We start from the raw sequence: 56,550 nt of genomic DNA, 5'->3' as shown, positions 1-56,550 counted from the left end.
AAGCCCCGGTTCCACTCGTGCACCCGCAGCAGGGACGCGAAGCCCCCGGTGGTGAACGCGCGGATGAGGTTCAGCGTCGACGCGGACGTGTGGTACGCGTCGAGCAGCCGCTCCGGGTCGGGCGTGCGGGCCTCGGGCGTGAACTCGAAGCCGTTGATGATGTCGCCCCGGAACGCGGGCAGCGTCACGCCGTCGCGGGTCTCGGTCTCCGACGAGCGCGGCTTGGCGTACTGCCCCGCCATCCGGCCCATCTTGATGACGGGCAGGCTGGCGCCGTACGTGAGCACGACCGCCATCTGCAGGACGGTCATGATCTTGCCGCGGATGTTGTCGGCCGTGGCCTCCGCGAACGTCTCGGCGCAGTCACCGCCCTGCAGCAGGAACGCCTCGCCCCGGCCGGCTGCGGCGAGCTGGCCGCGCAGCGCGTCCGCCTCCCCCGCGAACACCAGAGGGGGCAGCCCGGCGAGCCGGGCGCCGACGCGCGCGAGGGCGTCGGCGTCCGGCCACGCGGGCTGCTGCGTGACGGGCAGCGTCCGCCAGTGCTCGAGGCCCTCGAGCACGGCGGGGTCGGCCTCGACGCTCATCAGTGGGCCGCTGCGGGCACCAGGGGCTGCCCGATGCCCTCCAGGAGCGCGCCGAACCACGGCTGCGAGACGTCGAACGCCTTGCCGCCCGCGATCCGCGGGAACGCGATGGCCTTGAGGCGGTCGCCGTCCTCCTCGTCGTGGCCGATGACGCCGGCCTCGCCGCGCAGGGCGCACTCGACGGCCAGGTCGGTCATCGACTTGATGAGGCGCAGGTCCTCGGCGTTCGCGGCCGCGGCGCGCGAGTAGTAGCCGGACTTCTGGACCATGACCTTCTCGGCACCGAGCTTCTCCGCGAACTGCTTCGCGAACCACTGGCCCGGGTTGATGGTGTCGAGCTTCACGTGGCCGAACGGGTCGCGCGGCACCTCGGCGCCGGACGCCTCGAGCTGCTCGACGATCTCGTGCATGCCCGCGCCCTCGGACAGGAAGATGTTGACGTTGCCCTGGGAGTCCATGATCGCCTTGAGGCGCGCGGCCTCGGCGTCGATGTCGATCGCCAGCTCGGGCAGGAAGACCGCGTGGATGTCCCAGCGCTCGCGCGTCAGGCCGAGGGCCGGGGCCCACTCCTGGGCGTCGAGCCACTTGCGGTACTCGGACGCGGCGGCGGCGGTCAGCCAGCCGCAGTGCCGGCCCATGACCTCGTGCACGATGAGCATGCGCGGGCCGGAGCGGTGCTCGCCGATGACGTTCGCAGCGAACCCGGCGGCCTCCTCGGCGGCGGTCCAGGCGCCCAGCGACTGCTTGATCGGCACCACGTCGTTGTCGATGGTCTTCGGCAGGCCGACCACGGTCAGGCCGTAGTCGTTCTCCGCCAGGTACGCGGCGAGGTCCGCAGCCGTGGTGTTGGTGTCGTCGCCGCCGATGGTGTGCAGCACGTCGACGCCGTCGGCCTTGAGCTGCTCGGCCGCGACCTGCAGCGGGTCCTGGCCCTCCTGGACCAGCCCGCGCTTGACGCAGTCGGCCGCGTTGGTGAGCTTCACGCGGGAGTTGCCGATCGGCGAGCCGCCGAACCGGTGCAGGATGCCGGCCTGCCGGCGCGCCTCGTCGGTGATGACGATCTTGTCCCCGCGCAGCAGCCCGTAGTAGCCGTGCTCGTACGCGATGATCTCCACCTCGGGCGCGATCTCGGTGTACCGCTCGATGAGGCCACCGACGGCCGAGGACAGGCACGGAGCGAAGCCACCCGCGGTCAGGAGCGCGACGCGACGAACCGACATGAGACACACCTCTCGTTGATCAGCACGGCTGGGGGTCCCCAGCCCGCGCGCCACTGAACGCGACGCACGAGACCCGGAACCGGGACCGAGGTCCGGGGTGCCGCCACGCGCAGGGCACGGCGGTCGGGCTCATCCTACTGAGCCGCGGCGTCCTCCTCCGGCGGGACCGGTGGCTGGACATCGGGCACGGCGCGGCCGCCCGGGGCGGTCGGCTCCGGGGCGGCGGGGCCGGTCGCGGCCGGGTGGCCGGTGGCGATGCGGGCCTTCTGCGTCGCGGCGTAGATGTCGACGTACTCCTGGCCCGACAGGCTCATGAGGGCGTACATGATCTCGTCGGTGACGGAGCGCAGGATGAACCGGTCGTTCTCCATGCCCTGGTACCGGCTGAAGTCCAGCGGCTCGCCGATGACGACGCCGATCCGGCGCGGGCGCGGGAGGCGCTGCCCGAGCGGCTGGGCCTTCTCGGTGTCGACCATGACCACGGGGACGACGGGGGCGCCGGACTCCAGCGCCAGGCGGGCGACGCCCGTCTTGCCGCGGTACAGGCGACCGTCGGGGCTGCGCGTGCCCTCCGGGTAGATGCCGAAGAGCTTGCCCTCCTCCAGGCGCCGCAGACCGGTGCGCAGCGCCGCCTCGGACGCCTTGCCGCCGCTGCGGTCCACGGGGATGGTCCCGACGCCGCGCATGAAGCCCGCGGTCAGCCGGCCCTTGAGCCCGCGCCCCGTGAAGTACTCGTTCTTGCCGATGAAGACGATCTCGCGGTCCAGCACCAGCGGCAGGAAGAACGAGTCGATGACGGCCAGGTGGTTGCTCGCGAGGATCGCACCGCCGCTGCTCGGCACGTGCTCCGCGCCGCGGACCCACGGGCGGAACAGCAGGTGCAGCAGCGGGCCGATCAGGACCCGCTTCATCAACCAGTAGAACAACCTGCCACCTCTCGCCCTCGTCGCGCGGGACCGCCGAGCTCGTCCCGTGCCCTGTGCTCGGAGCCGACTCTAGAGTGCTGCCATGGCCCCGCGTCCCGACCACCCCGCCGACGACCCGTCCCCCGACGGGGACGAGAGCGACGCCGCACGCGCCGACCGGTCCGCCGAGGTGTCCGACGAGCAGTGGGCCGCGATCGTCGCGGACCTGCAGGGCGGCGCGGACCTCACCGGGCCGTCGACCTCCGGCGCCACGGCCCAGGACGGCCCGCGGACGTCGTCCGGTCCCGCCGTAACCTACCCCGTCGCACCCTGGGTCACCGACAGCCGCGTCGTGCGGCCCGCCCGGTCGGCGGGCGACGGGGCCGGACCGGGCGGGGAGGGCGACCGTGCCGCGGGGCTCCCGGGCGGTGCCACCGGTCGGGACTGGGACGCCACCGAGCAGATCGACGAGGCCGAGCGGCGCGTCGACGACGCGGAGCACTTCGTGCCGCCCGACCCCGGGCCCGTGCTCGGCGGCGACCCGCTGCTCACCATGGCGTGGCTCGCCGTCGGCGGGATGCCGCTGCTCTGGCTGGTCGTGCTGCTCGGTTGGCGCGGCGCCCCCGCGGCGCTCGTGCAGGCGTCGGTGGCCGTGTTCCTGCTCGGAGTCGTCGTCCTGCTGTGGCGCATGCCGCACCGTCGCGACGACGACCACGACGACGCGGACGGCGCGGTCGTCTGACGTCGACCCGGGCGGCCGTCCGTCCGGGTCGGCGCCGCTGCGGGCACCGACCCCGGGCGGTGGGGCGCCGACCGGGGCCGGCAGGGCCGGCGCGGCGGCGGCGCGCCGGCGCCACGTGGACGCGTCCGCGTGGCCGCCCGCGCTCTCAGCGCCGCGCGAGGTCCGCCGCGCCGACGATGCCCGCGTCGTTGCCCATCGAGGCCAGCGCGAACGTCGCCTCCGGCCGGTGCCCGCGCGCCGACAGCTGGTCGAGGAACCCGCGGCGAGCGGGGGCGAGCAGCAGGTCGCCGGCTGCGCTGACACCGCCGCCGATGACGACGATCGCCGGGTCGAGCAGCGCCGCGACCGACGCGGAACCCTCGCCGATCCACCGGCCGAGCTCCGCGAGGAGCTCGACGGCCAGCGGGTCGCCCTCCTGGGCGGCCTGCGTCACCTGCGGCCCGGTGAGCGCGTCGGCGTCGCCGCCGGCGAGCTCGAGCAGCCGGGCGCCGCGCTCGGGCTGCGTGATGAGGGCCGACTGCGCGTCCCGCACGAGGGCGCTGCCGGAGGCGTACTGCTCCCAGCAGCCCTCGTGCCCGCAGCCGCAGTAGTGGCCGCCGGGCACGACGCGCATGTGGCCGACCTCGGCCGCCACGCCCCAGGCGCCGCGGATGAGGTTGCCCCCGACGACGAGCGCGCCGCCGAGGCCCGTGCCGATGGTGAGCAGGAGCATGTCCTGCACGTCGCGCGCGGCGCCGAACGCGAACTCCGCCCAGCCGGCGGCGTTGGCGTCGTTCTCCACGACGATCCGCACGTCGTCGCCCAGCTCCTTCGCGACGATGTCGCGCAGCGGGTGGTCGCGCCACGGCAGGTTCGGCGTGAACAGCACGGTCGCCTGGTCGGCGCCGATGAAGCCCGGGGCGGCGAGACCGACCGCGCCGACCTCGTGCTCGGACGCGAGCTCCTGGCACGCCTCGATGACGCCGCGGTCGACGCTGCCCGAGTCGCGGGGGTCGGTGTCGCGCCGCGTCTTGGCGATGATGCGGCCGTCCTCGTCGACCACACCGGCGGCGATCTTCGTCCCGCCGATGTCCACACCGATGGCGTGCATGCTTCCCCGCTTCCGCGTCGTGGTTGTGCGTCCCGCACGAAGGCGCACGGCCGCCGGGGCGTCCCGGGTGCTGCCGCACCGGTGCGGCGGCAGCGCGCGCGTGCGAGCCCACGCTAGCGTGCGCGCCCGCAAACCCTGAACGCGCTCCCACACCGCCCCGGGGCCGCGCACCGTCCCCGGACGGGTGGCGGCGCGGCGAACGCCCTGCATGTGGGACCAAAGTCCCTTATGCTGCGGGCACCTTCCGACCTCTGACGATGGAGCCAGAACCATGGAGGAGTTCAGCACACCCCTGCTCGTCGACGCGGGGCCCCGCGAGAACCTGCTCGACCTGCTGGCGTCCCGCGTGGCCGAGACCGGCGACGGCCCCCTCATCGAGTACAAGACGCCCGGGACCGGCACCACCTGGCACACGGTGAGCGCCCGCGAGTTCGACCGGCAGGTCCGGGACGTCGCCCGCGGCTTCGTCGCCCGCGGCGTGGCGCCGGGCGACCGCGTCGGCATCATGTCCCGCACCCGCTACGAGTGGACGCTGCTCGACTGGGCGCTGTGGAGCGCCGGCGCGGTGCCCGTCCCCGTCTACGAGACCTCGTCCGCGGAGCAGGTGCACTGGATCCTCACCGACGCGGCCGTGACGTTGCTCGTCGTCGAGACCGCCGAGCACGCCGCCACCGTCGCCGAGGTCCGCCCGGAGGCCCCGCTGCTGCAGGACGTCCTCGTCATCGACGACGGTGCCGTCGACCGGCTCGTCGCCGACGGGCGCGACGTCCCCGACGCGGAGGTCGACCGCCGGCGACGCGTGGCCGGCCGGGACGACCTCGCCACGCTCATCTACACCTCCGGGACGACGGGCCGCCCCAAGGGCGTCGAGCTGACCCACGGCAACTTCTCCGTACTCGCGCGCAACGCCGTCCAGGGGCTGCACGAGGTCGTCGCGACGCCCGGCTCCCGGACGCTGCTGTTCATGCCGCTCGCGCACGTGTTCGCGCGCTTCGTCGAGGTGCTCTGCATGCCGGCCGGCTCCGTCCTGGGACACACGCCCGACACCAAGCAGCTCCTGCAGGACCTCGGCGAGTTCCGGCCCACGTTCATCCTGTCGGTGCCGCGGGTGTTCGAGAAGGTCTACAACTCCGCCGAGCAGAAGGCCGCCGCCGGCGGGAAGCTGAAGATCTTCCAGTGGGCCGCGCGCACCGCGATCGCCTACTCGCGCGCGCTCGACCACGGCCGGCCCGGGATCGCCCTGCGGGTGCAGCACGCGGTCGCCGACCGGCTCGTGTTCCACAAGCTCCGCGACGCCATGGGCGGCCAGGTCGAGTGGGCGATCTCCGGCGGGGCACCGCTCGGCGAGCGGCTGGGGCACTTCTTCCGCGGCATCGGCGTCCGCGTGCTCGAGGGGTACGGCCTCACCGAGACCACCGCGCCGGCCACGGTCAACCTGCCGGGCAAGACGCGCATCGGCACGGTCGGTCCGCCGCTGCCCGGCACGTCCGTCCGGATCGCCGCCGACGGCGAGGTCGAGGTGCGCGGGCCGCAGGTCTTCACCCGGTACCACGGCAACCCGGTCGCGACCGCCGAGGCGTTCGACGACGGCTGGTTCCGCACCGGCGACCTCGGCTCCCTCGACGCCGACGGCTACCTCAGCATCACCGGCCGCAAGAAGGAGATCATCGTCACCGCGGGCGGGAAGAACGTCGCTCCGGCGCTCCTCGAGGACCGGCTGCGCGCCCACCCGCTCATCAGCCAGGTGGTCGTCGTCGGGGACGGCCGGCCGTTCATCGGCGCGCTCGTCACCCTCGACGCCGAGGGCCTGCCGGGCTGGTGCTCGGCTCACGGCCGCGAGCCGATGTCCGTCGCGGAGGCCATGCACGACCAGGAGGTGCTCGCGTCCGTCGACCAGGCCGTCGAGCGCGCCAACCGGGCCGTCTCGCGCGCCGAGTCGATCCGCCGCTACCGCATCCTCGAGCGCGACCTCACCATCGCGAGCGGGCACCTGACGCCCAAGCTGAGCGTGCGGCGCACCCACGTCCTGAAGGACTTCGCGACGGACGTCGAGGCGATCTACGCAGCCGAGCCCGGGCGCTGACGCACGGTCTCCGGCGAGGACCTCGCGGGACCCGGTCGCGGCCGGGTCCCGCGACCGCGCCGGAACGCGTCGGACCGTCCAGGGCGCGCCGGCGTCAGACGCGCCCGAGCCGCGCGAGCAGGGTCGCCGACGGCAGGACCCGGGCCCCGGCCGCCTCGAGGTCGGCGCCCAGCGCCCGGTCGGCGGTCACCGCCACGACCACCCTGCCCGTCGGCTCCGCACGCACGAGCCGCCGGATGAGGTCGTCGGCGATCTCCCCCTGCGAGAACAGCACCCGCACCCCGCGCGGGCCGCCCGGGGCCCGGTCGTGCGGCCCGGGCTCGCGTCCGTCGAAGCAGCACGTCACCTCCGCGCCGGTCCGTCCGGCGAGGTTCGCGAGCCGCCCGGTCAGGCGCCGGCGCTGCTCGGCGAGCGGCACGTCGGGCCACGCGAGCTTCGAGACGTTGTAGCCGTCGACGACCAGGTGGGCCCGCGGCATCGCGAGCAGCTCGTCCAGCAGCGCCGGGTCGTCCGCGCCCCGCCCCCTCGACGTCGCGCGTCCGGCCGGACCGGGCACGGGCGCCGGGGCCACCAGGTCGGCCGGCATCGCACCCGCCGGGGGCAGCGCGAGCTCCTCCCGCAGCGCCGACCCCGCCTCCACCAGCGTGTCCAGCAGCAGCCGCACCCGGACCTCCGCGAGGTCCCGCAGCACCGCGGCGTCCTCCCGGGCGGCCCGCACCAGCTCCTCCGCGCGTCGGCGCTCCTCCTCGGCCCGCGCACGGACCGCCGCGGCCTCGGCGTGCACCTGCTCCGCCGCGGCGGCGACCTCGGCCGCTCTCTCGGCGGAACGCCGCGCCTCCGCGCGCGCCCGGTCCGCGTCCGACCGGAGCCGGCGCAGCTCCTTGCGCAGCGAGGCGAGCTCCGCCTCGGCCGCGTCGGCCCGCTCCTGCTCGGCCGCGAGCCGCGCGGCGACGCGGTGCACGGCGTCGGGGGCCGGAGCCGGTCCGGCCTCCGGGACCGAACCGGCGCGCACGGCGGCCGGGGGCGTGTCGTCGTCGGACGCCGAGCCGGCGTGGCCCCCGTGCGCCGGCTGCTCCGCCGCCGCCACCGCCTGCACCACGTCCTGCCAGCCCGGTGGCCGCAGCAGGACGGCGCCCACGGCCAGGGTCAGCGGGTCCGGCGCGGCGACCGACGGGCGGGGTGCCGGCTCCCCGGGGGGCTCCCCGACGGGCTCGGTCGCCTCGGCAGGCGGTGCCGGCGGGCCGGCGGACTGCGCTGCGCGCGGGGACTCCTCCGCGCCCGGCACGTGGTCCTCCGGGGCCTTCGGGTTCTCCGGGTCCGCCAGGTGCTCCGGGTCCGCCGGGTCCGCCGGGCGACCGAGGACGAGCAGCTCGGCCGCCTCCCCGGGGTGCGCGTGCGACCAGGCCCGCGCCACACGTGCACGGAACGCGTCGTCGACCTCGACGGCGCGCCACAGCGGCCCCGCACCCGCGTCCGCCCGGCGCCGCGGCGCGAACCGCCGGACCGCGGCGAGCGCGGACGGCACCGCGGTCGGCTCCAGCGCGCCGAGCACCTCGGCCGCCAGCCCCACCACGGCGGCGCGGACGGCGGGAGGGACCTCGACGGACATGCTCGCCACCCTAGGGGGCCGCGCAGCCCGGGCGACACGCCGTCGACGCGACGACCCGCCGTGCGTCGTCCACAGGACGGCCGGCGCGACGGCGGTCGTGCCAGAGGTCGTCGGTAGCGTGTCTCCATGGCACCTGACCTGCAGGAACACCGCGACGAGACGCTCCCGACGAGCGTCTCGTCGAGCGCGCGCCAGGGTCGGGTGCTGCCCACGTACGACGCCGGAGAGGACCGTCGGGGCCGGTCCGTCGCCCACGCCTCCGGAGCCAGCGCGCCGCCGGAACCCGCGCACCTCGCGGCGCGGCGCGCGCGGACCCGCCTCCTCGGCGGGATCGAGGCCGTCGCCCGGGCGGAGCCGGACCAGTCGCTCGCGGCGTGGCTCGACGACCTCGACCCGTCGACGGCTCCCGTCGAGATCCTCGTCGAGGCCGTCGCCGCGTCCGCCCGCCCCGAGGCGCCGGCGCACGCGCGCACCCTGAGCCTGGCCGCGGCGCCGGCCGTTCCAGCCACGGAGGCGCCGCCTGCATGTCGGACCCCGCCGATACCGTCCCTGTCATGGTGTTCCGCTCCCCCGTGCCCCCGCGTGAGGACCTCACGCGGCAGCCCGCGGGCCGGCCGGTGCAGGTCACGCTGGACGACATCGGGACCCCGCTGTCGGACGTGACGTTCGTGGTCGTCGACCTCGAGACGACCGGCGCGGCACCCGGGGCGTCCGCCATCACGGAGATCGGCGCCGTCAAGGTGCGCGGCGGCGAGGTGCTCGGCGAGTTCCAGACGCTGGTGGACCCGGGCGGCCCGGTGCCGGCGCAGATCCAGGTCCTCACGGGCATCACGACCGCGATGGTCGTCGGGGCGCCGCGGATCGGGTCGGTGCTGCCCTCGTTCCTGGAGTTCGCGCGCGGCGCCGTGCTGGTCGCGCACAACGCGCCCTTCGACGTCGGCTTCCTCAAGGCGGCCGCGTCCGAGACGGGGCACGCCTGGCCGGGCTTCCCGGTGGTCGACACGGTCAGGCTCGCCCGACGCGTCGTGACGCGGGACGAGGCGCCGAACCACAAGCTCTCGACGCTGGCCGCCCTGTTCCGCGCGACGACCACGCCGGAGCACCGGGCCCTGGCCGATGCGCGGGCCACGGTCGACGTGCTCCACGCCCTGCTGAGCCGCCTCGCGCCCCTCGGCATCACGCACCTGGAGGACCTCGCGACGGCGGGCGACGCGGTCCCGTCGGACATCCGGCGCAAGCGGCACCTCGCCGACGGGCTGCCGGACGCCCCGGGCGTGTACCTGTTCCGGGGACCGCGCGACGAGGTGCTCTACGTCGGGACGTCGAGGTCGCTGCGCTCGCGTGTGCGGTCGTACTTCACGGCGGCGGAGAAGCGCTCCCGGATGCGGGAGATGGTGCGCGTCGCCGAGTCGGTCACGCCCGTGGTGTGCGCGACGCCGCTCGAGGCTCAGGTCCGCGAGCTGCGCCTGATCGCAGAGCACGACCCCCGCTACAACCGACGGTCCCGGGCGCCTGAGCGCATGCCGTGGATCCGTCTCACCGACGAACCGTTCCCGCGCCTGTCCGTCGTGCGTGAGGTCCGCCCGGGCGCGACCCACATCGGCCCGTTCTCGTCGCGCTCGGCGGCCCAGTCCGCGGTCGAGGCCCTGCACGACGCGTTCCCGATCCGCCGCTGCACCTCGCGGCTGCCGGCCGTGCCCGCGGCGGGCGCCACGGCGTGCCACCTCGCGGAGATCGGCCGCTGCCCGGCCCCGTGCGTCCGCCCCGGGGCCGCGGCCGAGCACGCGGCGACCGTCGACCGGGTCCGGGAGGCCATGACCGTCGACCCCGCGGGCGTCGTGGACGCGCACTCCGGGCGGATCGCGGCGCTCGCCCGGCGGGAGCGGTACGAGGAGGCCGCCACCGTCCGGGACCGCCTCGCGGCGTTCCTCCGGGGATCGGCCCGGTCGCAGCGCCTGGCACCCCTGTCGCAGTGCGCCGAGCTCGTCGCGGCCCGGCGCACGGACACGGGTGGCTGGGAGCTCGTGCTCGTGCGGTACGGCCGGCTCGCCGGGACGGCACTCGTGCCGCCGCGGACGGACCCCACCCCGGCCGTCGAGTCCCTGCGCGCCAGCGGGGAGCACGTCGAGCCCCCTGTCCCGCCCGCCCCCGCCGGGCACCCGGAGGAGGCGGACCTGGTGCTCGGCTGGCTCGGGCGTCCCGGCGTGAGGATCGTCTCCGTCAGCACGCCGTGGTCGTACCCGGTGCGCTCCGCGCAGGCCCGCACCGACCCCGCGGCGGCCGTCGGCACCGCGTGGCTCGAGGACGCCGAGGCCGAGGCGCGGGCCGAGCGCGACGCGCAGTTCGAACGCGATGCCGCGACGCCGCCCTCCGCACCGCACGACACCCCGGGACGTGCCGACGCAGCACCTCCCCCCGCGCCCGACGGGCCGTCCGCCCCCGGCGACCCGTCGACCCCGACCCGAGTCCCGCCTGTGGCCACCGACGCGGGTCGTGCGGCGCGGGACGACCCCGCGGGCGCCGCCGGCGCGGCATGATGTCGTCATGCTGACCGCCATCGTGCACATCGACACCGACGCCGCGCGCATCCCCGAGGCCGCCGCGGCGATCGCCGAGATCCCCGGGGTGAGCGAGGTCTACTCGGTCACCGGCGGGGTCGACCTCATCGCGATGGTGCGCGTGCGCGAGCACGAGGAGCTGGCGGACATCATCGCGGACCGGGTCAGCAAGGTCCCGGGCGTCGTCCGCACGCAGACGTTCATCGCCTTCCGCACGTACTCCCAGCACGACCTCGAGCAGGCGTTCGCCCTGGGCATCGAGGACTGACAGCACCCGACGCGACCGCCCCGGCGGCCCCTCGTCACCGCCGGGCGCGCGGCCCGCTCAGCTCGCCGCGCTCCAGCGCGCCAGGACATCCGCGGCCGCCCCGGAGTCCACGGCGCGTGCCGCGTGCTCGAGGCCGCTGCGCAGCCGGTCGACGAGCCCGCCGCCGTCCGCGCCGGTGCCGGCCAGGGACCCGTCGGCGACGAGGGCCGCGGCGGCGTTGAGCAGCACGGTCTCGCGGGACGCCACGTGCTCACCCGCGAGGACGGCCCGGGCGACTCCGGCGTTGAACTCGGCGTCGGCGCCCCGCAGGTCGGCGACGGTGAGCGGCGCGAGCCCGAGGTCGGCGACGGGGTCGAGCACGTGCTCGGTGACGGCGCCGCCGGTGACGTGCCAGATGTGCGCGGTGCCGGTGGGCGCCAGCTCGTCGAGACCGTCGTCGCCCCGGAACACCAGCGCCTCCGTCCCGCGCCGCGCGAGCACGCCGGCCACGAGCCCGGCCATGCGGGGGTCTGCGACGCCGATCGCCGCGGCGGCGGGCTGCGCCGGGTTGGTGAGCGGGCCGAGGAAGTTGAAGACGGTTCCGATGCCCAGCTCGCGGCGGGCGACCGCCACGTGACGCATCGCGGGGTGGAACGTCAGGGCGAAGCAGAACGTGATGCCGACCTCGGACGCCAGGGCGGCGACGCGCTCGGGGGTCTGGTCGAGCCGGATCCCGAGGGCCTCGAGGACGTCGGCGGACCCGGACGACGACGACGCGGCCCGGTTGCCGTGCTTCACGACCTGCACGCCCGTGCCGGCCACGACCAGCGAGGCCATGGTCGAGACGTTGACGGTGTGCGCGCGGTCCCCGCCGGTGCCCACGATGTCGACGGCCCGGCCCGGCGCCTCGAACCGCAGGGCGTGGGCGAGCATCGTGTCGGCGAGCGCCGTCAGCTCGGTCACGGTCTCGCCCTTGGCGCGCAGCCCGACGAGGAACCCGGCGATGCGAGCCGGCGACGCCTCGCCGGACATGATCTGGTCCATCGCCCAGGCGGTCTGCGCCTCGGTGAGGTCCTGCCGCGCCACGAGGGACGCCAGCAGGTCCGGCCACGTCACCGCCGTCGCCGAGGGCACGGGCCCCGCGCCCTGCGTCATGCCGCGGGGGCGCCGGACAGCAGCCCGGCGACGGCGCTCTGCAGCTCGACGGGGTCGAGCGGCTGGGACACGACGGCGTCCGCGTCGGACCAGGCGGCGAGCCACGCGTCCTGCGGCCGGCCGGTCAGCACGAGCACGGGCGGGCAGCCGAACACCTCGTCCTTGACCTGCCGCGCGAGGGCCATGCCGCCGACCTTCGCGGCCTCGCCGTCGAACACGAACAGGTCGTAGCCGCCGGCCTCCGCCTGCTCGAGCGCGGCGGCGGGCGTCGCGACCTCGGTCCACTCGATGTCCGGCGCGCCGCGGCGCAGGCGCCGGCCGACCCCGAGCCGCACCTGGGCGCGGGTGTCGAGGTCGTCGCTGTAGAGGAGGATGCGCGGTCCGGCCTGCTCGGCGGAGGTGTCGGCAGTGAGGCGGTCAGCGGCCATGGTGGTCCTTCACTCGGTGCGGGGCGGGACGGGGGTCCCCGCCCTGCATCTTGGCACGCCGGGGTGCCAGTGGTCCGCAGGTGCCCGGATCCGCGGCGGACGGGCCGGAACGAGGTGACGGTGTGACAGAAACCTCGGCGACGCCCTAGGACTTGGGACCCATGCGCAGCGGTTTTCGGCCATACTGACGTGCGTGACGACCGCAACGGCTGCCCCCACGTCCGCTCCTCGGGTGAGCGTCAACCGACCGAACCCGGTGTCGGTGGGCACCATCGTGTGGCTCGCGTCGGAGCTGATGTTCTTCGCGGGCCTGTTCGCCATGTACTTCACGCTGCGCTCGACGGTCCCCGAGGAGTGGGCCGTCCAGACGGAGAAGCTCAACGTCACGTTCGCGGCGGTCAACACGACGGTGCTGCTGCTGTCGTCGGTCACCTGCCAGATGGGCGTGTGGGCCGCGGAGCGGTTCCAGCCGGTGCGATCCGGCTCGCTGCTCAACGTCCGCGGCTGGGGCATGAACGAGTGGATGACGCTCACCTACGTCATGGGCGCGTTCTTCATCGGCGGGCAGATCTTCGAGTACGCGGAGCTGGTGCACGAGGGCCTGACGATCTCGTCCAGCCCCTACGGCTCGGTGTTCTACCTCACGACCGGCTTCCACGGCCTGCACGTGGTCGGCGGCCTCATCGCGTTCCTGTTCCTCCTGGGCCGGTCCTTCACGGCGAAGCGGTTCGGGCACCACGAGGCGACGACCGCGATCGTCACGTCCTACTACTGGCACTTCGTCGACGTGGTCTGGATCGCGCTGTTCGCGACGATCTACCTGATCAAGTGACGACTCCCCGAGCCCCCCGCACGCCCGAGACGAGGATCCATCCGTGAAGGCACTCGCCGCCCGCAGGCACCACCGGTCCGCACCGGTCGTGCTGCTCCTGCTGGCGCTGCTGCTGACCGGTGCGGTGTACGCGATCGCCCAGCCCGCCAGCGCCGACGCGGCGCCGGCAGCGGCCAGCGAGAACGACATCGCCGACGGCCAGAAGCTGTTCCAGGCCAACTGCGCCACCTGCCACGGCCCGACCGCCGAGGGTCGTGAGGCCGTCGACGGGGGCGCCGGCGGCCCCTCCCTGATCGGCGTCGGCGCGGCCGCGGTCGACTTCCAGGTCGGCACCGGTCGCATGCCCGCCCAGATGAACGGCCAGCAGATCCAGGCCAAGCCCGTCCAGTTCACCCAGGACGACATCGACAAGCTCGCGGCCTACGTCGCCTCGCTGGGCGCCGGCCCGGCGGTGCCGACGGCCGAGCAGGTCGACCCGAGCCTCGGTGACGCCGCGAACGGCATGGCCCTGTTCCGCACGAACTGCGCCATGTGCCACAACGCGGTCGGTGCCGGCGGCGCGCTGTCCCAGGGCAAGTGGGCCCCCGCGCTCGACGACACCACGCCCACGCACATCTACGAGGCGATGCTCACCGGCCCGCAGTCGATGCCGGTGTTCAACGACGCCAACATCACCCCGGACGAGAAGCGCGACATCATCGCGTACCTCGACGAGCAGCGGGACGGGTCGCCGGGCGGCCTCTCCCTCGGCTCGCTCGGTCCCGTCAGCGAGGGCCTGTGGGCCTGGGTGGTCGGCATCGGCCTGCTGATCGCCGCCTCGGTCTGGATCGGAGCCAAGTCCTCGTGAGCACGCACCACGACCCCTCGACCGACCTCACCACCCGGGACGGCGCCGCGCCCGCGCCCGAGCGGTTCGAGGACCCGGGCCTCGAGGCGCACCGCGCCCGCGTGGGCGACACCGACCCGAGGGCGCAGAAGCGCGCCGAGCGGCAGGTCGTCGTCCTGTTCACCGTCTCGATCCTGGGGACGATCGGCGCGGTCGTCGCGTACGCCCTCGTCCCCCCGGGCGAGACCGTCGGCAGCATGCGGCTGTCGAACCTCCTGCTCGGCCTCGGGCTGTTCCTCGGCCTCGCGGGCATCGGCCTCGCAGCCGTCCACTGGGCGAAGTCCCTGATGAACGACCACGAGCGCGCCGAGGACCGCCACCCCACGGCGTCCTCCCCCGAGAACCGCGCCAAGGCCGTCGAGGCCCTGCGTGAGGGTGCGAAGGACTCGTCGATCGGCCGCCGCGGCGTCCTCAAGGGCGCGATGGTGACCTCGCTCGCCCTGTTCCCGCTGTCGATCGCGGTGCCCCTGGTGGGCAACCTGGGCGGCGACTGGAACGTCGCGCGCTCCAAGCACACGATGTGGCGCCGCGGCACGCGGCTGACCATCGACCCGAGCGGCCGGCCCATCAAGGCGTCGGACGTGACCATCGGCTCGGTGTTCCACGTCATCCCGCAGGGCCTCGAGGAGGCGGAGCACCCGCTGAACGAGAAGGCCAAGGCGGTCGTGCTGATGATCCGCATGGACCCGCGCGACATCCGCTCCGAGCAGGGCGAGGGCTGGTCGTACGACGGCATCGTCGCGTTCTCGAAGATCTGCACCCACGTGGGGTGCCCCGTCGCCCTGTACGAGCAGCAGACGCACCACATCCTGTGCCCGTGCCACCAGTCGACCTTCGACGCCGCCGACGGCGCCAAGGTCGTGTTCGGCCCGGCCAAGCGCCCGCTGCCCCAGCTGCCGATCACGGTCGACGACGAGGGCTACCTCGTCGCGCAGGACGGCTTCAACGAACCCATCGGCCCGTCCTTCTGGGAGCGCCTGACATGAGCACCGTCGACTCCCCTCCGCAGACCTCGGCACCGCCGACCGCGGGCGCACGCGCCGCCGCCGCCACCGCCGACTACCTCGACCAGCGGACCGGCATCGGCACCGCGATCAAGGAGTTCGCGCGCAAGATCTTCCCCGACCACTGGTCGTTCCTCCTGGGCGAGATCGCGCTCTACTCCTTCGTCGTGCTCCTCATCTCGGGCACGTTCCTCACGATGTTCTTCGTGCCCTCCATGAACGAGGTGCACTACCACGGCCCGTGGGCCTCGATGGACGGCGTGCAGATGTCCGAGGCGTTCGCCTCGACGCTGCGGCTGTCGTTCGAGGTCCGCGGCGGGCTGCTGATGCGGCAGATCCACCACTGGGCCGCGCTGATCTTCATGGCCGCGATCGTCACGCACATGATGCGCGTGTTCTTCACGGGCGCGTTCCGCAAGCCGCGCGAGCTCAACTGGGTCGTCGGCTTCACGCTGATGATCCTGGGCCTGCTCGCCGGGTTCTCCGGCTACTCGCTCCCCGACGACGTGCTCTCGGGCAACGGCCTGCGGATCGCCGACGGCGTGGCCCGCGCGATCCCGATCCTCGGCTCGTACATCTCGTTCGCGCTGTTCGGCGGCGAGTTCCCCGGCACCGACCTGATCCCGCGCCTGTTCACCGTGCACGTGCTGCTGGTCCCGGCGCTGATCCTCGCGCTCATCGGCCTGCACCTGCTGTTCGTCGTGCTGCACAAGCACACGCAGTACCCGGGTTCGGGGCGCACCGACAAGAACGTCGTCGGCTACCCGCTGTTCCCGGTGTACGTGGCGAAGGCCGGCGGGTTCTTCTTCGTCGTGTTCTCGGTCATCGCGCTGATGGCCGCCACGATGACGATCAACCCCGTCTGGAACTACGGGCCGTTCGACCCGGGCGTCGTGTCCGCCGGCGCGCAGCCCGACTGGTACATGCTCTTCCTCGAGGGCGGCCTGCGCCTCATGCCGGGCTGGGAGTTCGTCATCGGGCAGTACACGGTCTCGATGAACATCCTGGTGCCGGGCGTGGTGATCCCCGGCCTGCTGTTCACGACGCTGGCCCTGTGGCCGTTCATCGAGTCGTTCGCCACGGGTGACAAGCGCGAGCACCACGTGCTCGACCGCCCGCGCAACGCCCCGTTCCGCACCGCGTTCGGCGTCTCGTTCCTCACGGCGTTCTTCATCCTCATCCTCGCCGGGTCGAACGACCTCATCGCGACGCACTTCCACCTGTCGATCAACGACATCACGTGGACGTTCCGGGTGCTGATCTTCGTCGCCCCCGCGATCGCGTTCTGGCTGACCAAGCGGATCTGCCTGGCGCTGCAGCGCAAGGACCGCGAGGTCGTGCTCCACGGCCACGAGACCGGGCGCATCGTCCGGTTCGCCTCCGGCGAGTACATCGAGGTGCACAAGCCCCTCGACGCGCACGAGCGGTGGCTGCGCGTGCAGCACGAGCCGCGCCGGCCCATCGAGATCGAGCCGGCCGAGGACTCGCGGGGAGTCCGGCGCAAGGGGTACCGCAAGGACCTGCTGCGCCAGCGCCTGTCCCGCGTGTTCTACGAGGACCGCGTGGAGCCGGTCACCCCGGCCGAGCTCGCCGCGGCCCAGTCGCACGGCGGGCACGACGCCCTGCCCGCGGCGCACGACGAGCAGCACGAGGCGATCGGCGCCGGGCCCGGCGCCCGTCAGCTCGCCCCCGAGCCCGAGGACACCGAGGGCACCAAGGGCACGGCACGCCGCTGACACCCCGCACGACGGCAGGGCCGGTCACGCGTCACCTCGACGCGCGGCCGGCCCTGCGGCCGTGGTGGCACCCGCCGGCGCGGGTCGATGTGGCCGTGACCTGGGGAATCATCCACGACCACCGGTCGTTGGAGCCAGTGGGAGGCACGTCCCCGGACCGCCTCCGTCCCGCCGTCCCCCGGGCCGCGCGCCCCGGGACGTGGTACGACAGAGGCAGGTGCGCGAAGCCCCGCGGCGGCGCGCGCCTGCTGCCAGAACGCCGTCGCGGCACCAAGCGCCGCGACCCGAGCAGGAAGAGGCACTGATGGCTGACTACACCCTTCCGGACCTGCCCTACGACTACGCGGCCCTGGAGCCGCACATCTCCGGCCGCATCATGGAGCTGCACCACGACAAGCACCACGCGACGTACGTGGCCGGCGCCAACACCGCGCTGGAGAAGCTCGCGGCGGCCCGGGAGTCCGGTGACTTCGGCGCCGTCGCGGGCCTGGAGAAGACCCTGGCGTTCAACCTCGGCGGCCACGTGAACCACTCGGTGTTCTGGCAGAACCTCTCCCCCGAGGGCGGCGACAAGCCGGTCGGCGAGCTCGCCGCGGCGATCGACGAGTTCTTCGGCTCGTTCGACAAGTTCCAGGCGCACTTCACGAACAACGCCACGACCATCATGGGCTCCGGCTGGTCGATCCTCGCCTGGGACTCCATCGGTCAGAAGCTCGTCATCGTGCAGCTCTACGACCAGCAGGGCAACATCCCGCTGGGCCTCGTCCCGATCGTGGTGCTCGACATGTGGGAGCACGCGTTCTACCTCGACTACGTCAACGTCAAGGCGGACTACGTCAAGGCGTGGTGGAACATCGTGAACTGGGCGGACGCCGGCGAGCGCTTCACCCGCGCGCGCAGCCAGACCTCGGGGCTCATCGTCCCGGCGCTCTGACGCCGCACGCCGCCGGGCCGAGGGCCGGCCGCCCCGCGGGGTGGCCGGCCCTCGGCGCGTCCGGGGCGCGGGACGCGTCCAGGGCCTGGGCGCGGCCCCGGGTCACGCGCCACGGGCCGGGCTCCCCGCGTGGGGTGCCCGGCCCGTGGTCCGTGCGGTGCGTCCGCGCTCAGTGAGCGTGCTGACCGCGGGAGAACTCGAAGATCCAGCCGACCAGGCCGATGACGCCGAGCGCGGCACCGACGTACAGCAGCCACCAGCCCACGGCCATGCCCAGGAACGCCACCGCGCCCGCCGCCGCGACCGTGATGGGCCACCAGCTCCAGGGGCTGAACACACCCTGGTCGCCGGCGCCCTCGGCGACGAGTGCCTCGGGGTCGTCCTCGGGCCGGGCGTCGATGCGGCGGGACACCAGCAGGAGGTACCCGCCGATCATCCCGACGAGACCGCCGACCAGCGGGATGCCGACCGTTCCGACGGGCTCACCGTCGCTCCACCAGGCGTAGAGCAGGCCGACCGGGACGAAGAACAGGACACCACCCAGGAACAGGTACGGCTCGACCTTCATCGCGTGCCGCGGCCGCTGACCGCTGCCCGTCGGGGACGGCCGGGCCCCCGGCTCGTGCAGGCTGCTCATCGCGCGCGCCCCTCCTCGTCGTCGCCCCGCGGGCGGTCGTCCACGATCGTCGCCGACGACTGGTCCTGCTCGCCGCCGCCGTTCTCGACCCGGTCACGCGCGACGCCCTGCTCGCCGGACCGCTCCGCCTCCCAGTCGAAGAACCCGGGCTCGGGCTCGACGTGGTCCATCGCGGCGACCTCCGGGTGGTGGAGGTCGAAGGCGGGGCGCTCGGAGCGGATCCGCGGCAGCGACGTGAAGTTGTGCCGCGGCGGCGGGCAGGACGTCGCCCACTCGAGCGACTGCCCGTAGCCCCAGGGGTCGTCCACGGTCACCTTCGGCGCGCGGCGCCACGTGATGTAGACGTTCCACAGGAACGGCAGCGTCGAGATCGCGAGGATCATCGAGCCGATGGTCGACACCTGGTTCATCCAGGTGAAGCCGTCCTCGGGCGAGTAGTCCGCGTACCGGCGGGGCATGCCCTCGGCACCGAGCCAGTGCTGGACCAGGAACGTCATGTGGAAGCCGATGAACAGCAGCCAGAAGTGGACCTTGCCGAGCCGCTCGTTGAGCATCCGGCCGGTGAACTTCGGCCACCAGTAGTACATGCCGCCGAACATCATGAACACCACGGTGCCGAACACCACGTAGTGGAAGTGCGCGACGACGAAGTAGGTGTCGGAGACGTGGAAGTCGAGGGCCGGGCTGGACAGGATGATGCCGGTCAGGCCGCCGAACAGGAAGGTCGTGAGGAACCCGATCGTCCACAGCATCGGCGTCTCGAACGTCAGCTTGCCGCGCCACATCGTGCCGATCCAGTTGAAGAACTTCACGCCCGTGGGGACGGCGATGAGCATCGTCATCAGCGCGAAGAACGGCAGCAGGACCGCACCGGTCACGTACATGTGGTGCGCCCACACCGTGACGGAGAGGGCGGCGATCGCGATGGTCGCGTACACCAGGCCCTTGTAGCCGAACACCGGCTTGCGGCTGAACACCGGCAGGATCTCCGTCGCGATGCCGAAGAAGGGCAGCGCGATGATGTACACCTCGGGGTGCCCGAAGAACCAGAACAGGTGCTGCCACAGGATGGCGCCGCCGTTCTCGGGGTTGAACACCTGCGCGCCCAGCCGGCGGTCGGCGCCGAGCGCGAACAGCGCCGCAGCCAGCGGCGGGAACGCCATCAGCACCAGCAGGCTCGTGATGAGCGTGTTCCAGGTGAAGATCGGCATCCGGAACATCGTCATGCCGGGTGCGCGCATCGTGACGATCGTGGTGATGAAGTTGACGGCGCCCAGGATCGTGCCGAACCCGGTGAGCGCGAGGCCGAACACCCACAGGTCCCCGCCGGCCCCCGGTGAGTACACCGAGTTCGACAGCGGCGCGTACGCGAACCAGCCGAAGGACGCGGCGCCCTGCGGCGTGAGGAAGCCCGCCGCCGCGATGAGCCCGCCGAACAGGTACAGCCAGTAGGAGAACGCGTTGAGGCGCGGGAACGCGACGTCCGGGGCCCCGATCTGCAGCGGCATGATGATGTTCGCGAACGCGGCGAACAGCGGCGTCGCGAACAGCAGCAGCATGATCGTGCCGTGCATGGTGAAGAGCTGGTTGTACTGCTCCTTGCTCTGCACCACCTGGATGCCCGGCTCGAACAGCTCGGCGCGGATCAGCAGCGCCATGAGGCCGCCGACGGCGAACCACACGAACGCGGTGATCAGGTACATGTAGCCGATCGTCTTGTGGTCGGTCGACGTGACCCACTTGACGATCGTGCGGCCCAGGGTCTGCCGTCGGGGCGCGAGCCCCGGGACGACCTCGACGGTGGCGGCCATCAGCCCTCTCCCTCGTCGCCCTCGGCGTCGCTGCCACCCTCACCGGTGACGCGCACGTCCTGCAGGCGGTTGTACTCGAGACCCAGCTGACCGTCCTGGCCGGCGTCCCGCAGGTCCTCGATGTGCGCGTCGTACTCCTCGCGCGACACCACCTTCACGTTGAACAGCATCGACGAGTGCTCCTCGCCGCAGAGCTCGGCGCACTTGCCCAGGTACTCGCCCTCGACCTGCGGCACGACCTGGAACGTGTTCGTCCGCCCCGGGATCATGTCCTGCTTGTAGAGGAAGGCCGGCACCCAGAACGAGTGGATGACGTCGCGGGAGTCGAGGACGAACTCGACGCGCTCGCCGACGGGCAGGTAGAGCGTCGGCTGGTCCGCCAGGACGCCGGTGCGGCCGATCTCCTGCGCGTGCTGGCCGGTGTCGTAGACGTCGTCGTCGACGTAGTTGAAGTCCCAGCTCCACTGCTTGCCGATCACCTGGACGGTGAGGTCGGGCTCGGCGGAGGTGTCCTGGATCTCCGTCATGTCGCGTGCCGTGTAGTAGAAGAGCACGCCGACCATGACGATCGGGAGCACGACGTACATGATCTCGAGCGGCACGTGGTAGCGGAGCTGCACCGGGAGCTGGTCGTCGTCCTTGCGCTTCCGGTACACCGCGACGCACCACAGGATCAGACCCCAGACGAGGATGCCGACCAGCAGGGCGGCCACCCACGAGCCGACCCAGAGGTTGGTGATCCGGCCGGTCTGGTTCGTGATCTCGTTGTCGGAGTCGCCGGGCAGCCAGCCGCGCTGGGCCTCGGGCGAGCATCCGGCGAGCGCGAGCGCGACGACGGTCGCGAGTCCCGCGACGGCCAGTCGGGTCCGCCTCGGGCGGCGGGGGGTCTGCGAGCGCACCGGGGGCCTTCCACTTCGGTCCCCGTCGGCCGCGACGCGTCGGGCCGTGCACCGTCCGACGGGGAAGTCCACCTAGGACCTTTGTCCTCGATCCCGTGCAGCGTAGCGCGAGGACAGGCTGCTCGTGGCCTCAGAACCGCGTTTCCGGCGCACGAGATGACGCAGTGTCATCTGGATCACTCCCTGCGGCCGCGGCCTGCGCCCCCGGGGGTGCCGCGACCGGGCCCCCGGGCCGGATACCGTGCCGGGAGTGAGCACCGAGCCCGCCCCCGTGCCGAACGTCCCGCCACGCGTGGTCCTCGACTCCGCGGGCCGCGCCCCGGTCCTGCCGGAGGCCCGCGAGGCGTACCTGACCGCACTCGACGAGGGCTGGGCCGACCCGCGGCGGCTGCACTCGGAAGGCCGGCGGGCGCGGGCGCTGCTCGACGGCGCCCGGGAGGCGGTCGCGGCGCTCGTCGGGGCGCGGACCGAGGAGGTCGACCTCGCGCCCTCCCACACGGCGGCGCTGCACGGCGCCGTGCGGACGGTGGCCCGCGGCCGCCGGCGCGCCGGTGGTTCGGTGGTGACGTCCGCGGTCGAGCGGATGGCCGTGCTCGACGCGGCGGACCTCGCCGTCTCCGAGGGGCCGGGCGGGACCCGCGTCACCGTCGCGGTCGACCGGCTCGGGCGCGTGGACCCGGGCGCGTTCGCCGAGGCGGTCGCGGGTCCCGGTGTCGCGCTGGCGGCGCTGCAGCACGCGAACGGCGAGGTCGGCGCGCTCCAGCCGGTCGAGCAGGCGCACGCCGCCGCACGGGCCGCGGGTGTGCCGCTGCTCGTCGACGCCGGGTCGTCGTCCGGCCACGTGCCCGTCGGCGACGCCTGGGACGTGCTCACGCTCGACCCGGGCGACGTGGGTGCGCCCCCCGGGGTCGCGGTGCTCGTGACGCGCGCGGGCGTGCGCCGGTCCCCCGTCGGTCCGCCCGACGAGGACCGCTGGTTCCCCGGTGGCGTCGCCGTGCCGGCCGCGCTGGCCGCGGCGGTCGCCCTCCAGCACGCCCACGCCCGGGTGCGGGCCGACGACGACCGCGCGGCCCTGGTCGACCGGGTGCGCGACCGGGTCTCCGCCCTGCCCCTCGTCGACGTCGCCGGGCCGGCGGCGCACGGCGAGCGGCTGCCGCACGTGCTGACGTTCTCGTGCCTGTACGTGGACGGGGAGGCCGTCGTGACCGCCCTGGACCGCGCCGGCTTCGCCGTGGCGTCCGGGTCGGCGTGCACCTCCGCGACCCAGACACCCAGCCACGTGCTCGCCGCGATGGGGCTGCTGAGCCAGGGCAACGTTCGGCTGTCGCTCCCCCGCGGGACGACCGCGGCCGACGTCGACCGGTTCTGCGACGTCCTGCCCGGCGTGGTCGCGGGGCTGCGGCGGGACGCGGGCGCCGGCGACCTCTAGCCGGCCCGCCCCCTCGACGGGCGCCCGCCCGGAGGTGCGACGCCCGGGACGCGCGGGAGCCCCGGACCGGTGCGGTCCGGGGCTCCCGAGGCGGTGCTGCGATGCGACCCGACGTCAGCTGAACGACCCGCCGCAGGCGCAGCTGCTGCCGGCGTTCGGGTTGTCGATCGTGAAGCCCTGCTTCTCGATCGTGTCCGCGAAGTCAATCGTCGCGCCCTCGAGGTACGGCACGCTCATGCGGTCGACCACGACCTCCACGCCGTCGAAGTCGCGCAGGGCGTCGCCGTCCAGGACGCGCTCGTCGAAGTAGAGCTGGTAGATGAGGCCCGAGCAGCCGCCGGGCTGCACCGCGATGCGCAGGCGCAGGTCGTCGCGCCCCTCCTGCTCGAGGAGGCTGCGCACCTTGTCGGCCGCGACGTCGGTGAGGGCGACGCCGTGCGTCGCGGTCTCGGTGGTCTCGCTCATGGTGTCTCCTGACAAGGTCGGGCATCGGTCGCCGGCGCGCGCGAGCGGGCGCCGAGGGACGGTCACGGCAACCACAACTGCGCCGCCGCACGATCTGTTCCCAATGTACGCCCGCGCGCGGGCGTCCCGTCAGCGCGACCAGGTGCGGGCGATGCGCGGCACCCGGGCCCGCAGGGCGGCGGCCGGGTCGAGGCGCCACCGCACGGCGTCCTCCGGGCGCTCCAGCACGGCGAACCCGCCCGCGAGCCCCGCGGCGCCCCAGTCACGCCGGCCGGTGCGCAGCTGCGCCGCCACCGCGACGGCCGGCACCCCCAGCGGGAGGGCCGCGCGGGCGACCGCCCCGACCACGCCGTGCTCCAGCGCGGACGCGTCCAGGACGCCCGACCCGGTCACGACCAGGTCGGCCTCCGCGACGCGCGCGGCGAGGTCCACGGCGTCGGCGACCCACGCGGCGCCCTCGACGAGCCTCGCGCCGAGCAGCCCCAGCGCGAAGGCCGCTCCCCCGCCGGCACCGGACCCCGGCGCGAGCGCCTCCCGCGAGCCCGCGGAGCGTGCAGCACCCGGCGCCCACCGGACGGCGCCGCGGTCACCCGCCCCGTGGCCGCCGAGCAGGTCCACACGGCCCCCGGTCCCCCCGGCGGAGGCCGCCGCGTGCGCGAACGCGGCGACGGCGCGCTCCGCCTCCTGCGCCGTCCCCGCGTCGACCCGCCCCGACTCGGCCAGGTCCGCCGAGACGCCGCCCAGACCCGTCAGGGGCAGGTCGTGCGCGTGGAGGGCCACGAGGTCCCGCCCGGCCAGCGCCTCGCGCAGCGCCGGCAGCGCCGGCAGGTCGCCGGCACCCAGGCCGGACGCCGCCCCGATCCCGTCCGCCGCCCGGGACGGAGCCGCACCCAGGGCGGCGAGCATGCCCGCGCCCGCGTCGTGGGCGACCGTCCGCCGGCCGCCCAGACCCACGACGACCCGCCCGGCGCCCGTGCCGAGCGCCGCCGCCAGGAGCGTCCCGAGGCCGGCGGACGTGGTGTCCGTGACAGGGCGGGCGTCGGGGTCGGCGGCCCCGAGGGCCAGCGCGCCGTCGACGTACGCGGTGCGCGCGCCCGAGGGCTCCTGCACGACGAGCACCGCGCCCGGCACCACCGCGCCGTGGGCGTCGGTCGTCGTCACCGACAGCAGCTCGCCGCCACGCGCCGCCCGGACCGCGTCGACCAGGCCGGCGCCACCGTCCGACAGCGGCAGCGGCACCAGCACGTCCCCGGGAGCACCCTCTCGCCATCCCCGGACGACGGCGTCGACGGCCTCGGGCGCCGTCAGCGCGGGCCACGGGTCCGCGGCAGGGACGCCGCGGGGGCGCGCGGGCCCGTCGTCGAGCCGCGCGTCGAACCGGCCGGGGGCGACGAGGACGTGCACGCCGCGATCCTCGCACGCCGCCGAGGACCGCCCGGCCGCGTCCGCCCTCCGCCTCCGCCCTCCTGCCGCGGCACGCGCGCCGGTCCCGCCCGGCCCCGGCGCGCGCTGTGGGATGATCCTGCGCGTGAGTCTGCTCTCCGACACGGCCACGTTCACGGAGCCCGCGCCCTCGGCTCTCCTCCTGCTCGGCCGGGGCGCCGACCTGGCGTCCGAGAGGGGCGTCGAGTGCGTCGGCGGACTGCCCGCCGCCTCCGACCCCGGCCTCGTGGACCGCGCCCGCGCGGCCCGGTCGGCCCTGGGCGACCGCGCGTTCGTGCTCGGGCACCACTACCAGCGCGACGAGGTCATCGACTTCGCCGACGTCACGGGCGACTCGTTCAAGCTCGCCCGGGAGGCGGCGGCCCGCCCCGACGCCGAGTACATCCTGTTCTGCGGCGTGCACTTCATGGCCGAGTCCGCGGACATCCTCACGTCCGACAGCCAGCAGGTCGTCCTCCCGGACCTCGCCGCCGGCTGCTCCATGGCCGACATGGCGGCGATCGACCAGGTCGAGGACGCGTGGGACGTGCTCGTGGACGCCGGCGTCGCGCAGGACACGGTCCCCGTCACCTACATGAACTCGACAGCGGCCATCAAGGCGTTCACCGGCCGCCACGGCGGCACGGTCTGCACGTCGTCCAACGCGCACGTCGCGCTGCGGTGGGCGTTCGACCAGGTGGGAGGCCTCGACGGCACCGGCAAGGTGCTGTTCATGCCGGACCAGCACCTCGGCCGCAACACCGCCGTGCTCCAGCTCGGCATCCCGCTCGACCAGTGCGTCGTCTTCGACCCGCGCAAGCCCGGCGGCGGCCTGACCGCGCAGGAGCTCCGGGACGCCCGGATGATCCTGTGGCGCGGCCACTGCTCGGTGCACGGCAGGTTCAGCGCGCAGAACCTGCTGGACGTGCGGGCGGCCGTGCCGGACGTCACCGTGCTGGTCCACCCGGAGTGCCGGCACGAGGTCGTGACCGGCGCGGACATGGTGGGGTCCACCGAGTACATCATCAAGGCGCTCGACGCCGCGCCGGCCGGCTCCTCCTGGGCGATCGGGACCGAGCTGAACCTGGTCCGGCGCCTCGCCGCCGCGCACCCCGACAAGCAGATCTCGTACCTGGACTCGACGGTCTGCTTCTGCTCGACCATGAACCGCATCGACCTCCCGCACCTCGTCTGGGCGATGGAGTCGCTCCTGGACGGGCGGGTGGTCAACCGCATCGTGGTGGACGCCGACGACGCCCACTGGGCGCGCGTCGCGCTCGACCAGATGCTCGCGCTGCCGGGGTACTGACCGGCCGGCGGCGACACGGCAGGGCCCGGATCCGGGACCGGCGGCGCCGGCACCCGCTCCGGGCAGGCTCGGACGGCCGGGCGCCCGGGGGTCACGGCCCGGGGGTCACGGCGGGAGGAGGGCACGTGGGGACGGGTCACCCGCTGCGGGTCGGGATCGTCGTGTTCGACGACGCCGAGGAGCTCGACGTCGTCGGGCCGTTCGACGTGCTGACGTCGTGGGCCGCGCACTCCGTGCTGCGCCCCGAGGTCGTGACGTTCTCCGCGGACGGGGCGGGGGTGCGCTGCGCGAAGTGGCTGCGCCTGCTGCCGGACACGTCGCGCGAGGAGGTCGGGCCGCTGCACGTGCTCGTGCACCCCGGCGGGCAGGGCACCCGGACGCTCGTCCACGACCCCGGGCACCTGGCGTGGGTGCGCCGCGCGCGCCGGGAGACGGCGCTCATGACGTCGGTCTGCACCGGGGCGCTCGTCTACGCGGCCGCCGGTCTGCTCGCCGGGCGCCCCGCCGCGACGCACTGGGCCGCCGTCGACGAGCTCGCGCGGATCGACCCGAGCGTCCTGGTCGACACCGAGGCGCGCTACGTGGACGACGGGGATGTCGTCACGTCGGCGGGGGTGTCCGCCGGCATCGACATGGCGCTGCACCTCGTCGCGCGCCTGGAGTCCCGCGACGCCGCACGGGCGGTGCGCCGCGGCATCCAGTACGACCCCGCGCCCCCCGTCTGACCCCTGCTGCCACCGCCTCCACCCCGACCCGGCCCCCACCGCGCGCCCGCACCCCGCCCCCCGAGCACCCCCGGAGGCTCCCCACGCGCCGGGACCTCCCGCACGCTCGGAGGCTCCGAACGTGCTCGGAGGTCGGCGCGCGCCGTCGGAGGGCTCCGCGGACACCTCCGATCGCACGTCGGAGCCTCCGACCGGACCCGCGGGGGCCCGGAAGGAGGGTGGGTGGGTCAGCGGGCGAGGCGGGAGAGGAGGAGGGCCTCGGCCAGGACGACCTTCTCGAGCTCCGCCAGGTGGACCGACTCGTTCGCGCCGTGCGCGCGGGAGTCCGGGTCCTCGACACCCGTCACGAGGATCGCGGCGTCCGGGTACACGTCGAGGAGGTCCGCGATGAACGGGATCGACCCGCCGATGCCGATGTCGACCGGCTCGGTGCCCCACGCGTCGGCGAACGCCCGGCGGGCGGCCTGCATCGCCGGGGAGTCCGCCGGCGCCTGGAACGGCTTGCCGAGCTCGCCGTCGCGCACCGTGACGCGGGCACCGAACGGCGCGTTCCCCTCCAGGTGCGCCCGCAGGGCGGCCAGCGCCGCCGCGGGGTCCTGCCCGGGGGCGATGCGCATCGACAGCTTCGCCGTGGCCTTCGGCGCGATCGTGTTCGACGCGGTGGCGACCCGCGGGGCGTCGAGCCCGATGACGGCGATCGTCGGACGGGTCCACAGGCGGGCCGTCAGCGGCCCGGTGCCGGCCAGCCGGACGCCGTCGAGGACGGAGGCGTCGGCCCGGAACGCCGCCTCGTCGTAGTCCACCGCGGGGTCGGCCGCCGTGACCAGGCCGGGCACCGCCACGTCGCCGGCGTCGTCGTGCAGGGTCGCGATCAGCCGGGACAACAGCGTCACCGCGTCGAGCACCGGGCCGCCGAACATGCCGGAGTGCACCGCGTGGTCCAGGACGGCGACCTCGACCTCGAGGTCGACGAGGCCGCGCAGCGACGTCGTCAGGCCCGGGACGCCCACCTTCCAGTTGGACGAGTCGGCCACCACGATGACGTCGGCCGCCAGCAGGTCCCGGTGGGTGTGGAGGAACCGGGTGAAGGACGGCGACCCGACCTCCTCCTCCCCCTCGACGAAGACCGTCACACCGACGCCCAGCTCGTCCCCGAGCACGCGCAGCGCACCGAGGTGCGCGACGACGCCGGCCTTGTCGTCCGCCGCGCCGCGCCCGTACAGGCGCCCGTCGCGCTCGGTCGGCTCGAACGGGTCGGTGTCCCAGTCCTCGCGCTCGCCGGGCGGCTGCACGTCGTGGTGCGCGTACAGCAGCACCGTCGGCGCACCGTCCGGGGCGGGGCGCCGGGCGACGACCGCCGGCGCGCCGGGCGTGCCGTCCGGCCGGTCGACGGCCAGCACCTCCACCTCCGGCATGCCCGCCTCGCGCAGCAGCCGGGCCACGTGCTCCGCGCTGGCGGCGACGTGCGCCTGGTCGAAGTCCGCGTTCGAGACGCTCGGGACGCGGACCAGCGCCTCGAGGTCCGCGCGGACGCCGGCGAAGGCCTCCTCGACGCGGGCGCGCAGCGCGGGGACGGACGGGGACGCGGAGGGCGAGGTCGGCTCTGTCACAGACCCTCACGCTACTCGACTACCCTGGAGGGGTGTTCGGACGCAGCAAGGACGGCAGCACCGGCGGGACCACCCAGGCGCCCCTGACCGAGGAGACCCCCGGCACCGCCGAGGCCCCCGGGGGCAAGGGCCGTCCCACCCCGAAGCGGAAGGTTGCCGAGGCCGCCAACCGCCGCCCGCTGGTGCCCACGGACCGCAAGGCCGCCTCCAAGGAGGCCCGGGCCGCGCAGCGCGCCGAGCGGGACCGGCAGTACGCCGCCATGCAGACCGGCGACGAGCGCTACCTCCCCGCGAAGGACAAGGGCCCGGTCCGTCGGTACATCCGCGACTACGTCGACGCGCGGTGGAGCCTCGGCGAGCTGTTCCTGCCGGTCGCCATCGTCATGCTGCTCGCCAACATGCTCCTGACGACCTGGAACCCGAACATCGCGTTCCTCGGCCTCGTCGCGCTGTACCTGTTCATCATCGCGATGGTCGTCGACGTGGCGATCATGTGGCGCCGGCTGCGCAAGCGGCTCGTCGCGAAGTTCGGCCCCGACACCATCCAGCGCGGGATGATGATGTACAGCGTCACCCGGGTGTTCCAGATCCGCCGGGCCCGGCTGCCGAAGCCGCAGGTCAAGCACGGTGAGTACCCGCACTAGCGCACGCCCCCGCTCGGCCTAGGGTGGGGACCATGGAATTCCGCCACCTGGGCCGCTCCGGCCTCAAGATCTCCGAGATCACCTACGGCAACTGGCTCACGCACGGCTCGCAGGTCGAGAACGACGCCGCGACCGCCTGCGTCCGGGCCGCGCTCGACAACGGCATCACCTCGTTCGACACCGCGGACGTGTACGCGAACACCGTCGCGGAGGAGGTGCTCGGCGAGGCCCTCAAGGGCGAGCGCCGGCAGTCCCTCGAGATCTTCACGAAGGTCTACTGGCCGACCGGCCCGAAGGGCCCGAACGACTCCGGCCTGTCCCGCAAGCACGTCATGGAGTCGATCGACGGCTCCCTGACCCGCCTGCAGACCGACTACGTCGACCTGTACCAGGCGCACCGCTACGACCACGAGACTCCCCTCGAGGAGACGATGCAGGCGTTCGCGGACGTCGTGCGCGCCGGCAAGGCCCTGTACATCGGTGTGAGCGAGTGGACCGCCGACCAGATCCGCGCCGGTCAGGCCCTCGCCCAGGACCTCGGCTTCCGCCTGGTCTCGAACCAGCCGCAGTACTCCGCGCTGTGGCGCGTCATCGAGGGCGAGGTCGTCCCCGCCTCGGAGGAGCTCGGGCTGTCGCAGATCGTGTGGTCGCCCGTCGCCCAGGGCGTGCTCACCGGCAAGTACCTGCCCGGTCAGCCCCTGCCCGCCGGCTCGCGCGCCACGGACGAGAAGGGCGGCGCGCGCATGGTGAAGTCGTTCCTCGACCGGCCGAACGTGCTCGAGCGCGTGCAGCAGCTCAAGCCGGTCGCCGAGGAGCTCGGGCTGTCGCTCGCGCAGCTCGCGGTCGCCTGGGTGCTGCAGAACCGCAACGTCGCGGCGGCCATCATCGGTGCGTCCCGGCCCGAGCAGGTCGTCGAGAACGTCAAGGCGGCGGGCGTGACGATCCCCGCCGAGCTCATGGCGCGGATCGACGACATCCTCGGCGACGCCGTGATCTCGGACCCCGCGGAGACGGCGAAGTCCTCCCCCGCCTCGCGCTGAGCGGACGTGCCGGAGGGCCGGGCGCCCCACGGGGTCCGGCCCTCCGGCGCGCCACGGGTGGGTCAGCGGCCCTCGCCGGGCTCCACATCCGACCTGACGCGACCCGCGCCGGCCGACGCCGGCTCCGCCACGGCCGGCACCGTGAGGCGGGGCAGCAGCCAGTGGATGAGCGGCCCGATGCCGAGGGCGTACGCGAGCGTCGCCAGCCCGACGGTGCCGCCGAGCAGCCAGCCGACGGCGACCACGGTCACCTCGATCGCGATCCGCACGGGGCCGACGGGCCAGCCGGTCCGGGCGACGACGCCGGTCATGAGCCCGTCCCGCGGGCCCGGGCCCAGGCGCGCGCCGATGTACAGGGCGCTGGCCAGCCCGTTCAGCCCGATGCCCGCGACCACGAGCGCCACCCGCGCCGGCAGCGGCAGCGGGTCCGGGAGCCGGTCCAGCAGCGCGAGCGCCGGGTCGATGAGCACGCCGATCACCACGACGTTCGCCACGGTGCCGATCCCCGGGCGCTGACGCAGCGGCCACCAGCACAGCAGGACCACCACGCTGTACGCGATCGTCACGGTGCCGAGCGACCAGCCGATCTGGCGGGACGTGCCCTGGCTGAGCACGTCCCAGGGCATGTTCCCGAGCCCGGAGTGCACGAGCAGGGCGATCGACGCGGCGTACAGGACGAGGCCGCCGAGCAGCTGCGCGGCCCGGCGGGTGGCGGTGCCGGGGACGCGGTCCTCGGAGGCTCCGACGGGGCGGAGGGGGTGCGGCGAGGCGGGACCCGGATCGGGCGAGCTGACGGGAGCCGGGGCGTCGGGTGAGGCGGTCACGACGTCATCCTCCGCCACGACCGGCCTTCCCTCCGATAGCCACTTGCGCCACAGTGGCCTCATGTCCTCGCTCCTCGTCTCCGACCGCCGGATCGCTGGCCCCGCACTGGCCACCCTGCTGGGCCACTGGCGCCGTCCCGGTCCCGCCTACGCGGCGCTGGCGGACGCCCTGCGCCGGGCTGTGCTCGCCGGGGACCTGCCGCTCGCGACCCGGGTGCCCGGCGAGCGGGAGCTCGCGGCCGCCCTGGGCGTGTCGCGCACGACGACGACGGGAGCGTACGGGGTGCTGCGGGACGAGGGGTACCTGGCCAGCCGCCAGGGCTCGGGGACGGTCACCGCGCTCCCCCGGCCGCGCGCCTCCGGGACGGGACACCGCCGACCCCGGCCGCTCGAGGACGCCGCGCTCGTCGACCTCACCGTCGCCGCGTGCGGCGCCCCGCCGGAGCTCGCGGAGGCCGCACGGCGCGCCGTCGAGGAGCTGCCGAGGTACGCCGGGCACGGCTACGCGCCGCTGGGGCTCGACGTGCTCCGCGAGGCGATCGCCGACCGCTACACCGAGCGCGGGACGCCGACCTCGCCGGACCAGGTGCTCGTCACCACCGGCGCCCAGCACGCCATCGCGCTGCTGCTCGCCACGCACGCGGGCCCCGGGGACCGTGTCGTCGTCGAGCAGCCGACCTACCCGCACGCCGTGGACGCCGTCCGTGCCGTCGGCGCACGGCCCGTTCCCGTCCCGACCGGGCGCGGCGGCACCGACGTGGACCTCCTCGAGTCGACGGTCCGGCAGGTGGCGCCCCGGCTCGTCTACCTCGTGCCCGACCACCAGAACCCGACCGGCGCCACGCTCGACGAGGACGCCCGCGCCCGCGTGCGCGACCTCGCGCGGCGCACCGGCACCGTCGTGGCCGGCGACGAGGCGCTCACGGACCTCACGCTCGACGGCCCGCCCCCCGCGCCGTGGTCGGGCGACGGTCGCGCGGCCCGGGTGCTCGCGATCGGCTCGATGTCCAAGAGCCACTGGGGCGGCCTCCGCATCGGGTGGCTCCGCGGGCCGGCCGACCTGGTCACCCGGCTGGCGCTGGCCCGGCGCACCGCGGACCTCGGCACCGCCGTGCTGGACCAGCTCGTCGCCGCCGAGCTGCTGCGCCTCGGCGAGGACCCGCTGCGGCGCCGTCGCGGCCAGCTCCGGTCGGGACGGGACCTGCTGACGTCGCTGCTCGCCGAGCACCTGCCGTCGTGGCGGTACGCGGTCCCGCGGGGCGGGCAGTCGCTGTGGGTCGACCTCGGGTCGCCCGTCTCGTCGGCGCTCAGCGCGCTCGCCCTCGCGCACGGCGTGCGGGTGGCGCCCGGGCCCGCGTTCGCGGTCGACGGCACGCTCGAGGACCGGCTGCGCGTGCCGTTCACGGCGCCCCCGGACGCTCTCGTGCAGGCGGTCGACGGCCTGGCGCTCGCCTGGGCGTCACTCGGGCGAGACGGCCGTGCCCGCGCGAGCGGTGGGGCTTCGCTCCCGGCACCGGTCTGACCGCGGCGCGCGTCGCGGTGGGCGTCAGTCCGGGCGCCGCGCCCCGTACGCGTCCGACCGCGAGACGGTCGCCGCAGTCGTCAACCCGGCCGGCGCCACGTCACCTGGTCCGGCACCACCGTGAGGTCGTGCACGGGCGGCACCGCCGTGCCGTCGTTCCGCAGGCCCGCCCGGTGCACGCCCTGGTCGCGCAGCGCGCGCCACTGCAGCCCGAGCCACTCCTCGGCGTCCGACCGCGTCGCGAACACGGGCGACAGCGGACGGTCGAGCAGCTCGCCCCGGGCACCGGTGAGCTCCCAGACCCACTGGGGCCGCACGGCGGTCACGCCGGCCGCCGCGCGGTGCGGGCGGCCGCAGCGTCGCTCGCCAGCGCCCTGCCGATGCGCGAGGCCCAGAACGGGCCCTGGTAGATGAAGCCGGTGTAGCCCTGCACCAGGTCCGCGCCGGCCGCCAGGTAGGCCCGGGCGTCAGCGGCGGTGCTGATGCCACCCACCCCCACCACGACCGGGCCGGTGCCCAGCCGGTGGCGCAGGCGCGCGACGACCACCAGACCGCGGTCCAGCAGGGGCGGTCCCGAGACGCCGCCCTCACCCAGGTCGTGCGCGATCGTGGTGTTCACCGCCACGACGCCGTCCAGACCGAGCTCGGCGACCAGGTCGGCGACGGCGTCCACGTCGGCGTCGGCGAGGTCCGGGGCGATCTTGACGAGCAAGGGCACCCGGGGGCGCTGCGCCGCGGCGGCCGCCTCGTCAGCGGCCTCGCGCGTCGCCTGCAGGATCGGGCGCAGGGCGTCGACGGACTGCAGGTCCCGCAGCCCCGGCGTGTTCGGCGACGACACGTTGACGACCAGGTAGTCCGCCCACGGCGCGAGGTAGCGGGCGCTCGTCGCGTAGTCGCGCGGCGCCTCCTCGGCGGGCGTCACCTTGGTCTTGCCGATGTTGACGCCCACGACGAGCGCGCGGCCCGACGCGGTGGACCTCAGCCGGCGCAGCCGCTCCGCCACCGCCACAGCGCCCTCGTTGTTGAACCCCATCCGGTTGCGCAGCGCGCGCTGGTCGACCATCCGCCACAGGCGCGGCCGCTCGTTGCCGGGCTGCGCCTGGGCCGTCACGGTGCCGACCTCGACGAACCCGAAGCCGAGCATCGTCAGCCCGGGGACGCCGACGGCGTTCTTGTCGAAGCCCGCGGCCAGGCCGAACGGCGACGGGAACGTCCGCCCGAGCACCCGCACGGCACCGGTCGACGGGGGCGTGAGCGCGGCCCGCAGCAGGTCGCGCAGCACCGGGACCCGGGACGCGAGGCGGATCCAGGTGAACGCGACGTGGTGCGCCCGCTCCGGGTCGGTGCGGGCGAAGACCAGGCGGAAGAGGAGGCCGTACACGCCGCCCAACCTACTGGCCCGACGCCGGGCCCGGCCGGGACCCGCGTCCGTCGTCCGGCACGTCGGCCGAGGTCGCGGCGGGTGCGGCGGCTCCCGTGCGGGTGCGCCACAGCCACGCCAGGCCGAGGAACGGCAGGACCAGCGGCACGTAGCCGTACCCCTGGCCGAAGCCGGACCAGACGGTCTCGTCCGGGAAGTCGCCGGCGTCGAGCACCGAGAGCGTGCCCACGACGAGGACCCCGGCGAGCTCGACCGCCACGGCCGCCCACGCCAGGCGGCGGTGGTCCCGCGCCAGCGCGACGGTCGCCACGACGTAGACCAGTCCCGCCAGCGCGGACAGCAGGTACGCCAGCGGCGCCTCGTCGAACTTGGCGGCGATCTGGTAGCCGGCGCGGGCCGTGGCGGCGAGGGCGAACACCCCGTACACCGCGACGAGCACGCGTCCCGGTCCGGTGGCGGTGCTGCGCGGGGCAGGTCCGCGCGCGGCGGCGGTCGCGGTCATGCGGTCCCCCAGGTCTGGTCGAGGCGGAGCTGGAGGAACGCGACGGCCGCCGCCGCGACCAGCAGGACGACCGAGGACCACCGGGTGCGCTCGGCGAAGGCCCACAGCGCCGCCGCCGGCAGCAGCACGAGCTGGGTCACGACGTAGCCCCAGAACACCACCGGCTCGGCGGGGTCGGCGCCGGTGGCCTGCCGGACGCCCGCCACCACGGCCTGCACCAGCAGCAGGCCCTCGACGACGGCGGCGCCCCACAGCTGGCGCAGCACGACGGCGCGGTCCCGGACCGCGAACCACCCGGCCCAGCCGGCGAGCACCAGCGCCGCAGCGGCCACGGCGTAGAGGAGGGCGTCGGTCACGGGGCCCCACGGTACCGGGCGCACCGCTAGCATCGACGGGTGCCTCGAGTGACGTTGACCTCCGCGAACCCCGCCCGCCAGACCGCCGACGCCCTCGTCGTCGCCGTCGCCAGCTCCCCCGACGGCCCTCGCGTCGTCGGTGCGGACTGGCTGCCGACCGAGACCGCCACGCAGGTGCGCGAGCTCGCCGGCGTGCTCGGCATCACCGGCGCCGCGGACGAGGTCCGCCGGCTGCCCGCGGCCGGCTCGCTCGCCGCCCGCACCGTCGTGCTCACCGGCCTGGGCGCCGTCGACGGGCCCGTCCCGGACGTCGAGACGCTGCGTCGCGCCGCCGGTGCGGCACTGCGCGAGCTGACCGGCGTGCGCACCGTCGCCGTCGCGCTGCCCGCCGAGGACGTCGTCCGGGTCGCCGCGGTGGCCGAGGGAGCCCTGCTCGGCGCGTACGCCTACACGCGCTACCGCACCGGTGACACCGCGGCGGACGCCGCCCCCGCCGCCGAGATCGTCCTCCTCACCCCGCGCGCCCGGGACAAGGCCGCCGCGAAGGCCGTCGCCCGCGCCGAGGTGCTCGCCGCCGCCGTCCACGGCGTGCGGGACCTCGTGAACGCCGCGCCGAACGACCTCTACCCGGGTGCCTTCGCGGACGCCGCCAAGGCCGCGGTCAAGGACGCCGGAGCACGGTCGCTCAAGGTGACCGTGCTCGACGAGAAGGCGCTGGCAGCCGGCGGCTACGGCGGCATCCTGGGCGTGGGCCAGGGCTCGGCCCGCCCGCCCCGCCTGGTGAAGGTCGCCTACACGCCGTCCCGCCCGGCCGCGAAGGTCGCGCTCGTCGGCAAGGGCATCACGTTCGACTCGGGCGGCATCTCCATCAAGCCGGCCGCGGGCATGGACGCGATGAAGTCGGACATGGCAGGTGCGGCCGCCGTGCTGCACACCGTCCTCGCCGCAGCCCGGCTCGAGCTCCCGGTCGCCGTGACCGGCTGGCTGTGCCTGGCGGAGAACATGCCCTCGGGCACGGCTCAGCGGCCGTCCGACGTGCTGACGATCCGCGGCGGCAAGACCGTCGAGGTGCTCAACACGGACGCCGAGGGTCGCCTGGTGATGGCGGACGGCCTCGTCGCCGCCGTCGAGGAGAAGCCGGACGTCGTCCTGGACATCGCGACGCTCACCGGCGCGCAGCTCGTCGCGCTCGGCCCGCGGGTCTCCGCCGTCATGGGCGACGACGCGACGCGCACCGAGGTGGTGGACGCCGCGGGCGCCGCCGGCGAGGCGTTCTGGCCGATGCCGCTGCCCGCCGACCTGCGCGCCGGTCTGAAGTCGAAGGTCGCGGACATCGCGAACATCGGCGACCGGTTCGGCGGCATGCTCACCGCCGGCATCTTCCTGCAGGAGTTCGTCGGGTCCACGCCGTGGGCGCACCTCGACATCGCCGGCCCGGCGTTCAACGAGAAGGCGCCGTTCGGCTACACGCCGGCCGGCGGCACCGGCGTGGGCGTCCGCACCCTCCTGGCCCTGATCGAGGCCCGAGCCACCCGCTGACCCGCCGACGGGCGCACGCCCCCTCCCACCGGCCCGATGCCCCGTCGGAGGCTCCGACGGGGCATCGGAGGTGTCCGCGGAGACCTCCGATGACGTGCGCTGACCTCCGAACGCGTTCGGAGCCTCCGAGGGGAAGGGAGGGGTGGCGCACGTGGGCGGCGGGTTGCCGGGTGCGGGCGGTGGGCCGTGGGTCGGGAGTGCCCCGGGGGTGGTCAGCTCGGGTCGACGGCGCGGCGGGCCGCGCGCTCCTTCGCCGCCCGCTCGCGCGCGATGCGCTGCCGGCTGTTCCAGTCGCGCATCCGCTGCGGGTAGCCGGTGCGCTGGACGTCGTAGACGGGCAGGCCCAGCGAGCGCGCCAGCTCGTGGGCGGCGCGCGCGTCGGGGACCCGTCGTCGGGTCCACTCCCCGTCGGTCGCGATGAGCATGATCGTCGTCTGCGTGACGTTGGTCTGCGGCTCGACGTACGCCTCGACGCCGACGCGGGTGCGGGTGAACTCGCGCAGGTGCTCGAGGGTCTCCTCGCGGGCGGCACGGCCGGAGGGCGCGGCCTCGGGCGCGGGGCCGGCGGGGCGCGATCGGCGCAGACGGGAGAACAGACCCATGCGGCGAGGGTAACCGGCGAGCCCGAGGACCCGGTGGGGATTCACCCGGCGGGCCGACTCCGGCCCGACCGGCGCCCAGACATGGGATGACTGTCTCCAGAATCACACGTCGTGGCCGGTGGTCTGGGTCGTCCGGCCTAGGTGGAGATGACAAGATGGTCGCGGAGCACCGCGTTCCACACATGTCTGCGCCGGAGGAGTCTTCACGTGTCCGACACGACCGGGTCCGCTTTCGACATCGTCGTCCTGGGCGGAGGGAGCGGCGGTTACGCGGCTGCGCTCCGCGGCGCCCAGCTCGGCATGAGTGTCGCCCTCATCGAGGCCGACAAGGTCGGCGGCACCTGCCTGCACAAGGGGTGCATCCCCACCAAGGCCCTGCTGCACGCGGCCGAGCTGGCCGACAACGCCCGCGAGGGCTCGCACTTCGGCGTGCACACGCAGCTCACGGGCATCGACATGAACGGCGTCAACGAGTACAAGGCGTCGGTCATCGGCCGCCTGTACAAGGGCCTCCAGGGCCTCATCAAGTCGCGCAAGATCACCGTGATCGAGGGCTACGGCAAGCTCGTCGCGCAGGACGCCGTCGAGGTGAACGGCCAGCGCGTCACCGGCCGGCACATCGTGCTCGGCACCGGGTCGTACGCCCGGTCGCTGCCCGGCCTGGAGATCGGCGGGCGCGTCATCACCTCCGACCAGGCCCTGCAGCTCGACTGGGTGCCGAAGTCGGCGATCATCCTCGGCGGCGGCGTCATCGGCTCGGAGTTCGCGAGCGTCTGGAAGTCGTTCGGCGCGGACGTCACGATCATCGAGGCGCTCCCCCACCTGGTCCCGAACGAGGACGAGGCCCTGTCGAAGGCGTTCGAGCGGGCGTTCCGCAAGCGCGGCATCGCCTTCAACCTGGGCGTCCGGTTCTCCGGCGTCACGCAGGACGACAACGGCGTGCACGTCTCGCTGGAGGACGGCAAGACGTTCGACGCGGACCTGCTGCTCGTCGCGGTGGGCCGCGGCCCGTCGACGTCCGGCCTCGGCTACGAGGAGCAGGGCATCACGCTGGACCGGGGGTTCGTCATCACCGACGAGCGCCTGCACACCGGCGTCGGGAACATCTACGCGGTCGGCGACATCGTGCCGGGCCTGCAGCTCGCGCACCGCGGGTTCGCCCAGGGCATCTTCGTGGCCGAGCAGATCGCGGGCCTCGACCCGCAGCCGATCGTCGAGTCGGGCATCCCGCGCGTCACGTACTCCGACCCGGAGGTCGCGTCCGTCGGCCTGACCGAGGCGAAGGCCAAGGAGGTCCACGGGGCCGACGCCGTCGAGACCCTCGAGTACAACCTGGGCGGCAACGGCAAGAGCCAGATCCTCGGCACCACGGGCTTCGTCAAGCTCGTGCGGCAGAAGGACGGCCCGGTCGTCGGCGTCCACATGATCGGCGCCCGCGTCGGCGAGCTCATCGGCGAGGGCCAGCTCATCGTCAACTGGGACGCCTACCCCGAGGACGTCGCGGCGCTCGTGCACGCCCACCCGACGCAGAACGAGGCTCTCGGCGAGGCGCACCTGGCGCTCGCCGGCAAGCCGCTGCACGCCCACAACTGACCACTAGGCATCGAAGGAGACACGAGCGGTCATGTCCGACAACGTGCAGCTTCCCGCCCTCGGCGAGTCCGTCACCGAGGGCACCGTCACCCGCTGGCTCAAGAACGTGGGCGACCGCGTCGAGGTCGACGAGCCCCTGCTGGAGATCTCGACCGACAAGGTGGACACCGAGGTCCCCTCGCCGTTCGCCGGCGTCCTCGAGCAGATCCTCGTCCAGGAGGACGAGACCGCCGAGGTCGGCGCCGTGCTCGCGGTGATCGGCGACGGCTCCGGCGCGGGCGGCGACTCCGCCCCGGCCGAGGCCGCCCCCGCGCAGGAGGAGACCCCGGCGCCCGCCGAGCAGACGACGCAGGGCGAGGGCTACGGCGACCCGGCCCCCGAGGCCGAGACCGCCGCGCCCGCCGCCGAGCAGGAGCAGGCCGCCCCGGCCGCCGAGGCGCAGGACGGCGACGGCCAGCAGGTCACGCTCCCCGCGCTGGGCGAGTCCGTCACCGAGGGCACCGTCACCCGCTGGCTGAAGCAGGTCGGCGACACCGTCGAGGTCGACGAGCCGTTGCTCGAGATCTCGACCGACAAGGTCGACACCGAGGTGCCGTCGCCGTTCGCGGGCACGCTGCAGCAGATCCTGGTCGGCGAGGACGAGACCGCCCAGGTCGGCGCCCCGCTCGCCGTGATCGGCTCGGGCTCCGCCCCGACGGCGTCGGCCCCGGCCCAGGACGGCGCCGCGCAGGCGTCGGCCCCCGCCGCGACCGAGGCCGCGCCGCAGGTCGCCGCGCCGGAGGAGGCGCCCGCGCCGACGCCGGCCCCGGTGCCCGCCCCGACGCAGTCGGCACCCGCCCAGCCCGCACCCGCCCCGGCCGCGCCCGCGCAGCAGGCCGCGCCCGCGCAGGCCCAGGGCTCGTACCTCACGCCGCTGGTCCGCAAGCTGGCCGCCGAGAAGGGCGTCGACGTCGCGACGCTGACCGGCACCGGCGTGGGCGGGCGCATCCGCAAGGAGGACGTGCTGGAGGCGGCCGCGAAGGCCGAGGAGGCCGCCCGTGCGGCCGCCGCGCAGCAGGCCCCCGCCGCCGCGCCGTCGGCCCCGTCCGCCCCGGCGGCCGCGGCCAGGCCGGTCGAGCCGTCGCCCCTGCGGGGCACCACCGAGAAGGCCAGCCGCCTGCGGCAGGTCATCGCGGAGCGCATGGTCGACGCGCTGCACAGCCAGGCGCAGCTGACCTCCGTGGTCGAGGTCGACGTCACCAAGGTGGCCCGGCTCCGCGCGAAGGCGAAGGACTCCTTCAAGGCCCGCGAGGGCGTCAACCTCACGTTCCTGCCGTTCTTCGTCCAGGCCGCGGTCGAGGCGCTCAAGGTGCACCCGAAGATCAACGGCGTGCTCGAGGGCAAGGAGATCACCTACCACGGCTCCGAGAACATCGGCATCGCGGTCGACACCGAGCGCGGCCTGGTCGTGCCGGTCATCCGGGACGCGGGCGACCTCAACCTGGCGGGCATCGGCCGCAAGATCGCCGACCTCGCGGGCCGCACGCGCGCCAACAAGGTCACCCCGGACGAGCTGTCCGGCGCGACCTTCACGGTGACCAACACGGGCTCGGGCGGCGCGCTGTTCGACACGCCGATCGTCCCCGGCGGCACCTCCGCGATCCTCGGCACCGGCGCGATCGTCAAGCGTCCGGTGGTCGTCAAGGGTCCGGACGGCGAGGAGGTCATCGCGATCCGGTCCATGTGCTACCTCGCGCTGTCGTACGACCACCGGCTGGTGGACGGCGCGGACGCGTCGCGGTACCTCATGACGGTGAAGCAGCGGATCGAGGAGGGCGCGTTCGAGGCCGAGGTCGGCCTCTGACCTGCGCCTGACCCGCGCCTGACGCAGCACACGGACGCCCCGGCAGCCCCAGCGGCCGCCGGGGCGTTCGCACGTCCGCGTCCCGGTCGCGTTGACGGTCCCGGTCGACCCCGTTAGCGTGCTGGCGCCTTTTCGACAACCGACGTCGAAATTTCGGCTCCCGGCCAACGAGGATGTGACCGATGACTGAGCAGCGCCCGCCCGACCCTCGCCCCAGCACCCCGCCCGTACCCGACCACCCCGCACCGCCCGCACACCCCGGCCGCACCCGCCGCACCCGCCGCACCCGCGGTCGGGCGCTGGCCGCGGGCGTGGCCGCGCTCGGCCTCGCGGCCACCCTGGCCGGCACGGCCACCGGCCCAGCGGCCGCGGCACCGGCCGCCGCGCCCGTGCCCGCCGCCGTCGACGACGCGCTGCTGCGCACCTGGCTCGCCGACACCTACACCTCGCTCGACGCCATGACCGCCCCCGCCACCGGGCTCGTCGCGGACAACATCGCGAGCTCGCTCGACCCGGCGACCGCCAGCGCGTACACGTCGCCCACCAACATCGGCGGCTACCTGTGGTCGACCGTCGTCGCGCGCGACCTGGGCCTGCTCGACGCGGACGACGCCTACCAGCGCATGTCGACGACGCTCGCGACGCTGGAGACGATGGACCGGCACGACGAGTCCGGCATGTTCTACAACTGGTACGACCCCGCCACGGGCGACCGGGTCGACACGTGGCCCGACGACGGCGCGGTCGTGGAGCACTTCCTGTCGTCGGTCGACAACGGCTGGCTCGCGGCGGCGCTGCGCGTGGTCGCGTCGGCGGAGCCCCGGCTCGCCGGCGACGCCACCGCGCTCTACGACTCGATGCACTTCGGCGTCTACTACAACCCCGACGGCCGGCCGGACCTCGGCGTCGGCCTGATCCGCGGCGGCTTCTGGGACGAGGAGCCCTCGGGCTGCTCCGTCCCCGGGAACTACCAGGGCGGCACGACGGTGTACTACACCTGCCACCACTACGACACGACGGTGTCCGAGACCCGCATCGCGCTGTACCTCGGCATCGCGGACGGCGAGATCCCGCCGGAGGCCTACTGGGGCACCTACCGGACCTTCCCGTCGACGTGCGACTGGTCCTGGCAGGAGCAGCGGCCCAGCGGCGTGACCCGCACCTACGACGGCATCGACGTCTACGAGGGCGTCTACCACGACGGCGACGCGGCGCTCGTCCCGGGGTGGGGCGGCTCGATGTTCGAGGCCCTGATGCCGGACATGCTGGTGCCGGAGTCCGAGTGGGCGCCGCGGTCCTGGGGCGTGAACCACCCGCTGGTCGTGGCGGCGCAGAAGCGGCACGGGCTCGACGTGGCCGGCTACGGCTACTGGGGCTTCTCCCCCGCCAGCAACCCGCACGGCGGCTACGCCGAGTACGGCGTCGACTCCCTCGGCCTGCGGTCCGACGGCTACCTGTCCGACGGCACGACGGACGTCGACCTCGGGTTCCACGGTTGCCGCGAGGCGACGAACCCCGCACCCCAGTTCGGCGACGGGGTCGTCACGCCGCACGCGGCGTTCCTCGGCCTCGAGTACGACCCGGAGGGCGTCGTGGAGAACCTCACGCGGCTGGCGTCCGACTTCGACGTCTACGGGCCCGGCGGGTTCGCGGACGCCGTGGCGGTGCGGTCCGGGACCGTCGCGCAGCGCCACCTCTCGCTCGACCAGGCGATGATCGTCGCGGCCATCGGCAACTACCTCGGCGACGGCCTGCTGCGCGACCACGTGGTCGGCCCGGACATGACCGAGCGGCTGCGTCCCGTGCTCGCCGCAGAGGTGTTCTCCTCGGCGGCGGCGCCCGTCACCCCGGTCGTCACGGACCCGGTGCCGGGGTCCGCGGTGGCGCGCATCGAGCGCCTGGCGGGCACCGGCGAGCCCGGTGCGCACCTCACCGTCGCCGGGCCCGACGGCGCCGCGTGGTGCACGGCGGATGTCGACGCCGACGGCGCGTGGGCGTGCGAGGGCGCTCCTGTCACCGACGCCGGCGGGCACACGCTCGCGGTCTCGACGACCAACGACGCCGGGTTCACGGTGACCGGAGAGGCCGTCACGCTGCGTGTCGCCGCGGCACCCGGGCCGGACCCCGAGCCCCTGCCGGCGGAGCCCGGCGTCGTGGACCCCGGGGCCGAGGAGCCCCGGGACGGCGTCGACAGCGGCGTGTCCGCCGAGGGTCCGGCCGCCGGCGGGACACCGCGCGACCTGGCGACCACCGGTGCCTCCCTCGCGCTGCCTCTGGGCCTCGCGGCCGCGGCGCTGGCCGGCGGCGCGGGGCTCGTCGTCGCGCGGAGCCGGCGCCGGAAGCGGGCCTGACCCGCGCGGCCGGCCGGACCGCCCGTGCCCCCGCGTCGTCCGGCGCGGGGGCACGGGCACCGCGTCCCGGCGCAGCCCCCGGGTCCGTCCGGGCGCCCGGTCAGCGCGGCGGTGCCGTCGAGGACCGCACCACCAGCGTCGTGGCCAGCTCCAGGTGCGCGGGGCCCCGCAGCCCCTCCCGAGCCCGGTGGACGAGGCTCACCGCGGCGTCGCCCATCTCCGCCAGCGGCTGCCGCACGGTCGTGAGCGCCGGATCCAGCCAGGCCGCCACCGGCAGGTCGTCGAAGCCGGTCACCGCGAGGTCGTCCGGCACCCGCAGCCCGTGCTCCCGTGCGGCGCGCAGGACGCCGAGCGCGGTGTCGTCGCTCCCTGCCACGACGGCCGTCGGCGGGTCGTCGAGCTCCAGGAGCAGGTTCGCGGCCCGGAAGCCGCCGTCCACCGAGTAGTCGCCGGTGCGCACCAGGTCGTCGTCGCCGCCGATACCCGCCTGGATCAGGGCGGTCCGGTACCCTGCGAGCCGCGCGACCGCGTTGTCCTGCTCCAGCGGGCCCGTGATGGTGGCGATGCGCCGGTGGCCGAGACCCACCAGGTGCGCCGTGGCGTCCAGGCCGCCGCGGAAGTTGGTCGCGCCGACCACCAGCACGTCGGCGTCGCAGCGCGTGCGCGGGTCGACGACCACTACCGGGACGCGCGCCCGGGCGAGCTCCGCACGCGAGGCCGCGTCCGGCACGCCCACCACGCTGACCAGGCCGTCGGTGCCGCGGTCGAGCGCGTGCCGCACCCACGCGCCGCACGCCTGCGCGTCCGGGTCGACCGTCACGACGAGATCCGACCCGAGCCGGGCCGCCGCCTGCGCCGCACCCCGGACCACCGCCTCCGCCCACGTCGAGTCGAGGTCGACCACCCGCAGGTCGAGCAGCCCGGTGCGGCGGCTGCCCGACGGACGGATCGTGTACCCGTGCCGGGCCAGGGCCTCCGTGACCCGCGCGCGGGTGGCCGCCGCGACGTCGCGGCGGGAGTTCAGCACCTTCGACACCGTGGGCACGGACACGCCGGCCTCGGCGGCCACCACGGCCAGCGGCGGCGGGCCGACGGAGCCGGCGGGCTCCGTCGCGGACGTGCCGGCGGCGGTCGGTCGGGCGGCGGCCTCCATGGCGCTCCACCCTAGGGGGTGCACCGCGCGCGGTGAGCGGCGCCTCGCGCGTAGGGTCGGCGCATGATCGTGGTGGTGGCGGGCTCGAGCGGACTGATCGGGACTGCGCTGGTCGCGCGGCTGACGGCGGAGGGGCACGAGGTCCGGCGTCTCGTCCGACGCCCCGCGCGGACCCCGGACGAGCGCACCTGGGACCCGGACGCCGGTGTGCTCCCGCCGGAGGCCCTGGCGGGCGCGGACGCGGTCGTGAACCTCGCCGGCGCCGGCGTCGGCGACAAGCGGCTCACCGCCGATCGCAAGCGCGTCGTCCTGGAGTCCCGGACCCGCAGCACGGGCCTGATCGCCTCGACGGTCGCCGCCCTGGACGACCCGCCCCGCGTGCTGCTGCAGGGGTCGGCCACCGGAGCGTACGGCGAGCGGGGTGACGACGTCGTCACGGAGGACGAGCCCTACGGCTCCACGTTCCTGGCAGGCGTCGTCCGGCGGTGGGAGGCGGCTGCGGCCCCCGCCGTCGAGCACCCGGGGGTGCGGGTGGTGCTGCTGCGCACCGGGATCGTGCTGTCACCGCGGGGCGGTGCGCTCGGGCGGCTGCTGCCGCTCGTCCGGCTCGGGCTCGGCGGCCCGCTGGGCAGCGGTCGGCAGTACTGGAGCTGGATCACGCTGGAGGACGAGGTGCGTGCCGTCCTGCACCTGCTCGACGCGCCGGTGTCCGGCCCGGTCAACCTGGTCGCGCAGCCGGCGACCCAGATCGAGATCGTCCGGGCGCTCGCCGCACGGCTGCACCGGCCCGCCGTGCTGCCGGTCCCGGCCTGGGCGATGCGGGTGGCGCTCGGGGAGTTCTCGCAGGAGGTCCTCGGCTCGCTGCGCGCCATCCCCGACGCGCTGACCGCCGCCGGCTTCGTCCACCTGCACCCCACCCCGGAGGCAGCGGCGGCTGCGCTGCTCCCCTGACTCCTGCCGACGGCCGCGGGCCCGGGACCGGACGCGCGTCGGGTCGCCGTCAGCCGTCGAGCCGGACCACGCGCTCCTCGTCCGCCGCGACCCGCGCCGCGTCGAGGACCAGCGCCGTGACCACGGCGTCCGCGGGGTCGACGGGGACGGGACCGGCGCCCCGCACCCACGCCTCGACCGCGCGGTAGAAGTCCGCGTGCCCGCCAGGGGCGCGGCGCACGGGGACCCGCTCGTCGCCGTGCACCAGCCAGCCCTCGTGCTCACCCGCCGCCTCGTCGTCGAGCGCCGAGAACGGCGTCGCCTCCCCCTCGAAGCTGGTGACGAGGTACGCCGCCCGGTCGCCGAGCACCCGCGTGCGGGGGCCCGGGGCCCCGACGAGACCACCGGCCTGCAGGTGGCTGATGACCGCGGTGCCGTCCGGCCGGACGGCGTGCGTGAGCGCGAGGAACACGTCGTCGGTGGCCGGCGTCGTGAGGCTCCGCAGCTCGGCGTGCACGGACGCGACCGGGCCGAAGAGCTGGACCGCCGAGTCGACCAGGTGCGCGCCCAGGTCGAGCAGGAGCCCCCCCGCGCGCGTGTCGTTCTCCTTCCAGCGGTCCTGCGGGACGGGGCGCCACCGCTCCCACCGCCGCTCGAACCGGTGCACCCGCCCGAGCTCCCCCGCGTCCAGCAGGGCACGCAGCGTGAGCTGCTCCGGGTCCCACCGCCGGTTCTGGAACACGGTCAGCCGGTCCCCCGCCTCGGCGCCGAGGCGCGCGAGCTCGGCGGCCTCGTCGGCGCTCGGGGCCAGGGGCTTGTCGACGACCACCGGCAGCCCGGCGGCCAGCGCGAGGCGGACGTGCTCGACGTGGTCGCCGGTCGGACTGGCCACCACGACGACGTCCAGCGCGTCCGCGTGCGCCAGCAGCGCCGGCACGTCCGGGTCGACGGCCACGTCCGGCCAGTCCCGTGCCGCGGCGGTGGCACGCGCCGGGTTGCGGCTGACCACCCGGACCACACGCGCGCCGACGTCCCGCAGCAGGCGCGCGTGGATCCCCCGCCCCGCCGATCCGTAGCCGACCAGTCCCACCCGAAGCGTGTCCGTCATGGCCGACACCCTAGGCCCGGCCCGCGTCCTCACCGGTGGCGGCAGCGTCCTGTCCCGCGGGCGAGCGGGACAGCCTCGACGGCCACCAGGTGCGCGCGCCGACGTCGTGCACCAGCGCCGGCACGAGGAGGCTGCGCACCACGAGGGTGTCGAGCAGCACGCCGAACGCCACGATGAACGCGAGCTGCGCCAGGAACAGCAGCGGGATGACGCCGAGCGCCGCGAACGTCATCGCCAGCACGACGCCCGCGGACGTGATGACGCCGCCCGTGACCGCCAGGCCGCGCAGGACGCCGTCGCGCGTCCCGACGCGCACGCTCTCCTCGCGCACCCGCGTCATGAGGAAGATCGAGTAGTCCACCCCGAGCGCCACGAGGAACGTGAAGGCGTACAGCGGCACGGCCGGGTCCGCGCCCGGGAAGTCGAGGACGTGGTCGAACACCAGGGCCGCGACCCCCAGCGCGGCGGCGAACGACAGCACGTTGGCCAGCATCAGGAGCACCGCCGCCAGCACGGACCGCAGCAGCAGCATGAGGATCAGCAGGATCACCACGAGCACGACCGGCACGATCACCCGCAGGTCGCGGGTCCCGGCGTCCTGGGCGTCGAGCGTCTCGGCCGCGGCGCCGCCGACCAGGGCGTCGGGCGCGACCTCGTGGACGGCCTCCCGCAGGCGTCCGACGGTCGCGACGCCCTCGGTGGTGTCGGCGGCGGCCTCGGTGGTCACGTCGACCCGGACGCGGCCGTCGACCACGACCGGGTCCGCCTGCGGGGCGGCACCCGGTGCCCCGGCGGCGGACTCGCCACCCGCGGACGCCTCGTCGCCCGGCGCGCCGGCGTCGTCCCCGCCGGACGCGCCGTCCGCAGCAGCCGCGTCGGTGCCGCCCGCAGCGCCCGCGTCCGCGCCGCCCGGGGCGCCCGTCGCGGACGCACCGGTGTACGGCGCCGCCGCCTGCACGCCCTCGACCTCGAGCGCGGCCTCGACGACCGCGTCGGCCTCGTCGGTGTCCACCACGACGACCGCGGGCTGCACGACGCCCGCCGGGAAGTGCGCGGCGAGCACCTCCTCGCCGGCGACGGAGTCGACGTCCGTCAGGAACACGTCCGCCTGGCTGGTGCCGGACGCCTGGAACGTCGGCACGAACGCCGCGCATGCCAGGAGCACCACGCTGGTCGCGATCCACACGACGCGGTCACGGCGCCCGACCCAGCGGGCGAGGCGACCCCACAGGCCCGTGGCGGGCAACGGGTCGCGGGCGCTGCCCGCGGCGACGTGCGCGCCGGCGCTGGAGGCCCCGGCGGGGGCCGGCTCGTCCGCCGCACCGACCGGCGCGGCGGCGTGCGCGGCGGCGTGCGGTCGCGGGATGCGCGGCCAGAACAGCGCACGCGACCGCGGGCCGGCCACCAGGAGCAGCAGCGGCAGCAGGGTGAACGCGGCGAGGAACGCCGATGCGATGCCGATCGCCCCGACGGGTCCGAGGCTCCGGTTCGACGCCAGGTCGGACAGCAGGAGGCACAGCAGACCCGCGACGACGGTGCCCGCGGACGCGGCGATCGGCTCGAGGCTGCGGCGCAGGGCCCGGCGCATCGCGGCGGCGGGCCGCTCGACGAGACGTAGCTCCTCGCGGTACCGGGCCACGATGAGCAGCGCGTAGTCGACGGACGCCCCGACGACGAGGATCGAGAGGATGCCCTGCGCCTGGCCGTTGAGGGTCAGCGCGCCGGAGTCCGCGAGGTGGTAGACCGCCAGCGCGGCGGCGCACAGCGCGAACACCGCCGTGAGGATGACCGCGAGCGGGAGGAACGGCGAGCGGTAGACGAGCACGAGGATGACGAGGACGGCGCCCAGCGCGACGAGCAGCAGCACGCCGTCGATGCCGCCGAACGCGTTCGTGAGGTCCGCGACGAAGCCGCCGGGCCCGGTGACCCAGGCGTTCAGCCCCGTCTCCCCGGCGCTGTCGGCGGTGGCGCCGAGCTCCTCGGCGAACGTGTCGCGCACCGCCTGGACGACCGCCCCCACGACGCTCTCGTCGTCGGCGAGCGCCTGCTCGGTCGCGTCCGCGTCGAGCGACAGCGGGACCAGCAGCGCCTCGCCGTCCTCGGAGGGCACGACGACCGGGTCGCCGGTGAGCACGTCCCCGATGGTGGCGGGGTCCCCGGCGGCGGGGTCCGCGCCGGGGATCGCGACACCCGGCAGGTCCTCCACCACCGGCTGCACGGCGGCGAGCGCCTGCGGGTCGAGCGCCCCGCCGCCCTCGGGCGCCAGGACGACCAGCACGGGCAGCGACTCCGACTCGGTGAACCCGGCCGAGAGCTCCGCGGCACGCGTCGACTCGGCGGACGACGGCAGGAACGCCGCCGAGTCGTTCGTCTGCACCTGCGACAGCCGGCCCTGCGCCATCCCACCGAACGCGCCGACCGCCAGCCACGCCGCGGCGACCGCCAGCACCAGCAGACCGCTCCCGACCCCGCGCAAGATCCTCAGCATGCTGAGCACTATGCGGGACGCGCGCGCTTCCGGCAACATGAGCCGGGACACGGCGCGGCGAGCGCCAGGGAGGACACCAGGTGGAGCGGTACGGGGAGCACGGCGCGGCCGACCAGCACCCCCGCTGGGAGTCGATGGCCGCACCCGACCCCTCCGGCTGGCCGGTCGGCCGCCTGCTGTCCGCGGCGGCCCGGCGCGTCGAGCGCGACTGGAACGCCCACCTCGCCGGCTGGGATCTCAACCACGCCAGCCAGCCGGTGCTCGTGATCCTGCTGCGAGGGCCCCGCACCCAGGCCGAGCTCGCGGCCGCGTGCGAGGTCACCGAGCAGACGATGAGCCGCGTGCTGGCGCGCATCGAGCGGGCCGGCTACGTCACGCGCACCGCGCACGCGACGGACCGCCGCAAGCAGCAGGTGTCCATCACCGACGCCGGGCGCGCGGCGGTGCTCGCGGCGTCCGACCCGGAGGCGGCCGAGCAGCTCGTCACCGAGGGGCTGACCCCCGAGCAGGTCGAGCAGCTGCGCCACCTGCTGCTGCTCGTGGCCCGCCGCGACGCGGGCTGACCGTCCCGGCGGCCGCGCTCAGCCCCGCTCGACGCGCTGCGGGCGCGACAGCTCGCGGGCGATCCCCGCCGCCCACTCCTCGACGTCCTCGAAGTCCCGGAAGTCCCCCGGCTGCGCGTCGATCATCGCGACCAGCGCCCGCTCCGCGAGCCCCAGCTCCTCCCGCTCGAGCCTGCCGGCGAAGCACCGGGTCTCCCGGGCGCGGACCCGGCGGGCGACGACACCCACGTCGTCCGGCTCCCCCGCGGGCAGCGGCGGGGTGCCGACCGGGCCGGACCAGAACAGCCACACCGGCAGCGACGCCAGACCGCCCGCCAGCCGGTCCACGAGCTCCCGGAGAGCCGCCGCCAGCCGCCCCACGTACACCGACGAGCCGAGCACGACGGCGTCGTAGCCGTCGAGCGCCCGGACGTCGTCCGGGTCCGTCTCCGTCACCTGGTGGCCCGCGTCCCGCAGGACCTGCGCGACGGCCTGGCCGATCTCCCTCGTCCCGCCGTGCCGGGACGCCACCGTCACCAGGACCCGCATCGTCGCCTCCCCCGCGCTCCGCGCCGTGGCCCCCGCGCCGCGGCTGTCCGCCCAGGCTCGCGCGCTCCGTCGCGCCAGCGCCAGGGACGGAGGTCCCCGCCCTCCCGTCCGGCGGACCCCCGCACGCCGGTAGACTCCACGGTCATGGCCCGTGACAAGTCCGCGTCCGCGAACGCGCCCGCGAAGCCCGCCAAGGTGAAGAAGACCCGGTGGTACCACCAGGTCTGGCAGGCGTACCAGATGACCCGCGAGCAGGACCCCGCGGTCACCTGGCTGATCCTCGCGGTGTTCTTCGGCGTCGTCGCCGTGGGCCTGCTCATCGGCCTGCTGTGGGGCCCGTGGCTGTACATGCTCCTGCTGAGCCTGCCGTTCGCGGCGCTCGCGGCCATGTTCACGCTGACGCGCCGGGCCGAGCGCGCCGCCTACGCGCGCATCGAGGGCCAGCCGGGTGCCGCGATCTCCGCACTGGGTACCATCCGCCGCGGCTGGACGTTCACGCAGGAGCCCGTCGCCGTCGCCCCGCGCACCCAGGACATGGTGTTCCGCGGGGTGGGCCGGCCGGGCATCGTGCTCATCGGCGAAGGACCGGCGCACCGCATCGACAAGCTCCTCGAGTCCGAGCGCAAGCGCACGGCCCGCGTCCTGCAGGGCGTGCCGATCACGGTCATCGAGGTCGGGCGCGAGGAGGGCCAGGTCCCGCTGCCGCAGCTCGCGCGCAAGGTCCAGCGCCTCAAGCCGCAGCTGACCAAGCAGGAGGTCGGCGAGGTCGTCAAGCGCCTCCAGGCGCTCGGTGCCGTGAAGATGCCGGTGCCGAAGGGCATCGACCCGATGCGCGTGCGCCCCGACCGCAAGGGCATGCGCGGCCGCTGACGCCGGCCACCCGGGACACGCGCGACCTGCGAGCACCCCGGGCCCCTCGGGCACCCCGGGCACCCTGCGCCCCCACCCGCCCCGGGGCGTTCGGATCCGTTCGCACCGACACGCCCGGCGCGTCCGCACGTTCGGATCCGAACGGCGCGAGGCGGGGCGGGTGAGCGGGTCAGCGGCGCACGATCGCCGTGCCCGCCGCGCGGTCGTGCAGGCCGCGGCCGTCCGCGTCCCACACGACGGCCGGGATCACCAGGCACAGCAGCACCGTGCGGACGAGGCCGAGCAGCAGGTTCGGCGGGACGTCCGGCCCGGCGTCGGGCGCGGGCCCGTCACCGGTGTCGAGGAGCGTGCGCGGCGGCGCCACCCGCCGCACCCGGATGCCGAGCAGCCGGTGCCCGAGCGTCGTGCCGATCGTGCCGACCAGCAGCGCGTTCTCGAGGGCGAACACCGCGAGCGTCGCCCAGGCCTGCGCGTCGGGAGGGAAGAACGCGAACGCGATGAGCTGGCAGACGAACCAGTCGACGACGAGCGCCACGACGCGCCGGCCGAGCGGGGCCTGCGAGCCGCGCCCCTCCGGCGGCAGCCCGAGCCGGCTCCCCCGGGCGGTGCCCGGCTGACCGGTGGGCGGGCCGGACAGCCACGACCCGACGTCCTCGCGATCGACCATGCGACCACGGTAACCGGCCCCGCACGGGGTGCCTGCACCCCCACGTCACACGGTCGCAACGCAGGACGGGGGTCACGTAACACGTCGGAAACAATCGGTACACCCCAGGGAAACTGCGCCGCCCTAGCCTCGTCGTGCCCGACTGAGGGCAAGCCAACCCGAGGAGCAGCGGATGTTCAGCAAGCCAGAGGAAGTCCTGGCCTTCATCAAGAGCGAGGACGTCAAGTTCGTCGACGTCCGGTTCTGCGACCTGCCCGGCGTGATGCAGCACTTCAACGTGCCTGCCGCCTCCGTGGACGAGAGCTTCTTCGTCGAGGGCCAGATGTTCGACGGGTCCTCGATCCGCGGCTTCCAGGCCATCAACGAGTCGGACATGAAGCTCATCCCCGACGTGACGACGGCCTACCTGGACCCGTTCCGCGCCGAGAAGACCCTCTGCCTGAACTTCCACATCGTCGACCCGTACACCGACGAGCCCTACAGCCGCGACCCGCGTCAGGTCGCCGCGAAGGCCGAGGCGTACCTGCGGTCCACCGGCATCGCGGACACGGCGTTCTTCGCCCCCGAGGCCGAGTTCTACATCTTCGACGACGTGCGCTTCGAGACGAAGCAGAACACGTCGTACTACTCGATCGACTCCATCGAGGCCGCCTGGAACACGGGCCGCGTCGAGGAGGGTGGCAACCTCGGCCACAAGACCCCCTACAAGGGCGGCTACTTCCCGGTCCCGCCGGTCGACCACTTCGCCGACCTGCGCGACAAGATCTCGCTGCAGCTCGACGCCCTCGGCCTGCAGGTCGAGCGCGCGCACCACGAGGTCGGCACGGCCGGCCAGGCGGAGATCAACTACCGCTTCGACACGCTCGCCAAGTCGGCCGACAAGGTGCAGCTGTTCAAGTACGTCGTGAAGAACGTGGCGCACGCCGAGGGCCGCACCGCGACCTTCATGCCGAAGCCGCTGTTCGGCGACAACGGCTCGGGCATGCACGTGCACCAGTCGCTGTGGAAGGACGGCAAGCCGCTGTTCTTCGACGAGAAGGGCTACGGCGGCCTGTCCGACCTCGCCCGCTGGTACATCGGCGGCCTGCTCAAGCACGCCCCGTCGCTGCTGGCGTTCACGAACCCGACGGTGAACTCCTACCACCGCCTGGTCCCGGGCTTCGAGGCGCCGGTCAACCTGGTCTACTCGGCCCGCAACCGCTCGGCGTGCATCCGCGTCCCCGTGACCGGCTCGAACCCGAAGGCCAAGCGCATCGAGTTCCGCGTGCCGGACCCGTCGTCCAACCCGTACCTGGCCTTCGCGGCCATGCTGATGGCGGGCCTCGACGGCATCCAGAACCGCATCGAGCCGCCGGAGCCGGTCGACAAGGACCTGTACGAGCTGCCCCCGGAGGAGCACGCGCTCATCCAGCAGGTCCCGGGCTCGCTCGCCGAGGTGCTCGACAACCTCGAGGCGGACCACGACTGGCTGACCGCCGGCAACGTCTTCACGCCGGACCTCATCCAGACCTGGATCGACTACAAGCGCTCCGCCGAGGTCGACCCGATCCGGCTGCGCCCGCACCCGCACGAGTTCGAGCTGTACTACGACGTGTGACCGTGAACCCCTCGTTGACCTGGGCAAACGCTCTGGCGTGAGGCTCTAGGTCCGCAGGGAGTCCGCAGAACGCGCGCCGTTCGTCTGGACCGAGGCGACCCGCTCGGCTATCGCTGCTCCGATGGCCGTCCGGGTCGCCTCTTCCGTGTCCGGCCACAGGTGCCCGTAGGTGTCCAGCGTCGTCTTCGCGCTCGCGTGGCGAAGACGCGCCTGGACGACCTTCACGTCGGCACCGGCCGCGATGAGCGCACTCGCGTAGTAGTGCCTCAGGTCGTGGAACCGGAACGTGTCTGGCAGCACGAGAGCACGCGCCGTCTCGGCTGCCTCGCGCGCCTTCGCGACCGCGCGCTTCGACGCTCGAGGCTGGTGCGCCAGGTTCTCGGCGTCCTCGGTCGGCTTGGCCGCCCTGATCGCGAGCCGCTTCCGCGCGGCCCGGACGGCACGCTCGACCTGCCACGGGCCGACCTGCTCACCGAGCGGCGTCCTCAGCAGCCAGGTGCCGCGCACCGCTCCGTCCGCGAGCATGTTCGCCAGGTTCCGCGGGATCGGCACCGGCGTCATGCTGATCTCGGTCTTGAGCGGTTCGGCGGGGTACTGCACCGTGGGGTTGACGATCCCCCGGGCGAAGTCGACGTCATCGGTCGGCTGCCCGCACGCCTCGGCGACCCGCAGCCCGACGAAGGCGCCCAGCAGCACCGCCTTGCGCAGGTGCTCGGGGAACTCGTCGTACAGCGCCCACACCTGGGCCGTGGTGGCCACGTAGGGCCGCTGCTTGCCCATCCCCGGCGTGGTACGACGGGAGCACGGCGAACGCGCCACGATCCCGTCGTGCACCGCGTCCCGGTACACCTGCGCCAGCCTGGCGTGGATCGCGTAGACGAACGAGTCCGCCAGCCCGGCGCCCTTGAGCTCCGCCATCCACGACTTCACCTCTGACGGGCGCACGTCCCCCAGCCGGCGCTTGCCGAACTTCTTGCGGATGTGGTTCGCGTGCACCTTCGCCTGCCGCACGGTCGACGGCCGGCGCGTGCCGTAGCCGTCGAGCCAGGTGTCGAGCCACTGGTCGATCGTCGTCTTCGCGGTCTTCGGGTCCACGTAGGTGCCCGTCACCACCGCGGTGGTGACCTCGTCCAGCCAGCGCTGCGCGTCGACCTTGCGCTGGAAGTGCTTGGCGTGCTCGCGGCCCGCATCGTCGCGGTACCGGGCCCGCCACACCCCGTCGGGACGCCTCTTGACGCTCGCCATGGCCAGCCTCCTCAGCGCCGCTCTGCGGAACCGGTCGGATGCCCTGGCGCCCGCCGCCGTGCGTGCACGAGAAGCACGGTGCTCACCGCTCGCAGCCGTAGCTCGGGCCGGGGGTCGCCCGGACGTCGAGTGCGCGCTCCGCATGGGCACGTCCGTCGATCGGCGAGTCGGGTGGGCCGGTCGGGCGGCCGACGCCCAGGAACGTGCCGGCGGAGTCGACCCTGATGGCCGCCGCGACGACGTCGGCGTGGCGCTCTGCCAGCGACTCACGCAGGGCGTCGGGCAGCGCCACCGGGCGGTTGGCGTGCGCGTCCGCGGCGTCGACCCAGGCCGCCTCGTCCGGCTGGACGGCGAAGCGCAGGCACGCGGCCTGCACGCCGCGGGCCGGGGCTGTGAGCTCAGGATCGGTGATGGCGTCGCGCAGGACGTAGCCGAGGTCGACCGCAGCGACCAGACCCCGGTGGACCTCCAGGCTTGCCGCTCGTAGGTCGGCACGCTCGGCCATGGTCGCCGGATCGGCGTGACCGCCGAGGTCGGCGGTGATCTCCCGCAGGGACGCGCGCAGCTCGGTTCCGGAGCGCAGGAGGTCCGGGTCGACTCGGCGGGCCCGACCGGAGATCTGCTCGAGGTCGCCACCCAGCCGCGCCCAGGCCTCGTCGAGCAGGCCGAGCGCCGGCTGCAGCCGCTCGGTGTGCTGCTCGATGTCGATGACGCCCCGGTGCGCTGCCGCGGCGAGGATCAGGCCACCGGTCATCGTCAGGTCCCGCTCGACCTTGACCGTGAACAGCAGGTCCGCGGTGGTCGGAGACGCCGCCAGGGTCCGACGAGCCTGGACGTCCCACGAGGCCACGGCCTGCTCCAGACGCGCGGGCTCGACGGGCTCGCGATGCTGCCCGGTCAACCCGGCGGGCCAGCGCCCCTGCAGGTACGCCGACGCGAGCTGTTCGGCGGCACCGATCCGGACCAGCAGGTTGTGCGACTGATCGGCCGACTGCCCCGGGCCGAGCCGGTGCTTCGCGTTCAGCACGCGGCGCAGGTCGCGATTGTACTGCCACAGCGCCCGACCGACGCCGTGGGAGGCGACGTACACCACGTGCATGATGCGGGTCCGCGCGGCCTCGGAGTCCAGGTGGCCAGCTTCGCTGAGTCGCGCGGTCGGGTGCCGACGCGAGGAGACCATCTCGGCGGCGCGGGACAGGTTCTCCACCACCCGTTCCAGGTGCGGGTCACTCTCACCGGCACCCGGCCAGCCGGTGCGCTGCTGGGTTCTGTGCATCCCCAGCGTCAGCTTGTGGATCCGCTCCAAGCTCGGGTTGCCGGTCCGGTCCGGGAACGACGACCACAGATCGGCCGCCGCCTCGATGACCTCGCCCCACGACCGTGCCTTGGCCTTCGCGGTGTCCGGCGGCGCGTCCCACAAGAGCTCTCGGGCGGCGATGTCGGCGTCCAGCAGCAGGTCCCCGACCGTCCGCTCGTCGTCGGGCTCCGGCGGCGTTGTGGCGCGCGAGTGGCCCGTCGTCGCCGTCACGAGACGGCCCCCGCCTCGGCGACCAGGTCGTCGAGGTCGACGAGCACCGCCGTCGCACCGGCGGGGAACGCCTCGGACGGGTAGCGACGAGCGGTGTCGCTGGCCACCCGGATGAGGTCACCGACGGTGGACGACGGGCCCGCGTGGATGACGACGTCCTCGAGGTCGCCGTCCAGCTCGGCGGGTAGCAGCGCCAGAGCTCGCGAGGCGACGACCTGCGCACCGAGGGCCAGAGAGTGCTGGTCGGGGTCGATCCCACCCGCCGTCGACGGTGTATCGGCCGCCGCCGTCAGGAGTGCGACGACCTGCATCCACGTGGACGTCGGGTCGATGCGGTTCGGCTCGCTCATCGTCCTGCTCCCATTGCTGGCCGGGTCGCTCCCAGGGGGCCACATCCGAGCCGACGCGTGGGTGCCGCGGCGGCTGCCTGTGGACAACGCCATTCGTGTGGTGATCCAGGGGACAGTTCCTTCACCGGCCGAAGGCCGGCCGACCGCGCCTGGGTGGTCAGGCGGAGTCGACGTGAGTCGTGTCGCACTAGTGCGAATGGAGGTGGCGACGATGCCTGTGTGGGGGATGAAGGCCCTGGCGGTCGGTCCCGGGATGGTGGCCAGCGTCGTCGTGGTCGCGGTCGTGCTGGCGGCCGCCCCGGCGCCCGTTCCGGTCGCTGTGGTGATCGTGCTGGCGGTCGTCGTCGCGGTTGCCTACCACGGCGCGTGTGAAGGATTGGCGGTCGCTGTCGTGCTGAGAGCTCGCCGTCTGCGGCCGTCCGAGCGCGACGAGCTGGCCGCAGTGCTGACCGAGTTGTGCCGAGTCGGGCTCGGGCCGCCTCTGGTGGAGCTTCGGGTGAAGCGGTCTCGGGCGATCGGCGCCTTCGGCGCGGGCCGACGCACGGTCGTCGTCTCGACGAGCCTGATCGAGGCTGTCGTTCTCGGTGACTTGCCGAGCGTTCAGGCAGTAGCGGTGGTCGCGCACTCGGCGGTGCTGGTCCGCAAGGGCTTGACGCGCGCCGATCTGCTCATCGGTTGTGTGTCGACTCCGTGGCGAGCGGCGCGCGCGGCGGTCCGTGGCTTCAGCCGTTGGGGTCGGCGGCTGCCCTTCACCCAGGCGGCGTGGCGGCTTCGGGCGGTCGTCGTGGTCGTGGCCGTTGTTCAGGCGGTCCAGGTTGGGCAGTTCGGGCTCGCGGCGACAGTCGGCTCGATCGGGGCGCTCAGCTACGTGCTACCGGTGTGGGAGCGCCGTTGGCGGGACCTGCTCGTCCGGACTGGCGACGAGGGTGTTGTGCAGGCCGGGCTCGGCGACGGCCTCGTCGAGTTCCTGCGTGCGTGCCCGAGCACCGACATCACGAGGGCACGC

The 56,550-nt window shown here is 74.6% G+C and carries 51 protein-coding genes (2 of these 51 only partly in view); 24 read left to right on the top strand and 27 right to left on the bottom strand.

The window, feature by feature from the left end; all coding sequences use genetic code 11:
- From K5O09_RS08565 to K5O09_RS08555, 3 genes are all read right to left on the bottom strand, one after another.
- Positions 1-584: the 5' end (the start) of a class II 3-deoxy-7-phosphoheptulonate synthase gene (locus K5O09_RS08565; RefSeq protein WP_222172331.1), read on the bottom strand. It extends 769 nt beyond the left edge of the window; 584 of the gene's 1,353 nt are visible here — the first part of the coding sequence; its start codon is at positions 582-584; its stop codon lies beyond the left edge, outside the window.
- Entirely contained in the window at positions 584-1,804 is a 1,221-nt protein-coding gene (locus tag K5O09_RS08560) for a pyrophosphate--fructose-6-phosphate 1-phosphotransferase (protein WP_222172330.1), read from the bottom strand. Before K5O09_RS08560 ends, K5O09_RS08565 begins: the two co-directional genes overlap by 1 nt.
- Positions 1,805-1,938: 134 nt before the next feature.
- Positions 1,939-2,730, bottom strand: a complete 792-nt coding sequence (locus K5O09_RS08555) for a 1-acyl-sn-glycerol-3-phosphate acyltransferase (protein ID WP_255596242.1) — start codon at positions 2,728-2,730, stop codon at positions 1,939-1,941.
- An 82-nt stretch (positions 2,731-2,812) separates the two neighbouring features.
- On the opposite strand from K5O09_RS08555, the gene K5O09_RS08550 reads away from it, so the two are divergent.
- Positions 2,813-3,451 (top strand): hypothetical protein, encoded by a 639-nt coding sequence (locus K5O09_RS08550; protein ID WP_222172329.1) that lies wholly within the window; start codon positions 2,813-2,815, stop codon positions 3,449-3,451.
- Positions 3,452-3,596: 145 nt separating this feature from the next.
- Here K5O09_RS08550 and K5O09_RS08545 read toward each other — a convergent pair whose 3' ends face one another.
- On the bottom strand, positions 3,597-4,541 hold the full coding sequence (locus K5O09_RS08545) for an ROK family glucokinase (RefSeq protein WP_222172328.1): 945 nt from the start codon (positions 4,539-4,541) through the stop codon (positions 3,597-3,599).
- Positions 4,542-4,812: 271 nt separating this feature from the next.
- Between K5O09_RS08545 and K5O09_RS08540 the strand changes: the two genes are divergently transcribed.
- The gene (locus K5O09_RS08540) at positions 4,813-6,624 is read left to right on the top strand and encodes a long-chain fatty acid--CoA ligase (protein WP_222172327.1); all 1,812 of its coding nucleotides are present in this window, start codon (positions 4,813-4,815) and stop codon (positions 6,622-6,624) included.
- Positions 6,625-6,718: 94 nt separating this feature from the next.
- On the opposite strand, the gene K5O09_RS08535 is transcribed toward K5O09_RS08540, so the two are convergent.
- Positions 6,719-8,233 (bottom strand): NYN domain-containing protein, encoded by a 1,515-nt coding sequence (locus K5O09_RS08535; RefSeq protein WP_255596241.1) that lies wholly within the window; start codon positions 8,231-8,233, stop codon positions 6,719-6,721.
- 554 nt (positions 8,234-8,787) lie between these two features.
- On the opposite strand from K5O09_RS08535, the gene K5O09_RS08530 reads away from it, so the two are divergent.
- On the top strand, positions 8,788-10,770 hold the full coding sequence (locus tag K5O09_RS08530; protein WP_222172325.1) for a DEDD exonuclease domain-containing protein: 1,983 nt from the start codon (positions 8,788-8,790) through the stop codon (positions 10,768-10,770).
- 7 nt (positions 10,771-10,777) lie between these two features.
- Positions 10,778-11,059, top strand: coding sequence for an Lrp/AsnC family transcriptional regulator (locus K5O09_RS08525; RefSeq protein WP_222172324.1), 282 nt, complete (start codon positions 10,778-10,780; stop codon positions 11,057-11,059).
- Between the two features lie 57 nt (positions 11,060-11,116).
- Here K5O09_RS08525 and trpD read toward each other — a convergent pair whose 3' ends face one another.
- Both trpD and K5O09_RS08515 read right to left on the bottom strand, forming a co-directional pair.
- Complete coding sequence (gene trpD, locus K5O09_RS08520; RefSeq protein ID WP_222172323.1) at positions 11,117-12,193, bottom strand: anthranilate phosphoribosyltransferase; 1,077 nt, start codon at positions 12,191-12,193, stop codon at positions 11,117-11,119.
- Positions 12,190-12,621, bottom strand: a complete 432-nt coding sequence (locus K5O09_RS08515; RefSeq protein ID WP_222172322.1) for a hypothetical protein — start codon at positions 12,619-12,621, stop codon at positions 12,190-12,192. Before K5O09_RS08515 ends, trpD begins: the two co-directional genes overlap by 4 nt.
- Positions 12,622-12,853: 232 nt before the next feature.
- On the opposite strand from K5O09_RS08515, the gene K5O09_RS08510 reads away from it, so the two are divergent.
- The 5 genes from K5O09_RS08510 (at position 12,854) to K5O09_RS08490 (ending at position 18,013) form a co-directional block, all read left to right on the top strand.
- A complete protein-coding gene (locus K5O09_RS08510; RefSeq protein WP_370635556.1) occupies positions 12,854-13,453 on the top strand; it encodes a heme-copper oxidase subunit III in 600 nt (199 codons plus the stop codon).
- Positions 13,454-13,496: 43 nt separating this feature from the next.
- Entirely contained in the window at positions 13,497-14,300 is an 804-nt protein-coding gene (locus tag K5O09_RS08505; protein ID WP_222172321.1) for a c-type cytochrome, read from the top strand.
- Positions 14,297-15,325 (top strand): ubiquinol-cytochrome c reductase iron-sulfur subunit, encoded by a 1,029-nt coding sequence (locus K5O09_RS08500; RefSeq protein ID WP_222172320.1) that lies wholly within the window; start codon positions 14,297-14,299, stop codon positions 15,323-15,325. Before K5O09_RS08505 ends, K5O09_RS08500 begins: the two co-directional genes overlap by 4 nt.
- Positions 15,322-17,079, top strand: coding sequence for a ubiquinol-cytochrome c reductase cytochrome b subunit (locus K5O09_RS08495; protein ID WP_222172319.1), 1,758 nt, complete (start codon positions 15,322-15,324; stop codon positions 17,077-17,079). Before K5O09_RS08500 ends, K5O09_RS08495 begins: the two co-directional genes overlap by 4 nt.
- 304 nt (positions 17,080-17,383) lie before the next feature.
- Positions 17,384-18,013 (top strand): superoxide dismutase, encoded by a 630-nt coding sequence (locus K5O09_RS08490; RefSeq protein ID WP_222172318.1) that lies wholly within the window; start codon positions 17,384-17,386, stop codon positions 18,011-18,013.
- Between the two features lie 169 nt (positions 18,014-18,182).
- On the opposite strand, the gene K5O09_RS08485 is transcribed toward K5O09_RS08490, so the two are convergent.
- The 3 genes from K5O09_RS08485 to coxB form a co-directional block, all read right to left on the bottom strand.
- Positions 18,183-18,581, bottom strand: a complete 399-nt coding sequence (locus K5O09_RS08485; RefSeq protein ID WP_222172670.1) for a cytochrome c oxidase subunit 4 — start codon at positions 18,579-18,581, stop codon at positions 18,183-18,185.
- Positions 18,582-18,646: 65 nt separating this feature from the next.
- The gene (gene ctaD / locus K5O09_RS08480; protein ID WP_222172317.1) at positions 18,647-20,461 is read right to left on the bottom strand and encodes a cytochrome c oxidase subunit I; all 1,815 of its coding nucleotides are present in this window, start codon (positions 20,459-20,461) and stop codon (positions 18,647-18,649) included.
- Positions 20,461-21,360, bottom strand: coding sequence for a cytochrome c oxidase subunit II (gene coxB, locus K5O09_RS08475; RefSeq protein WP_222172316.1), 900 nt, complete (start codon positions 21,358-21,360; stop codon positions 20,461-20,463). Before coxB ends, ctaD begins: the two co-directional genes overlap by 1 nt.
- A gap of 250 nt (positions 21,361-21,610) precedes the next feature.
- Here coxB and K5O09_RS08470 point away from each other — a divergent pair, with 250 nt between their 5' ends.
- Entirely contained in the window at positions 21,611-22,789 is a 1,179-nt protein-coding gene (locus tag K5O09_RS08470) for a cysteine desulfurase family protein (RefSeq protein ID WP_255596240.1), read from the top strand.
- 114 nt (positions 22,790-22,903) lie between these two features.
- Here the strand turns inward: K5O09_RS08470 and erpA are convergent, their stop codons facing one another.
- Positions 22,904-23,254, bottom strand: coding sequence for an iron-sulfur cluster insertion protein ErpA (erpA, locus tag K5O09_RS08465; RefSeq protein WP_222172315.1), 351 nt, complete (start codon positions 23,252-23,254; stop codon positions 22,904-22,906).
- Between the two features lie 129 nt (positions 23,255-23,383).
- Positions 23,384-24,658, bottom strand: coding sequence for a glycerate kinase (locus K5O09_RS08460; RefSeq protein WP_222172314.1), 1,275 nt, complete (start codon positions 24,656-24,658; stop codon positions 23,384-23,386).
- Between the two features lie 112 nt (positions 24,659-24,770).
- On the opposite strand from K5O09_RS08460, the gene nadA reads away from it, so the two are divergent.
- Positions 24,771-25,985: a quinolinate synthase NadA gene (gene nadA / locus K5O09_RS08455; RefSeq protein WP_222172313.1), complete on the top strand. Its 1,215-nt coding sequence runs from the start codon at positions 24,771-24,773 to the stop codon at positions 25,983-25,985.
- A 125-nt stretch (positions 25,986-26,110) separates the two neighbouring features.
- Positions 26,111-26,710 (top strand): DJ-1/PfpI family protein, encoded by a 600-nt coding sequence (locus K5O09_RS08450; protein WP_222172312.1) that lies wholly within the window; start codon positions 26,111-26,113, stop codon positions 26,708-26,710.
- Positions 26,711-26,937: 227 nt separating this feature from the next.
- On the opposite strand, the gene K5O09_RS08445 is transcribed toward K5O09_RS08450, so the two are convergent.
- Positions 26,938-28,320 (bottom strand): dipeptidase, encoded by a 1,383-nt coding sequence (locus tag K5O09_RS08445; protein ID WP_222172311.1) that lies wholly within the window; start codon positions 28,318-28,320, stop codon positions 26,938-26,940.
- A gap of 32 nt (positions 28,321-28,352) precedes the next feature.
- On the opposite strand from K5O09_RS08445, the gene K5O09_RS08440 reads away from it, so the two are divergent.
- Complete coding sequence (locus K5O09_RS08440; protein WP_255596239.1) at positions 28,353-28,964, top strand: DUF3043 domain-containing protein; 612 nt, start codon at positions 28,353-28,355, stop codon at positions 28,962-28,964.
- Positions 28,965-28,996: 32 nt separating this feature from the next.
- Positions 28,997-30,004: an aldo/keto reductase family protein gene (locus tag K5O09_RS08435; RefSeq protein ID WP_222172310.1), complete on the top strand. Its 1,008-nt coding sequence runs from the start codon at positions 28,997-28,999 to the stop codon at positions 30,002-30,004.
- A 62-nt stretch (positions 30,005-30,066) separates the two neighbouring features.
- Here K5O09_RS08435 and K5O09_RS08430 read toward each other — a convergent pair whose 3' ends face one another.
- Positions 30,067-30,828: a hypothetical protein gene (locus K5O09_RS08430; RefSeq protein ID WP_370635553.1), complete on the bottom strand. Its 762-nt coding sequence runs from the start codon at positions 30,826-30,828 to the stop codon at positions 30,067-30,069.
- Between the two features lie 61 nt (positions 30,829-30,889).
- Between K5O09_RS08430 and K5O09_RS08425 the strand changes: the two genes are divergently transcribed.
- Positions 30,890-32,350, top strand: coding sequence for a PLP-dependent aminotransferase family protein (locus tag K5O09_RS08425; protein WP_222172309.1), 1,461 nt, complete (start codon positions 30,890-30,892; stop codon positions 32,348-32,350).
- A gap of 80 nt (positions 32,351-32,430) precedes the next feature.
- Here the strand turns inward: K5O09_RS08425 and K5O09_RS08420 are convergent, their stop codons facing one another.
- The 4 genes from K5O09_RS08420 to K5O09_RS08405 are packed head-to-tail and all read right to left on the bottom strand — an operon-like array spanning position 32,431 to position 34,589.
- Positions 32,431-32,667 (bottom strand): hypothetical protein, encoded by a 237-nt coding sequence (locus K5O09_RS08420; protein WP_255596238.1) that lies wholly within the window; start codon positions 32,665-32,667, stop codon positions 32,431-32,433.
- A gap of 5 nt (positions 32,668-32,672) precedes the next feature.
- Positions 32,673-33,731, bottom strand: a complete 1,059-nt coding sequence (locus K5O09_RS08415; protein WP_222172307.1) for a quinone-dependent dihydroorotate dehydrogenase — start codon at positions 33,729-33,731, stop codon at positions 32,673-32,675.
- Between the two features lie 10 nt (positions 33,732-33,741).
- Entirely contained in the window at positions 33,742-34,233 is a 492-nt protein-coding gene (locus tag K5O09_RS08410) for a hypothetical protein (RefSeq protein ID WP_222172306.1), read from the bottom strand.
- Positions 34,230-34,589, bottom strand: a complete 360-nt coding sequence (locus K5O09_RS08405; RefSeq protein WP_222172305.1) for a hypothetical protein — start codon at positions 34,587-34,589, stop codon at positions 34,230-34,232. Before K5O09_RS08405 ends, K5O09_RS08410 begins: the two co-directional genes overlap by 4 nt.
- A 39-nt stretch (positions 34,590-34,628) precedes the next feature.
- On the opposite strand from K5O09_RS08405, the gene K5O09_RS08400 reads away from it, so the two are divergent.
- A complete protein-coding gene (locus tag K5O09_RS08400; RefSeq protein WP_222172304.1) occupies positions 34,629-36,128 on the top strand; it encodes a leucyl aminopeptidase in 1,500 nt (499 codons plus the stop codon).
- 212 nt (positions 36,129-36,340) lie between these two features.
- Here K5O09_RS08400 and K5O09_RS08395 read toward each other — a convergent pair whose 3' ends face one another.
- Positions 36,341-36,730, bottom strand: a complete 390-nt coding sequence (locus tag K5O09_RS08395) for an oxidoreductase (RefSeq protein ID WP_222172303.1) — start codon at positions 36,728-36,730, stop codon at positions 36,341-36,343.
- Positions 36,731-36,937: 207 nt separating this feature from the next.
- Here K5O09_RS08395 and lpdA point away from each other — a divergent pair, with 207 nt between their 5' ends.
- From lpdA to K5O09_RS08380, 3 genes are all read left to right on the top strand, one after another.
- On the top strand, positions 36,938-38,323 hold the full coding sequence (gene lpdA / locus K5O09_RS08390) for a dihydrolipoyl dehydrogenase (RefSeq protein WP_255596236.1): 1,386 nt from the start codon (positions 36,938-36,940) through the stop codon (positions 38,321-38,323).
- A 31-nt stretch (positions 38,324-38,354) separates the two neighbouring features.
- A complete protein-coding gene (gene sucB, locus K5O09_RS08385; protein ID WP_222172301.1) occupies positions 38,355-40,166 on the top strand; it encodes a 2-oxoglutarate dehydrogenase, E2 component, dihydrolipoamide succinyltransferase in 1,812 nt (603 codons plus the stop codon).
- Positions 40,167-40,348: 182 nt separating this feature from the next.
- Positions 40,349-42,517 carry a glucoamylase family protein gene (locus tag K5O09_RS08380; RefSeq protein ID WP_222172300.1) on the top strand — a complete coding sequence of 723 codons (2,169 nt, stop codon included), beginning with the start codon at positions 40,349-40,351 and terminating at the stop codon, positions 42,515-42,517.
- A gap of 100 nt (positions 42,518-42,617) precedes the next feature.
- Here K5O09_RS08380 and K5O09_RS08375 read toward each other — a convergent pair whose 3' ends face one another.
- Positions 42,618-43,670: a LacI family DNA-binding transcriptional regulator gene (locus K5O09_RS08375; protein ID WP_222172299.1), complete on the bottom strand. Its 1,053-nt coding sequence runs from the start codon at positions 43,668-43,670 to the stop codon at positions 42,618-42,620.
- A gap of 63 nt (positions 43,671-43,733) precedes the next feature.
- On the opposite strand from K5O09_RS08375, the gene K5O09_RS08370 reads away from it, so the two are divergent.
- The gene (locus K5O09_RS08370; protein WP_222172298.1) at positions 43,734-44,621 is read left to right on the top strand and encodes a TIGR01777 family oxidoreductase; all 888 of its coding nucleotides are present in this window, start codon (positions 43,734-43,736) and stop codon (positions 44,619-44,621) included.
- 49 nt (positions 44,622-44,670) lie between these two features.
- Here the strand turns inward: K5O09_RS08370 and K5O09_RS08365 are convergent, their stop codons facing one another.
- On the bottom strand, positions 44,671-45,708 hold the full coding sequence (locus tag K5O09_RS08365; RefSeq protein ID WP_222172297.1) for a Gfo/Idh/MocA family protein: 1,038 nt from the start codon (positions 45,706-45,708) through the stop codon (positions 44,671-44,673).
- 10 nt (positions 45,709-45,718) lie between these two features.
- Positions 45,719-48,196 carry an MMPL family transporter gene (locus K5O09_RS08360; protein WP_222172296.1) on the bottom strand — a complete coding sequence of 826 codons (2,478 nt, stop codon included), beginning with the start codon at positions 48,194-48,196 and terminating at the stop codon, positions 45,719-45,721.
- 80 nt (positions 48,197-48,276) lie between these two features.
- On the opposite strand from K5O09_RS08360, the gene K5O09_RS08355 reads away from it, so the two are divergent.
- A complete protein-coding gene (locus tag K5O09_RS08355; RefSeq protein ID WP_255596233.1) occupies positions 48,277-48,759 on the top strand; it encodes a MarR family winged helix-turn-helix transcriptional regulator in 483 nt (160 codons plus the stop codon).
- Positions 48,760-48,777: 18 nt separating this feature from the next.
- On the opposite strand, the gene K5O09_RS08350 is transcribed toward K5O09_RS08355, so the two are convergent.
- Positions 48,778-49,287, bottom strand: coding sequence for a flavodoxin domain-containing protein (locus K5O09_RS08350; RefSeq protein ID WP_222172295.1), 510 nt, complete (start codon positions 49,285-49,287; stop codon positions 48,778-48,780).
- 144 nt (positions 49,288-49,431) lie between these two features.
- On the opposite strand from K5O09_RS08350, the gene K5O09_RS08345 reads away from it, so the two are divergent.
- On the top strand, positions 49,432-50,157 hold the full coding sequence (locus K5O09_RS08345; protein ID WP_222172294.1) for a DUF4191 domain-containing protein: 726 nt from the start codon (positions 49,432-49,434) through the stop codon (positions 50,155-50,157).
- Between the two features lie 169 nt (positions 50,158-50,326).
- Here K5O09_RS08345 and K5O09_RS08340 read toward each other — a convergent pair whose 3' ends face one another.
- Complete coding sequence (locus K5O09_RS08340) at positions 50,327-50,824, bottom strand: RDD family protein (RefSeq protein WP_222172293.1); 498 nt, start codon at positions 50,822-50,824, stop codon at positions 50,327-50,329.
- A gap of 172 nt (positions 50,825-50,996) precedes the next feature.
- On the opposite strand from K5O09_RS08340, the gene glnA reads away from it, so the two are divergent.
- Positions 50,997-52,421, top strand: coding sequence for a type I glutamate--ammonia ligase (gene glnA, locus K5O09_RS08335; protein ID WP_222172292.1), 1,425 nt, complete (start codon positions 50,997-50,999; stop codon positions 52,419-52,421).
- A 45-nt stretch (positions 52,422-52,466) separates the two neighbouring features.
- Here glnA and K5O09_RS08330 read toward each other — a convergent pair whose 3' ends face one another.
- From K5O09_RS08330 to K5O09_RS08320, 3 genes are all read right to left on the bottom strand, one after another.
- Positions 52,467-53,666: a tyrosine-type recombinase/integrase gene (locus K5O09_RS08330; protein WP_222172291.1), complete on the bottom strand. Its 1,200-nt coding sequence runs from the start codon at positions 53,664-53,666 to the stop codon at positions 52,467-52,469.
- An 82-nt stretch (positions 53,667-53,748) separates the two neighbouring features.
- On the bottom strand, positions 53,749-55,194 hold the full coding sequence (locus K5O09_RS08325; RefSeq protein WP_222172290.1) for a hypothetical protein: 1,446 nt from the start codon (positions 55,192-55,194) through the stop codon (positions 53,749-53,751).
- Entirely contained in the window at positions 55,191-55,544 is a 354-nt protein-coding gene (locus K5O09_RS08320) for a hypothetical protein (protein ID WP_222172289.1), read from the bottom strand. Before K5O09_RS08320 ends, K5O09_RS08325 begins: the two co-directional genes overlap by 4 nt.
- Positions 55,545-55,740: 196 nt before the next feature.
- Here K5O09_RS08320 and K5O09_RS08315 point away from each other — a divergent pair, with 196 nt between their 5' ends.
- Positions 55,741-56,550 carry the 5' portion of a hypothetical protein gene (locus K5O09_RS08315; protein WP_222172288.1) on the top strand. It continues 60 nt past the right edge of the window, so only the first 810 of its 870 coding nucleotides appear in the window; it begins with the start codon at positions 55,741-55,743; its stop codon lies beyond the right edge, outside the window.

Source organism: Cellulomonas sp. C5510 (assembly GCF_019797765.1).
Taxonomy (GTDB): Bacteria; Actinomycetota; Actinomycetes; order Actinomycetales; family Cellulomonadaceae; genus Cellulomonas.
The sequence above is the reverse complement of the archived record's forward strand: the minus strand, read 5'-3'. Positions and strand labels throughout refer to the sequence as shown.

Excerpts from the sequence above, each read along its gene's own strand:
- K5O09_RS08375 (WP_222172299.1), bottom strand. The coding sequence starts at position 43,670 with ATGGAGGCCGCCGCCCGACCGACCGCCGCCGGCACGTCCGCGACGGAG.
- K5O09_RS08380 (WP_222172300.1), top strand. The coding sequence starts at position 40,349 with ATGACTGAGCAGCGCCCGCCCGACCCTCGCCCCAGCACCCCGCCCGTA.
- K5O09_RS08485 (WP_222172670.1), bottom strand. The coding sequence starts at position 18,581 with ATGAAGGTCGAGCCGTACCTGTTCCTGGGTGGTGTCCTGTTCTTCGTC.
- K5O09_RS08320 (WP_222172289.1), bottom strand. The coding sequence starts at position 55,544 with ATGAGCGAGCCGAACCGCATCGACCCGACGTCCACGTGGATGCAGGTC.
- K5O09_RS08360 (WP_222172296.1), bottom strand. The coding sequence starts at position 48,196 with ATGCTGAGGATCTTGCGCGGGGTCGGGAGCGGTCTGCTGGTGCTGGCG.
- nadA (WP_222172313.1), top strand. The coding sequence starts at position 24,771 with ATGATCCTGCGCGTGAGTCTGCTCTCCGACACGGCCACGTTCACGGAG.
- K5O09_RS08350 (WP_222172295.1), bottom strand. The coding sequence starts at position 49,287 with ATGCGGGTCCTGGTGACGGTGGCGTCCCGGCACGGCGGGACGAGGGAG.
- glnA (WP_222172292.1), top strand. The coding sequence starts at position 50,997 with ATGTTCAGCAAGCCAGAGGAAGTCCTGGCCTTCATCAAGAGCGAGGAC.
- K5O09_RS08495 (WP_222172319.1), top strand. The coding sequence starts at position 15,322 with ATGAGCACCGTCGACTCCCCTCCGCAGACCTCGGCACCGCCGACCGCG.
- K5O09_RS08540 (WP_222172327.1), top strand. The coding sequence starts at position 4,813 with ATGGAGGAGTTCAGCACACCCCTGCTCGTCGACGCGGGGCCCCGCGAG.
- ctaD (WP_222172317.1), bottom strand. The coding sequence starts at position 20,461 with ATGGCCGCCACCGTCGAGGTCGTCCCGGGGCTCGCGCCCCGACGGCAG.
- K5O09_RS08410 (WP_222172306.1), bottom strand. The coding sequence starts at position 34,233 with ATGACCGCGACCGCCGCCGCGCGCGGACCTGCCCCGCGCAGCACCGCC.
- K5O09_RS08530 (WP_222172325.1), top strand. The coding sequence starts at position 8,788 with ATGGTGTTCCGCTCCCCCGTGCCCCCGCGTGAGGACCTCACGCGGCAG.
- K5O09_RS08395 (WP_222172303.1), bottom strand. The coding sequence starts at position 36,730 with ATGGGTCTGTTCTCCCGTCTGCGCCGATCGCGCCCCGCCGGCCCCGCG.
- K5O09_RS08515 (WP_222172322.1), bottom strand. The coding sequence starts at position 12,621 with ATGGCCGCTGACCGCCTCACTGCCGACACCTCCGCCGAGCAGGCCGGA.
- K5O09_RS08560 (WP_222172330.1), bottom strand. The coding sequence starts at position 1,804 with ATGTCGGTTCGTCGCGTCGCGCTCCTGACCGCGGGTGGCTTCGCTCCG.
- K5O09_RS08365 (WP_222172297.1), bottom strand. The coding sequence starts at position 45,708 with ATGACGGACACGCTTCGGGTGGGACTGGTCGGCTACGGATCGGCGGGG.
- K5O09_RS08535 (WP_255596241.1), bottom strand. The coding sequence starts at position 8,233 with ATGTCCGTCGAGGTCCCTCCCGCCGTCCGCGCCGCCGTGGTGGGGCTG.
- K5O09_RS08425 (WP_222172309.1), top strand. The coding sequence starts at position 30,890 with ATGTCCTCGCTCCTCGTCTCCGACCGCCGGATCGCTGGCCCCGCACTG.
- K5O09_RS08370 (WP_222172298.1), top strand. The coding sequence starts at position 43,734 with ATGATCGTGGTGGTGGCGGGCTCGAGCGGACTGATCGGGACTGCGCTG.
- K5O09_RS08545 (WP_222172328.1), bottom strand. The coding sequence starts at position 4,541 with ATGCACGCCATCGGTGTGGACATCGGCGGGACGAAGATCGCCGCCGGT.
- K5O09_RS08525 (WP_222172324.1), top strand. The coding sequence starts at position 10,778 with ATGCTGACCGCCATCGTGCACATCGACACCGACGCCGCGCGCATCCCC.
- erpA (WP_222172315.1), bottom strand. The coding sequence starts at position 23,254 with ATGAGCGAGACCACCGAGACCGCGACGCACGGCGTCGCCCTCACCGAC.
- K5O09_RS08550 (WP_222172329.1), top strand. The coding sequence starts at position 2,813 with ATGGCCCCGCGTCCCGACCACCCCGCCGACGACCCGTCCCCCGACGGG.
- trpD (WP_222172323.1), bottom strand. The coding sequence starts at position 12,193 with ATGACGCAGGGCGCGGGGCCCGTGCCCTCGGCGACGGCGGTGACGTGG.
- K5O09_RS08340 (WP_222172293.1), bottom strand. The coding sequence starts at position 50,824 with ATGGTCGATCGCGAGGACGTCGGGTCGTGGCTGTCCGGCCCGCCCACC.
- K5O09_RS08330 (WP_222172291.1), bottom strand. The coding sequence starts at position 53,666 with ATGGCGAGCGTCAAGAGGCGTCCCGACGGGGTGTGGCGGGCCCGGTAC.
- K5O09_RS08435 (WP_222172310.1), top strand. The coding sequence starts at position 28,997 with ATGGAATTCCGCCACCTGGGCCGCTCCGGCCTCAAGATCTCCGAGATC.
- sucB (WP_222172301.1), top strand. The coding sequence starts at position 38,355 with ATGTCCGACAACGTGCAGCTTCCCGCCCTCGGCGAGTCCGTCACCGAG.
- K5O09_RS08490 (WP_222172318.1), top strand. The coding sequence starts at position 17,384 with ATGGCTGACTACACCCTTCCGGACCTGCCCTACGACTACGCGGCCCTG.
- K5O09_RS08345 (WP_222172294.1), top strand. The coding sequence starts at position 49,432 with ATGGCCCGTGACAAGTCCGCGTCCGCGAACGCGCCCGCGAAGCCCGCC.